This window comes from Elioraea tepida, assembly GCF_019203965.1.
Taxonomy (GTDB): Bacteria; Pseudomonadota; Alphaproteobacteria; order Acetobacterales; family Acetobacteraceae; genus Elioraea_A; species Elioraea_A tepida.
Map to the genome: position 1 here is coordinate 2,898,986 of NZ_CP076448.1, position 55,814 is coordinate 2,954,799.

Annotated in this window: 54 protein-coding genes and 2 tRNA genes (2 of these 56 running past the window's edge); 27 read left to right on the forward strand and 29 right to left on the reverse strand. The window is 71.1% G+C overall.

Features of this window, described 5'->3' with window-relative positions:
• The 3 genes from mrdA to KO353_RS13930 form a co-directional block, all read left to right on the forward strand.
• Window positions 1-1,110, forward strand: the 3' portion of a protein-coding gene (mrdA, locus tag KO353_RS13920) for a penicillin-binding protein 2 (protein ID WP_235691889.1). The gene continues 807 nt to the left of window position 1, outside the view; only the last 1,110 of its 1,917 coding nucleotides appear in the window; the start codon falls outside the window, past its left edge; it ends in the stop codon at window positions 1,108-1,110.
• Window positions 1,110-2,249: a rod shape-determining protein RodA gene (rodA, locus tag KO353_RS13925; RefSeq protein WP_218285387.1), complete on the forward strand. Its 1,140-nt coding sequence runs from the start codon at window positions 1,110-1,112 to the stop codon at window positions 2,247-2,249. Before mrdA ends, rodA begins: the two co-directional genes overlap by 1 nt.
• 112 nt (window positions 2,250-2,361) lie before the next feature.
• Window positions 2,362-2,437, forward strand: a tRNA-Lys gene (locus KO353_RS13930).
• A gap of 771 nt (window positions 2,438-3,208) precedes the next feature.
• On the opposite strand, the gene KO353_RS13935 is transcribed toward KO353_RS13930, so the two are convergent.
• The 10 genes from KO353_RS13935 to KO353_RS13980 form a co-directional block, all read right to left on the reverse strand.
• Window positions 3,209-3,676, reverse strand: a complete 468-nt coding sequence (locus KO353_RS13935) for a hypothetical protein (protein WP_218285388.1) — start codon at window positions 3,674-3,676, stop codon at window positions 3,209-3,211.
• 539 nt (window positions 3,677-4,215) lie between these two features.
• Window positions 4,216-4,455 (reverse strand): hypothetical protein, encoded by a 240-nt coding sequence (locus tag KO353_RS13940; RefSeq protein ID WP_218285389.1) that lies wholly within the window; start codon window positions 4,453-4,455, stop codon window positions 4,216-4,218.
• A gap of 123 nt (window positions 4,456-4,578) precedes the next feature.
• Entirely contained in the window at window positions 4,579-5,049 is a 471-nt protein-coding gene (locus KO353_RS13945; RefSeq protein WP_218285390.1) for a hypothetical protein, read from the reverse strand.
• Between the two features lie 309 nt (window positions 5,050-5,358).
• On the reverse strand, window positions 5,359-5,790 hold the full coding sequence (locus KO353_RS13950) for a hypothetical protein (protein ID WP_218285391.1): 432 nt from the start codon (window positions 5,788-5,790) through the stop codon (window positions 5,359-5,361).
• 370 nt (window positions 5,791-6,160) lie between these two features.
• A complete protein-coding gene (locus tag KO353_RS13955; protein WP_218285392.1) occupies window positions 6,161-7,132 on the reverse strand; it encodes an AAA family ATPase in 972 nt (323 codons plus the stop codon).
• Window positions 7,132-8,079, reverse strand: a complete 948-nt coding sequence (locus KO353_RS13960; protein ID WP_218285393.1) for a toprim domain-containing protein — start codon at window positions 8,077-8,079, stop codon at window positions 7,132-7,134. Before KO353_RS13960 ends, KO353_RS13955 begins: the two co-directional genes overlap by 1 nt.
• A gap of 536 nt (window positions 8,080-8,615) precedes the next feature.
• Window positions 8,616-9,317, reverse strand: a complete 702-nt coding sequence (locus KO353_RS13965) for a hypothetical protein (protein ID WP_218285394.1) — start codon at window positions 9,315-9,317, stop codon at window positions 8,616-8,618.
• Window positions 9,318-9,419: 102 nt separating this feature from the next.
• Window positions 9,420-9,650, reverse strand: coding sequence for a helix-turn-helix domain-containing protein (locus KO353_RS16545; protein WP_235691890.1), 231 nt, complete (start codon window positions 9,648-9,650; stop codon window positions 9,420-9,422).
• Between the two features lie 70 nt (window positions 9,651-9,720).
• Entirely contained in the window at window positions 9,721-9,858 is a 138-nt protein-coding gene (locus KO353_RS13975; protein WP_218285396.1) for a hypothetical protein, read from the reverse strand.
• A gap of 208 nt (window positions 9,859-10,066) precedes the next feature.
• Window positions 10,067-11,353: a tyrosine-type recombinase/integrase gene (locus tag KO353_RS13980; protein ID WP_218285397.1), complete on the reverse strand. Its 1,287-nt coding sequence runs from the start codon at window positions 11,351-11,353 to the stop codon at window positions 10,067-10,069.
• Window positions 11,354-11,488: 135 nt separating this feature from the next.
• Between KO353_RS13980 and KO353_RS13985 the strand changes: the two genes are divergently transcribed.
• Window positions 11,489-11,577, forward strand: a tRNA-Lys gene (locus tag KO353_RS13985).
• Between the two features lie 131 nt (window positions 11,578-11,708).
• Window positions 11,709-14,327 (forward strand): putative barnase/colicin E5 family endoribonuclease, encoded by a 2,619-nt coding sequence (locus KO353_RS13990; protein ID WP_218285398.1) that lies wholly within the window; start codon window positions 11,709-11,711, stop codon window positions 14,325-14,327.
• A gap of 2,233 nt (window positions 14,328-16,560) precedes the next feature.
• Here KO353_RS13990 and pepT read toward each other — a convergent pair.
• From pepT to rpmI, 5 genes are all read right to left on the reverse strand, one after another.
• Window positions 16,561-17,565, reverse strand: coding sequence for a tripeptide aminopeptidase PepT (gene pepT / locus KO353_RS13995; RefSeq protein ID WP_218285399.1), 1,005 nt, complete (start codon window positions 17,563-17,565; stop codon window positions 16,561-16,563).
• 116 nt (window positions 17,566-17,681) lie between these two features.
• Window positions 17,682-20,105, reverse strand: a complete 2,424-nt coding sequence (gene pheT / locus KO353_RS14000; RefSeq protein ID WP_218285400.1) for a phenylalanine--tRNA ligase subunit beta — start codon at window positions 20,103-20,105, stop codon at window positions 17,682-17,684.
• Window position 20,106: 1 nt separating this feature from the next.
• On the reverse strand, window positions 20,107-21,195 hold the full coding sequence (gene pheS / locus KO353_RS14005) for a phenylalanine--tRNA ligase subunit alpha (RefSeq protein ID WP_218285401.1): 1,089 nt from the start codon (window positions 21,193-21,195) through the stop codon (window positions 20,107-20,109).
• A 79-nt stretch (window positions 21,196-21,274) separates the two neighbouring features.
• Window positions 21,275-21,637 (reverse strand): 50S ribosomal protein L20, encoded by a 363-nt coding sequence (rplT, locus tag KO353_RS14010; RefSeq protein WP_218285402.1) that lies wholly within the window; start codon window positions 21,635-21,637, stop codon window positions 21,275-21,277.
• Between the two features lie 31 nt (window positions 21,638-21,668).
• Window positions 21,669-21,869: a 50S ribosomal protein L35 gene (gene rpmI / locus KO353_RS14015; protein ID WP_218285403.1), complete on the reverse strand. Its 201-nt coding sequence runs from the start codon at window positions 21,867-21,869 to the stop codon at window positions 21,669-21,671.
• 183 nt (window positions 21,870-22,052) lie between these two features.
• Here rpmI and dapF point away from each other — a divergent pair, with 183 nt between their 5' ends.
• The 4 genes from dapF to KO353_RS14035 all read left to right on the forward strand — a co-directional run bounded on the left by dapF (window position 22,053) and on the right by KO353_RS14035 (window position 26,064).
• Window positions 22,053-22,895, forward strand: coding sequence for a diaminopimelate epimerase (gene dapF, locus KO353_RS14020; protein ID WP_218287407.1), 843 nt, complete (start codon window positions 22,053-22,055; stop codon window positions 22,893-22,895).
• Window positions 22,892-24,151 carry a tRNA (N(6)-L-threonylcarbamoyladenosine(37)-C(2))-methylthiotransferase MtaB gene (gene mtaB, locus KO353_RS14025; protein WP_218285404.1) on the forward strand — a complete coding sequence of 420 codons (1,260 nt, stop codon included), beginning with the start codon at window positions 22,892-22,894 and terminating at the stop codon, window positions 24,149-24,151. The genes dapF and mtaB overlap by 4 nt, the downstream gene beginning before the upstream one ends.
• Complete coding sequence (gene ftsY, locus KO353_RS14030) at window positions 24,151-25,170, forward strand: signal recognition particle-docking protein FtsY (RefSeq protein WP_218285405.1); 1,020 nt, start codon at window positions 24,151-24,153, stop codon at window positions 25,168-25,170. Before mtaB ends, ftsY begins: the two co-directional genes overlap by 1 nt.
• Window positions 25,171-25,236: 66 nt before the next feature.
• A complete protein-coding gene (locus KO353_RS14035; protein ID WP_218285406.1) occupies window positions 25,237-26,064 on the forward strand; it encodes a creatininase family protein in 828 nt (275 codons plus the stop codon).
• Between the two features lie 233 nt (window positions 26,065-26,297).
• Here KO353_RS14035 and KO353_RS14040 read toward each other — a convergent pair whose 3' ends face one another.
• From KO353_RS14040 to KO353_RS14070, 7 genes are all read right to left on the reverse strand, one after another.
• On the reverse strand, window positions 26,298-26,510 hold the full coding sequence (locus KO353_RS14040) for a hypothetical protein (RefSeq protein ID WP_218285407.1): 213 nt from the start codon (window positions 26,508-26,510) through the stop codon (window positions 26,298-26,300).
• Window positions 26,511-26,591: 81 nt separating this feature from the next.
• Window positions 26,592-27,782: a phosphoglycerate kinase gene (locus KO353_RS14045; RefSeq protein WP_218285408.1), complete on the reverse strand. Its 1,191-nt coding sequence runs from the start codon at window positions 27,780-27,782 to the stop codon at window positions 26,592-26,594.
• A 3-nt stretch (window positions 27,783-27,785) separates the two neighbouring features.
• Window positions 27,786-28,799, reverse strand: a complete 1,014-nt coding sequence (gene gap, locus KO353_RS14050) for a type I glyceraldehyde-3-phosphate dehydrogenase (RefSeq protein WP_218285409.1) — start codon at window positions 28,797-28,799, stop codon at window positions 27,786-27,788.
• Window positions 28,800-28,816: 17 nt separating this feature from the next.
• The gene (tkt, locus tag KO353_RS14055; protein ID WP_235692129.1) at window positions 28,817-30,823 is read right to left on the reverse strand and encodes a transketolase; all 2,007 of its coding nucleotides are present in this window, start codon (window positions 30,821-30,823) and stop codon (window positions 28,817-28,819) included.
• Window positions 30,824-30,980: 157 nt separating this feature from the next.
• Window positions 30,981-32,000, reverse strand: a complete 1,020-nt coding sequence (locus tag KO353_RS14060; protein WP_218285410.1) for an alpha/beta hydrolase family protein — start codon at window positions 31,998-32,000, stop codon at window positions 30,981-30,983.
• A gap of 146 nt (window positions 32,001-32,146) precedes the next feature.
• Window positions 32,147-32,341 (reverse strand): putative quinol monooxygenase, encoded by a 195-nt coding sequence (locus tag KO353_RS14065; protein ID WP_218285411.1) that lies wholly within the window; start codon window positions 32,339-32,341, stop codon window positions 32,147-32,149.
• On the reverse strand, window positions 32,338-33,603 hold the full coding sequence (locus tag KO353_RS14070) for a Zn-dependent hydrolase (protein WP_218285412.1): 1,266 nt from the start codon (window positions 33,601-33,603) through the stop codon (window positions 32,338-32,340). Before KO353_RS14070 ends, KO353_RS14065 begins: the two co-directional genes overlap by 4 nt.
• Before the next feature lie 95 nt (window positions 33,604-33,698).
• Here KO353_RS14070 and KO353_RS14075 point away from each other — a divergent pair, with 95 nt between their 5' ends.
• From KO353_RS14075 to argB, 13 genes are all read left to right on the forward strand, one after another.
• Window positions 33,699-34,478, forward strand: a complete 780-nt coding sequence (locus tag KO353_RS14075) for an SDR family oxidoreductase (RefSeq protein WP_218285413.1) — start codon at window positions 33,699-33,701, stop codon at window positions 34,476-34,478.
• 9 nt (window positions 34,479-34,487) lie between these two features.
• On the forward strand, window positions 34,488-34,913 hold the full coding sequence (locus KO353_RS14080) for a dihydroneopterin aldolase (RefSeq protein ID WP_218285414.1): 426 nt from the start codon (window positions 34,488-34,490) through the stop codon (window positions 34,911-34,913).
• Window positions 34,914-35,190: 277 nt separating this feature from the next.
• Window positions 35,191-37,125 (forward strand): excinuclease ABC subunit UvrC, encoded by a 1,935-nt coding sequence (gene uvrC, locus KO353_RS14085; protein ID WP_218285415.1) that lies wholly within the window; start codon window positions 35,191-35,193, stop codon window positions 37,123-37,125.
• A 52-nt stretch (window positions 37,126-37,177) separates the two neighbouring features.
• Window positions 37,178-37,801, forward strand: a complete 624-nt coding sequence (gene pgsA / locus KO353_RS14090) for a CDP-diacylglycerol--glycerol-3-phosphate 3-phosphatidyltransferase (protein ID WP_218285416.1) — start codon at window positions 37,178-37,180, stop codon at window positions 37,799-37,801.
• A 94-nt stretch (window positions 37,802-37,895) separates the two neighbouring features.
• Window positions 37,896-38,495, forward strand: a complete 600-nt coding sequence (locus KO353_RS14095; protein WP_218285417.1) for a hypothetical protein — start codon at window positions 37,896-37,898, stop codon at window positions 38,493-38,495.
• A gap of 2 nt (window positions 38,496-38,497) precedes the next feature.
• Window positions 38,498-38,752, forward strand: a complete 255-nt coding sequence (gene moaD, locus KO353_RS14100; RefSeq protein WP_456236914.1) for a molybdopterin converting factor subunit 1 — start codon at window positions 38,498-38,500, stop codon at window positions 38,750-38,752.
• 192 nt (window positions 38,753-38,944) lie between these two features.
• Window positions 38,945-39,676: a PEP-CTERM sorting domain-containing protein gene (locus KO353_RS14105; RefSeq protein WP_218285418.1), complete on the forward strand. Its 732-nt coding sequence runs from the start codon at window positions 38,945-38,947 to the stop codon at window positions 39,674-39,676.
• Between the two features lie 1,195 nt (window positions 39,677-40,871).
• Window positions 40,872-41,009 carry a 50S ribosomal protein L34 gene (gene rpmH, locus KO353_RS14110; RefSeq protein ID WP_218285419.1) on the forward strand — a complete coding sequence of 46 codons (138 nt, stop codon included), beginning with the start codon at window positions 40,872-40,874 and terminating at the stop codon, window positions 41,007-41,009.
• Window positions 41,010-41,032: 23 nt separating this feature from the next.
• On the forward strand, window positions 41,033-41,374 hold the full coding sequence (gene rnpA, locus KO353_RS14115) for a ribonuclease P protein component (protein ID WP_218285420.1): 342 nt from the start codon (window positions 41,033-41,035) through the stop codon (window positions 41,372-41,374).
• A complete protein-coding gene (gene yidD, locus KO353_RS14120) occupies window positions 41,371-41,676 on the forward strand; it encodes a membrane protein insertion efficiency factor YidD (RefSeq protein WP_218285421.1) in 306 nt (101 codons plus the stop codon). The genes rnpA and yidD overlap by 4 nt, the downstream gene beginning before the upstream one ends.
• Window positions 41,676-43,442 (forward strand): membrane protein insertase YidC, encoded by a 1,767-nt coding sequence (gene yidC / locus KO353_RS14125; protein ID WP_218285422.1) that lies wholly within the window; start codon window positions 41,676-41,678, stop codon window positions 43,440-43,442. Before yidD ends, yidC begins: the two co-directional genes overlap by 1 nt.
• Complete coding sequence (yihA, locus tag KO353_RS14130; RefSeq protein WP_218285423.1) at window positions 43,391-44,083, forward strand: ribosome biogenesis GTP-binding protein YihA/YsxC; 693 nt, start codon at window positions 43,391-43,393, stop codon at window positions 44,081-44,083. Before yidC ends, yihA begins: the two co-directional genes overlap by 52 nt.
• Window positions 44,084-44,200: 117 nt before the next feature.
• On the forward strand, window positions 44,201-45,094 hold the full coding sequence (gene argB / locus KO353_RS14135; RefSeq protein WP_218285424.1) for an acetylglutamate kinase: 894 nt from the start codon (window positions 44,201-44,203) through the stop codon (window positions 45,092-45,094).
• A 16-nt stretch (window positions 45,095-45,110) separates the two neighbouring features.
• On the opposite strand, the gene KO353_RS14140 is transcribed toward argB, so the two are convergent.
• Window positions 45,111-46,424: a DUF2336 domain-containing protein gene (locus tag KO353_RS14140; RefSeq protein WP_218285425.1), complete on the reverse strand. Its 1,314-nt coding sequence runs from the start codon at window positions 46,422-46,424 to the stop codon at window positions 45,111-45,113.
• Complete coding sequence (locus KO353_RS14145) at window positions 46,421-47,788, reverse strand: sensor domain-containing diguanylate cyclase (RefSeq protein WP_218285426.1); 1,368 nt, start codon at window positions 47,786-47,788, stop codon at window positions 46,421-46,423. Before KO353_RS14145 ends, KO353_RS14140 begins: the two co-directional genes overlap by 4 nt.
• Window positions 47,789-47,972: 184 nt before the next feature.
• Between KO353_RS14145 and dapD the strand changes: the two genes are divergently transcribed.
• The 3 genes from dapD to KO353_RS14160 all read left to right on the forward strand — a co-directional run bounded on the left by dapD (window position 47,973) and on the right by KO353_RS14160 (window position 50,546).
• Window positions 47,973-48,791, forward strand: coding sequence for a 2,3,4,5-tetrahydropyridine-2,6-dicarboxylate N-succinyltransferase (gene dapD / locus KO353_RS14150; protein WP_218287410.1), 819 nt, complete (start codon window positions 47,973-47,975; stop codon window positions 48,789-48,791).
• A gap of 67 nt (window positions 48,792-48,858) precedes the next feature.
• Window positions 48,859-49,971 carry a succinyl-diaminopimelate desuccinylase gene (gene dapE, locus KO353_RS14155; RefSeq protein ID WP_235691892.1) on the forward strand — a complete coding sequence of 371 codons (1,113 nt, stop codon included), beginning with the start codon at window positions 48,859-48,861 and terminating at the stop codon, window positions 49,969-49,971.
• Window positions 49,968-50,546 carry a hypothetical protein gene (locus KO353_RS14160; protein WP_218285428.1) on the forward strand — a complete coding sequence of 193 codons (579 nt, stop codon included), beginning with the start codon at window positions 49,968-49,970 and terminating at the stop codon, window positions 50,544-50,546. Before dapE ends, KO353_RS14160 begins: the two co-directional genes overlap by 4 nt.
• 65 nt (window positions 50,547-50,611) lie before the next feature.
• Here the strand turns inward: KO353_RS14160 and truA are convergent, their stop codons facing one another.
• From truA to def, 3 genes are read right to left on the reverse strand one after another with little or no spacing between them, the layout of a single operon-like run.
• Window positions 50,612-51,373, reverse strand: a complete 762-nt coding sequence (truA, locus tag KO353_RS14165) for a tRNA pseudouridine(38-40) synthase TruA (RefSeq protein ID WP_218285429.1) — start codon at window positions 51,371-51,373, stop codon at window positions 50,612-50,614.
• A 13-nt stretch (window positions 51,374-51,386) separates the two neighbouring features.
• Window positions 51,387-52,310, reverse strand: a complete 924-nt coding sequence (gene fmt, locus KO353_RS14170) for a methionyl-tRNA formyltransferase (protein WP_218285430.1) — start codon at window positions 52,308-52,310, stop codon at window positions 51,387-51,389.
• A 3-nt stretch (window positions 52,311-52,313) separates the two neighbouring features.
• A complete protein-coding gene (def, locus tag KO353_RS14175; protein WP_218285431.1) occupies window positions 52,314-52,871 on the reverse strand; it encodes a peptide deformylase in 558 nt (185 codons plus the stop codon).
• Between the two features lie 160 nt (window positions 52,872-53,031).
• Here def and KO353_RS14180 point away from each other — a divergent pair, with 160 nt between their 5' ends.
• Both KO353_RS14180 and KO353_RS14185 read left to right on the forward strand, forming a co-directional pair.
• Window positions 53,032-53,466 (forward strand): Hsp20 family protein, encoded by a 435-nt coding sequence (locus tag KO353_RS14180; RefSeq protein ID WP_218285432.1) that lies wholly within the window; start codon window positions 53,032-53,034, stop codon window positions 53,464-53,466.
• A 79-nt stretch (window positions 53,467-53,545) separates the two neighbouring features.
• Window positions 53,546-53,776, forward strand: coding sequence for a DUF1150 family protein (locus tag KO353_RS14185; protein ID WP_218285433.1), 231 nt, complete (start codon window positions 53,546-53,548; stop codon window positions 53,774-53,776).
• Window positions 53,777-54,154: 378 nt separating this feature from the next.
• Here KO353_RS14185 and hpf read toward each other — a convergent pair whose 3' ends face one another.
• Together hpf and rpoN are read right to left on the reverse strand one after the other, a co-directional pair.
• Complete coding sequence (gene hpf, locus KO353_RS14190) at window positions 54,155-54,748, reverse strand: ribosome hibernation-promoting factor, HPF/YfiA family (protein WP_218285434.1); 594 nt, start codon at window positions 54,746-54,748, stop codon at window positions 54,155-54,157.
• Window positions 54,749-54,841: 93 nt separating this feature from the next.
• Window positions 54,842-55,814, reverse strand: partial view of an RNA polymerase factor sigma-54 gene (gene rpoN, locus KO353_RS14195; protein ID WP_218285435.1) — the 3' portion only. Its footprint extends 515 nt past the window's final position; only the last 973 of its 1,488 coding nucleotides appear in the window; the start codon falls outside the window, past its right edge; the stop codon is at window positions 54,842-54,844.

A 55,814-nucleotide genomic window follows, 5' to 3' on the forward strand; every position in this document is an offset into this window, starting at 1 on the left:
GGCGAGGTCCTCGCGATGGCCTCGAGCCCGTCCTTCGACCCCAATATCTTCACCGAGGGGGTCTCGGCGGCGCAGTGGCGCGCCTGGACGACGAACCGCCGCAACCCGCTCGTCAACAAGGCGATCGCGGGGCTCTACGCTCCGGGCAGCACCTTCAAGATGGTGGTCGCGCTCGCCGGCCTCGAGGCGCGCGCTGTCACCCCCGGCGAGCGGATCGCCTGCTGGGGCGTGACCGAGCTTGGTGATGCGAAGTTCCACTGCTGGAAGCGCGGCGGCCATGGCTGGCTCGACATGCGCGAGGCGATCAAGCAGTCCTGCGACTGCTACTTCTACGAGGTCGCGCGCCGCGTCGGCATCGACCGGATCGCCGCGATGTCGCGCCGCTTCGGCCTCGGTGTCGATCTCGAGCTCGACCTTCCCGGCGCCCGCGCGGGCCTCGTTCCGACCAGGGAATGGAAGCGCGCGACCCAGGGCGTTCCCTGGCAGCAGGGCGAGACGCTCGTGCACGGCATCGGCCAGGGCTTCCTGCAGGTCACCCCGCTCCAGCTTGCGGTGATGACGGCGCGGATGGTCAATGGCGGGCGCGCGATCCAGCCGCACCTGACACGGGCGCTCGACGGCGAGCTCGTGCGTGGCCACCGGCTCGAGGACTGGCCGGCGATGGGGATCCCCGAGGGCCACCTCCAACTGATGCGCGACGCGATGGCCGGCGTGGTGAACGAGCGCGGCGGCACGGCCTGGGCGAGCCGCTTGCCCGCGGAGCTCGGCCTCCAGATGGGCGGCAAGACCGGAACGACGCAGGTGCGCCGGATCACGCTTGCCGAGCGCGAGCGCGGGCTCAGACGCCAGGAGGATCTGCCCTACGAGTGGCGGCACCATGCCCTGTTCGTCGGCTTCGCCCCGGTCGACCAGCCTGTCTATGCCATCTCGGTTGTCGTGGAGCATGGCGGGGGCGGCTCGACCGCGGCGGCGCCGATCGCCCGCGACGTGCTGATCGAGACGCTGCTGCGTGACCCTGCGCGCCGAACCACACCGCCGCCCGCGCCGCCGCGGCCCGACACGCAGCGCGTGGCCGAGGCCGCGCCTGCTCCGTCCCCGCCGAGGCGCTGATGCAGCGCCTTCTCGTGCGCGACCGGGGCATCAGCATCGCCGGCAAGCTCGCCGCGGTGAGCTGGCCCTTCGTCCTTCTCCTGTGCCTGCTCGCCGCCACCGGCTACGCGATGCTCTATTCTGCCGCCGGAGGCAGCGCCGAGCCCTGGGCCTTCCGGCATGGCCTGCGCTTCGCCTTCGGCTTGCTCCTGATGCTGTCGATCGCGCTCGTCGACATCCGCGTCATCCTCCGGCTCGCTTGGCCGCTCTTCCTCGTCGGTGTGGGGCTCCTCGTCGCGGTGGCGCTGCACGGTGCGGTGGGCAAGGGGGCGCAACGGTGGCTCGATCTCGGGCCGATCCAGCTCCAGCCGTCGGAGCTGATGAAGATCTTCATCGTCATCGCGCTCGCGTCCTGGTTCCACCGGGCGAGCATCGAGCGCGTCGGCAACCCGCTGTTCCTGATCCCGCCCCTGGTCGCGGTCGCCATTCCGGTGGTGCTGATCCTGCGCCAGCCAAACCTCGGCAACGCGGTGATCACCTGCCTGCTCGCCGGGGTGATGCTGTTCGCCGCTGGTGTTCGGCTATGGAAGTTCGCGCTCGCGGGCAGTGCCGCTGCGGTTGCGGCGCCGATCGCCTACGAGCGGCTGCATGATTACCAGAAGAACCGGATCCTCACCTTCCTCAACCCGGAGAGCGACCCGCTCGGCACCGGCTACCACATCATTCAGTCGAAGATCGCGCTCGGCTCGGGCGGCCTGTTCGGCCAGGGCTTCGTTCAGGGAACCCAGAGCCAGCTCAACTTCCTGCCTGAGAAGCAGACCGACTTCATCTTCACCATGCTGGCGGAGGAGTTCGGCTTCGTCGGCGCTGCCGCGTTGATCGGGCTCAATCTCGCGATCGTGCTCTACGGGCTTGCGATGGCGCTCGCCTGCCGGCACCAGTTCGGCCGCCTGGTTGCTGTCGGCATCACGACGAACTTCTTCCTCTACGTGTTCGTCAACATCGCGATGGTCATGGGGGCGATCCCGGTCGGCGGAGTGCCGCTGCCGCTCGTCAGCCACGGCGGGTCGGCCATGATCACGGTGATGATCGGCTTCGGCGTGCTGATGAGCGTCCACGTCCATCGCGACGTCGAGATCGAGGGGGAGCAGCCGGCCTGAGCGGTCGCCGCGAGGGGCGCCGGTGCCGCGCCGCGGGCCGCAAGCCTCGACAGTGCTGGGGGGCTTTGCTATAGCGCGCGGCGTCGCGGGTGTGGTCGTCCCGTGGGCAGGCGGGCGCATAGCTCAGTTGGTAGAGCAGCTGACTCTTAATCAGCGGGTCCAAGGTTCGAATCCTTGTGCGCCCACCACATCAGAGACGCGGGGGCACACCGGGGGCACAAGGCGGGCGAGACGGGATGCGACGCTTTGAGCCGGTGCAGGGGCCGGCGCACCATCTCAGCCCGGCGCAGGGCGGCGCAGGGCGGCCCGGAGCGGGCGGTGCGCCGGGCGAGGTCCACTATGCCCCACCGCAGCGTCAGCGCCTCGCCGGAGCGCCTTCCCGTCAGCGCGAGGAAGCGGACGCAAGCAAGCGCCGGCGGCCACATGCCGCTTTCCAGCGCGTCAAGCGCGCGGGGCTTGGCGAGTTTCGCCCGGCGCGCGCTGCGGCCTTCCGCCACCTGATGCATGAAGCGCTCTACGTCGCGGCGCGTGACGGCGCGCGGGCGGGACGGCCAGGCGCCCGGCCTCACCGAGCGCACCCGGCTTGCGGGCGGGACGAGACCCCAGAATGCCAATTCGGAAGTCTTCCGAATTGGCAGTGTCCCGCGTCGCCCAGCGCCTTGAACGCGCCCTGTCCGATCCCTCCGCCGAGCGCGAAGGCGTGTCAGGCCGCAGCGTGATCAGGGTGACAAAAGGAAACAGTTTCCATTTGTCACCTAATGCATCCGATCCCGCCGCCGACCGTGATGCCAAGCTTCGCGCAGTCGCGGCGCATCGTGCGTCAGAATCAGACGTGCCCCTACGCGGCCCCAGGAAGCCCGTAGAGCGGCCTCAGCCCCTCGCCGCTATGGGGGCGGTAGCGGGCAGCCCCGCAGGACGCACCCACGGGCCTTCCTACGGGCCCGCGCGGGCCGGCTGGATCAGTCCCCGTCGGTCGGCTCGGCCATCTCGGCCTGCGACTCGCGCGCAATCCGTCCCGTGACCAGCGACTTGCCGTCCGGGTCGTAGAGCGCATCCCAGTTCACGGTTTGGCGCCATGTCTCCGGGGTCGGCAACGCAACCTCCGGGCCGCCGGCCGCCTCGATCGCCTCGGCGACAAACAGCGCAACGAGGTCGGCGGCCTGCTCGGCCGTCGCGCGGTCGATCCCGACCTCAGCACACGCCAGCACGACGGAAGGCGCCACCTCGCACAACGTGCCCTCCGCGCCCTGTCGGAGCAGGTTGCCGATTAGGCGGCGCTGTTGGGCCTCCGTCAGAACGGCAAGGGAAAGCGCGTCATCCGCCCATGCCTCGGCCAAACGAACGATCTCGGCCTCTCGCTCACGATGCTTCCGCCAGCGCGCTTCGGCCAGGCGGCGGCCTTGCTCACTGTTTCTGATCGTCGGCACGGAAAGGCTCCCTCTTACGCAACATTATTGCTCCGCAGATTGCGTATGCGCATCTTCCTTGCGTGTGCGCATGATGCGTGCATGCAGCGTCGCAGAAACGCACGAAATTGCCGCATTGGTAGGCATCTACGCATGAAAATTGCCCTGACGCTGGCGGGGTGCCGCGCGTCCGCCTCTCGCATAGCGGGTCGCCAGGAAGGACCCGCGCTGGCCACCCGCTATCGCGCGGCATGGCGCCCCTCAGCCTCAGCCTCGGCTTGTGCCAGGCGCTCGCCGACCGCGATAAGCAAGGTCGATTGCCGCTTTGTCGCTTCGCCGACCCTCAGCACGGCAGCCGCAACCGCGCGCTCAAGCGTCCCCGTCCAAAGGGGACGGCGGAGGATGCCTTCGGCCGCCGTGCGCTCTTCCGGCGTCAGCGGCCGGCGCTGCGGGGGCGGACGCTTCGGCCTGCGCCGCCGAGTCGCCGGGGCGCGGGTGTCATTGTCATGATGCATCGATCATTCCTTTCATGTCATGGGTTTGTCTGCGGCGCTTCGGCCTCAGGCCAGCGGCAGCGCGGCTTGTCGTGGGTCCGGCGCGGCCGGGCGGCGGCGAGGCTTCGGCCTCGCGCTGGCCATTGTCCTGCGCAGGCGTGCCACCTCGGCAGCGGCGGCGCGGCGCAACAGGCCGAGCGCCTCGGATCGGCGCGCGTAGAACGCCTCCGCGTCGCGCCAGTCGGGGCGCAGCGAGCGCACCAGCGCAGCGGCACGCGCGAGAGGCGCTTCCTCGGCGAGCGTCATAGTGCGTGCGCCCGCTTGAAGGCGGCGACAAGCGGCGCGAGGCGGGCGGTAGCGGGGCGCATCAGAACGTCCTCCGGGTCGCGTTGGTAACTTCGTTCGGCGCCGGCGGCCGGGCTTGGTGGGTTAGAGTCCCATCTGACCGCCCGGGTTCGCGTCCTCGATGGCCGCGCGTATCTCCCCATCGAGCGCGTCAATCTCATCCGCCGAGAGACGGCGGGAGACAGGCTTCGGCAGGAACAGGACCGAGACGGTCCAGCCTGGGAACCACCAGGACGGTTCCGGTGGCGTGGTGGCGACGAGCGGCACGCCACGCTGCGCGAAGGCTTCCGTCAGCCGCGCGGCGAGCCCCGCGTCAGCGTAGGGCTGCGTCAGGATGCCGGCGGGCCGGCCGCGCCCCCAGACGAAATGCGCCGTGTGATCGAGGCCGCAGACACGCAGTCTTGGATGGCGGCGCACGAACCACGGTGAGCGGTGGCCGGCGGCAAGCTCGGCGAGTGAGAAGGTCGTGCGGGCCAGCTTCCATCCTCGCTTCGCGGCGAAGCGGGCGCAGTGTGCGGGGTGTTCGAGATAGGCGGCGCGACGGTCAGCGGACATGATCGGTCTCCGTTGCAGGGGTGGGGTCGTCAGGAAGCGGGGCGGCCAGGCCATAGGCCAGCCGCGCGCGGTCGTCCTCGGCCGGGTTCGGCGGCTCGACACACTCAACACACCGCCAGCCTGTATCCGGCAGGCACCACCACAGCGAGGCCGTGCCGGCGCGGGCGGGCCGCAGACGGCGCAGAAGTCGCGGCCTTCGATCAGCGGCGTCGGGCGGGCGCCGTAGGGCGGCCGGGCTTCGGGGCGCAGGGCGCAGCGGCGGCGCAGAGGCCCGGTCGAGCGCCTGCCGGAACGGGTTTGGGTCGGCGATCATGGCGCCGTCACCACGCCGGAGGCGGAGAGATGAATGGGCGGTCGGCACGACGCGCATCGCCACCCGCGAGGCGCCTCACGCTCACGCCAGAACCGCCCGCCACGGCAGACAAGGCACCACGCGCCCTGCGGCGGGGGGTCGAGCGATGCCCAGGACGGTGGCCGCGCTAGGTGCTCAGTCGCGATGGCAACCCGCTCGGCGAGGTCGCCCCGCAGACCGTCGTCAAGCGTCGCGGCTCCCTCAGCCGTGATCGTAAGCGTGCGACCGCCTGGGAGCGTCAGCCGGTAGCCGCCGCCCAGCGCCTCGACCGCCGCGCCCTTGTCCAGCCAGCGCCGCACCTCGCCCCCAAGCGCGCGCGCTGGCCGCTCGGCCACCATCCGCGCCCCGGGCCAGGTCGCGAGGATCGCCTCGGCGAGAGACTGTCCCACGGCGGGCTTCGTTTCGCAGCCGAGCGGGACACCTGAAACTCGCGGTTTTCCGCCGCTTTCGGCCAAGTGTCCCGCTGTCCCAGCCCTAGGGGGTGGGACAGTGGGACAGTGCAGGGACGCAACGGAATGCTGCGCCCGCGAAGGCGAGGCGGTAGGCGCGGGTCCAGAGCCTTCGGCGGCTTCCGGGACTGTCCCAGGGGTGTCCCGCTGGGACACTTCGTGGGACACCCCGTGGGACACCCTAAGCCATTGATCTAGCTGCGAAATACGGCAAGTGTCCCGCTGTCCCACGCTATAGGGGTGGGACAGTGGGACACCCGGGGACGCGGTGTCCCGCTGGGACAGGACGGCGGCGGCCAGCGCGGCCCAGTCAGGCGCGGCCATGCGCGGCTCCCTGCGCTTGCTTAAGGCGATGGACGGCGGAGCGGGACAGTCCCGTTTCCTCGGCCACGTCGCGTATGCTCATGCCGGCGGCGAGCAGCTCGGCGGCACGGGCGCGTTGCTCGTCGGCAAGGTCGCGCCATGCCCATGTGAGCCCGCTGTCGGGGGTCTCGACCAGCTCGGCGGCGAAGGGCGCGGCATCCGCCCCCGTCACGCCGCGCGCCTTTTCGAGATGCACCTCGAAAGCGGCGCCGCGCGTCGGGACGTAATCTGCCGGACGGCGCAGCGCGATCACGGTATCAAGCGCATCTTCGCGGCGGGAGGTGCCGCGTTGTTGGCCCCCCTTAGCTGCGTGATGGATGAGGATCACGCCTTTACCGAGACGGCGCAGCCGCAGGAGCCAAGCTTGCAGGTCGCCCCAATCGTCTGCTTCGTTTTCCCGCAGGCCGGCGGCCAGCGTCGAGATATTATCAAGAATGACGACTTCGGCCCCCGTGGCGGTCATCTCGGCCTCAAGAGCTCGCTGCGTCTCGGGCCGCGCGATGCTCGGCAGCCCCTCCGGCGCGAGGTCGGCCGCGAGGAAGCGGAGAAAGTCGGCCCCGGGGGGGTGTGTGGATGCGCCGCGGATCAGCCGCGCCAGGCGCTCTTGCAACTGCGCCGCGGGCATCTCTCCGTCCACGTAAAGCACGCGCTTCGGCGCGGGCGCGCGCCATTTCAGCGCGGCACCGCCCGACGCGACAGCGAGCGCGATGCTCAGCGCGGTGAATGTTTTTCCAAGGCCGCGTTTGGCGTAGATCATTACCAGCCCGGGACAAGGTAGCACCGGTTCCAGCGCGTATTCGCGTGGTGGCAGGTTCATCATGAGCAGCTCGGCCGCCGTCACGGAACGTAGGCGTGGAGGCTCGGGCGCGTCCGCGGCCGGGACTTCAATGAAACCAGGAGGAAGCCCGGTGTCAGGCATCACGCGACCTCCAGCATGTCAGCGGCGTCGGCACGCTCGCGGAACGGCATGATGATGCGCACCTGAAGCCCCTGCTGGCGTAGTCGGCGGGCGACTTCCTGCGCGGCGCGGAGGCCGGCATCGTCGTGATCGGCGCAGATGATCGCCTCGCGCGCCCATGCCGGCGGCGTGATCTTCGGCAGGTTCGAAGCGCCGAGGCTCGCCCACGTCGGAATGCCGAGCAGCATCGCGGCGGCTAACGCGGTCTCGACACCTTCGGCGAGCGCCCATCTCCCGACCGGATCAGGATGCCAGGCGAAGCGCGCGGCGCGTCCGGCGATGGGGCCGAGTGCGAGTTTCAGTTTCGATCCATCCGGCCGGCGTCTCGGGCTGCCGTCAGGCGCGATAAGGATGCGCTGGCAAGCGCGGATCAGGCCGGTTTCGGCGTCATTCACGCCGACAATCAACGCGTCGGTCTCGGCGTGCCACCGCATGGTAGGCGGCCATCCGACAAGCCCGGCATGCGGCGGCAGGCGAGCTGGGTCGATGCCCCGGCCGCGCAGGTAAACTTCGGCCGGCGTGTTGCAGATGCTCGGGCGCGCCTCGTGCCATAGGCGCAACGCTGCGGCCTCGCGCTCGGAATCGTCCGGCGCAGGCGGCGGCTTGGCGGGGCGAGGCTCGCGGCTCGGCGGCAGCTCGCCGAAGAAGGCGCGCGCAAACTGCACCGCCTCCGCGAAGTCGCAGCGGCGCGAGCGCTGAATCAGGTCGAACAGGTCGCCGCCCTCGCCGCGCTCGTGGTCGTGCCAGAGGCCAGCGCGCTCGCCGGCAACGGCCAGCGAGAGCGAGCCGCGCCGGCCCCATCGCAGCTCGCTGCGACTGCGGAACGTCGGCGTGCCGAGCAGCGCTTCGGCAACCTCGGCGGCGCGGGCGCGGAGGGCGGCGCGGAGGGTTTCGGTATCGTCACGCATTGTGAGCATCCTTTGACTGGATGCCCGGCGCGGGACTTGCGGCGATATGGCCGGCGGGCTATATTCGCGGCGTCCCAGTGCCGCGAATGTTTGCCCCCGCCCGGTCGCAGCTCCCGCGCCGGGCGGTTTCTATTCAGCGGCGGGCGCGGTCGCAGCGGCGCGGGCGGCGACGATCGCGCGCACATCCGCAAGCCGCCACCGGGGCGCGCGCGCCGAGATGTAGATCGGTTTCGGGAACGTTCCGCGAGCAACATCACGCCAGACCGTCGACACACCGGAGCGCCGCAATGCGGCAACCTCGCGCACGGTCAAGAGCGCTTCAGTCGCGAGATGGTCAGGAACCGGCGGCGGGGGAATCTTGCGGCGCGACCGGCGGACCTTGGGAGCATCTGACATTGGAGCACCTCTGCAATGAAAGGTGCCCCCCAATATTCACATCTGAACGCGCCGTGCACCGGGTGATTTCAGCCGACTTTTCGCGGGGAAATCCTCCCATTTCTCCCCGCATGCCTAGCAACCCATTGATATTATTGGCTCTATGCGAGGGTTCGGGGTTCGGGTTGCCTCTCCCGCAGCGCATCGCGCACGGCGTCGCGGCTTGGCGGCATCACGCCAGCGGCGCGGCACAGAACCGCGACCAACCGCACCATGTCGGCTTCGCGCGGCCGGAACGCGAGGTCGCCGAGCGCGGCCACCACCTCGCGCAGATAGCCGCGCCAGCTCGGTTTCTGACTTGTCAGCCCCGGCGCCTCCGAGAGGTCCGGCTCGGCTTCCAGCCCATCGGCGAGGCAATCGAGCGCGTCGGCGGTTCTGAATGTCCACACGTAGGACGGCGTGGTTGGCCCGATCATGTCGCGCACCCACTCGGGCAGGCACGTCAGGGCCGATAGCACCACGTCTGGCGCGAGCGGCTCAGATTGGATCGCCCGCAGTGTCGCGGCGAGCGCGCGCGCGTCGCGTGCGGCCTTCCGTCGCCGCGCCATGTTGATCTTGCGGCGCACCCGCCGCGCGGCTGTGCCGCGCGCGTCATGCCCAAGCGCGAGGGGTATCACGACGGCACCGACCAGCATCGCGGCGGCGTCCAGGCTCGACCAGCCGCGCGCGGCCAGCACCGGCACGTGTTCCGCGAGGCGTTTCCAGAACGCTCGCAGCTCGGGCGCCTCGATCAGCGCGCGTTGGTCAGGTGTCAGCCCCTCCGCCGTCGCGGCGTCGCGCAGAACGTCCGGGAAGTCTTCCATGGCGCGCCTCCGATGCGCGCTCCGAAGGGTTGGTCGGCGCGGCAACCGAGTCGGAGTCTCGGCTTTCGGCGGCCAAACCTAGCCGCGCCGGGGAGGATCATATCAGGCGGCGAGCGCGCGTTGCACCGCCTCCGGTTCCTTGGCGATCACGGCAAGCAGGATGCGTGCGGTCCGGTCCGGCCGCCGTCGCCCCTGTTCCCATGCCTGCAACGCGGTCACGTCCAGCCCGAAGCGGCGCGCGAAGGCCGCTTGCGACAGGCCGAGCGCGGCGCGGATGCCGGCCACGTCCACCGTCTCGGGCACCCTCAGAACGTAGTCGCGCAGGCCGGGCATCGTCTCGCCGCGCAGGTGCGCCGCGACCTCGCGGGCGGCTTGCTCGATCCGCTTGCCGCGCGCGGTCCGCTCAGAGGGCCTCGCGGATGCTGCGGATCGCGGCCCGGATCGCTTCGCGGTCGGCATGTGTCAGGTCCTCCTTCGCGCCCTTCGCGTAAATGTCCAGCAGCGCCAGCAGTTCGGGTGCCGGCGCGTAGAAGTAGATCACCCGCGCCCCACCCCGCTTGCCGCGCCCCGGCCAGCGCCACACGCGCCTTGCGCGCACCGCCGGTGCCGGGGATCACCGGCCAAGCGTCCGGCCGTGCGGCAATCTCGGCCTCGACGGCGGCGCGCTCCGCCACAGAGAGAAGTCTCGCGGCGGCGCGGTCGTAGCCGCGCGTGGCGATGACCCTCATACGACAATGCCTGACAGTAGATCAACCAGCGTCTACCAGCGTCGCCCTCCGCCGCTCGGCGAGCGCCACCACCTCGGCACCGTCCCCGACCAGCCCCGCCACGAAGGCCTGCCAAGTCGTCAGCGCCGCGATCGCCTCGCGCTGGTAGTCGTGCCGGTCATAGACGCGCGCCAGCGCCGGCCGGCCGGAGATGTGGTTGAGCGCGGCCTCCGCGTGATCGTTCGGCACGCCGAGCCGCGCCATGCCAGACCGCGCGGTGCGGCGGAGGTCGTGGAACCGCCACGGCGCCGGCACGGGCAGGCCGGCCCGCTCGGCGAGCGCTGCCATGCGCGCATCCAGCCGGGCCTTCAGCTTACTGAAGCCCGACAGCGGCGAGGACGAGAGGCGACCGAGCAGGCAATGCGTCTCGGGCGGATCGTCCACCGGCCAGACGGCGCGCAGTTCGGCAAGGGCGAGGTCGCCGAGCGGGACCGTCAGCGCCCTGCCGTTCTTGGTGCGGATGGCGGGCAGGTGCCAGCGGCCGGCGGCGAGGTCCACCTCGCCCGCGCGCAGGCCGGCAACCTCGGCCTCGCGGGCGGCGGTCAGGATCAGCAGCCGGACGAAGGCGCGCGGCTTCGGGGCTTCGGCGGCCGATGCCTGCCAGAGAAGCCGCAGCTCGTCATCGGTCAGCGTGCGCTCGCGGGGCCGAGGCGGAGGTGCGAGGGTCGCGGCCCCCTTGCGCGGCAGGATCGGCGCATCGATCCAACCGGCGGCTTCGGCATGGTTCAGGAAGGCCGAGGCGACGCGGTAGAGCAATGCAGCGGCGGCGGGCGCGGTGCGTGCCTTCGCTTCGATCAGCGCCACCCAGTCGGCGCGGGTCGTCAGGCGGAGCGGTCGCTTGCCGAGGCGCGGGGCAATGTCGCGGGCGGCGAGGCGCGCGACTTCGTCGGCGTGGCGGTCGCTCCATCGCGCGCGCTTGGCGTCCTGCCATTGGGCGAGGCGCTCGGCCACGCTCGGTTCGGCACGCTCGGCGGCGCGCTTGGCGCGGGCTTGGCGCTTCTCGGCGACGGGATCGGCGCCGCGTTGCAGGGACGCAAGCGTGTCGAGCGCCGCACGGCGGGCCTCACTCAGCCCGAGGGCGGGATAGGTGCCGAGCGTGACGCGCGTGTGCCGACCATCGGCGGTGCGCCCCCGCACGGTCCAGGCGGCGGCGCCGGCGGCGGTGATGCGGAAGCAGAGGCCGCGCACGCGGGAGTCCCAGAGTTCGAGGCGGCCCGAGGCGGGCGGCTTGAGGGCGCGGAGGAAGGCGTCGGTGAGGTCGCGCCGCATGCGGATCGTTCCCTTCTCGCATTGTGCCCCCGGGCCTTCGGGGGCACACCGGGGGCACAAGATAGGCGCGATGCCAGGAAGCGTCCATAGACAACCGTAGATGGTGATGCACGTGGTATCAATGGTTTAGCGGAGGGGTGTCGGCGCGAAAGGGCGGCTTTCCGGGGCTGCGCAACTGACTCTTAATCAGCGGGTCCAAGGTTCGAATCCTTGTGCGCCCACCATGATTTCAAGGACTTAGCGCGAAAGAACATTAGGCGTCAAAGTCCGTCAAACTCGGTTTGTTCCTTTGACGTTTGTTCACGGCGTGTTCTCAGCCTCCAGCCGCCGCCGCGAACTGGCCTGGGATCAGGCGGTGAGCCGGCTGCGCGAGGAACGGCCGGAGGAGGCGGAACGCTACCTCTACACGCACGAGGTGGCGGCCATGGCCCGCCGCCGGGCGCAGAACGCGGCGGCCGCGGCGGCGGCGGCCGAGGGCCTCGGCGGCGGCCTGGGCGGCTTCCTGGGCGGCATGGCGGGCATCTTCGCCGACCCCATCCAGGTGATGACGCTGCCCTTCGGCGCCGGGCGCATGGCCGGCGGCGTGCTGGCCCAGATCGGGCGCACCGCGCTGATCGAGGGCGCTGTGGCGGGGGCGACGCAGGCGGTGGTTGAGACCCGCGCCGGGCCCTACCGGCAGAGCCTTGGCCTGCCGGATAACAGTCTCGAGCAGATCGGCATGGCGGCCGCGGGCGGCGCGGTGATCGGCGGCGGCTTGCGCGCCCTGGCACTGGGGGCTCGGCACCTGCGCGCGCGCCTGTGGCCGGCTGATCCGGCGCGGGTGGCGGCGGAGGATGCCGCCACGCTCGTGCAGACCCGGATATTGGAAGATGCTGCCGCGCCCGGCGCGCCGGAGCTGGTGCCGGCGCATGAGGCGGCTCTGGCGGCCGGCATACGCCGGGTGGAGACGCCCGAGGCGCCGCCGGTGCCCGAGCTGCCGCCGCCGGTGGCGCCGCCGCCCGAGGCGATGCGCCTTGTCGGCCGGCCCGAGGCCGAGCTGCGCGCGCATGTGCGCGGCGTGGTGGAGGAGCTGCTGGCCGCGCGCGGCGGCAGCCGCGCCGATGGCGCCTGGCGGCCGGACCTCGGCGCCATTACCATCGAATGGGGTAGCCTCGGGACCGGGCAGCCGCCGCGCTACCGTGGTGGCTACGGCCTGTCCTACATCATCGCCCGCCGCACCGCGGAAGGGCTGGACGGCGAAGCCTTTGTGCGCGAGGTGCTGCCTGAGGTGCTGGTCGCGGGGCGCGTCGTTGCGCTGGAACATGGCGGCCAAACGGTGGTTCTTCAGCACGGGCCGCATGAAGTGGTGCTGCGACTGGATCGCGACGGCACGCGCGAGAACTGGCTTCTGACGGCCTATCGTCAGCGGGACGGCCGTGGTGAAGCGGGCGGAGCGCCTCCGTCACCGCCCTACGCTCCGGCAGGCCGGTCCGTCAGCCAGCCGGAGGGAGCGCGACCGTCCCTGGCGACCCTGCCAGAAACCCCGCGCCGCTTCAACGCCTACACACCGACCGGCCGCGCCGTGCTGGTCGAGCCGCGCGTGGTGTCCCTGCGCCGACTGATCCCGAGCCATGGCCCGGACGGCCGGCCCAACCCGAACTATCCGCATGCCGAAGGGCTGCAGCCGCGCGACCGTGCCGCCGCGCCAAGCCAGGACCAGGTGCGCGCCATCGCCGCGAGGCTGATCCCGGAGCGGCTGCAACCCAATGTCGAGGCCGGCACGGGCGCGCCCATCATCGGCCCCGACCTGGTGGTGGAGTCCGGCAATGGCCGGGTGGCGGCGCTGATGCTGATCCACCGCGACCCGGCGTTCGCCGCGCAGCGCGAGGCCTATCTCGCCATGCTGCAACGCATGGGCTTCGACGTCACGGGCATCGAGGAGCCCGTGCTTGTCTCGGCGCGTGTGAGCCAGATGACGCCCACCGAACGCGCGGCCTTCGTGCGCGAGGCGAACCTGCGCGGCACGGCGGCCGAGACGGCGGGGGAGATGGCGGCGCGAGACGCCGAGGCCGCGCGCGCCGCGCTGCCCTTCTGGCGCGGCGGCACGGTGGACCAGGCGGCCAATCGCGAGTTCCTGCGCCGCTTCCTGGAACGGCTGACGCCCGAGGAGCGCAGCGGCCTGCTGGCGGCCGACGGCACGCCGACGCCGGACCTGATCCAGCGCGTCACCCGCGCGCTGCTCTCGGCTGCCTATGGCGACGCGCTGGGGCCGGTGGCGGCGCGGCTCATTGCGGGCGAGACCGAGGGCATGCGCGGCCTGGCCGGGGCGCTGCGCAGCCTGGCCGGCGACTGGGCGGCGCTGCGCCAGGACGTGGCGGCGGGCCGCATCCCGGCCGAATACGACGCCACCGCCGCGCTGGCCGAGGCGGTGGAGGCCATCGCCGAGGCGCAGCGGCGGCGCGTGAGCCTGGCCGACCTGGTGCTGCAGGCGGATATCGAGCGGCCGGCCATGACCCCGCAGGGGCTGGCCATGCTGCGGGCGATGTTCCCCGAGGGCGACCTGTCGCGCCGCATCAAGCCCGAGGCGCGGCTGACGGAGATGCTGCGCGGCTATGTCGAACGCGCGCGCGCGGCGGACGCAGGGCCGATGCTGCTGCCCGAGGCGCGGCCCTCCGCGGCCGAGATGCTGGCCGCCGCCGGGCGAGCGGAGGAGGGGGCCGCCCGCGAAAACCGGGCATTTGCGCCGCCCGCCGACCCGCAGGCCGCGCGGCTGCTGGCCGCCGACGACGAGGCGAGCCGGCTTGCGGCGCTGCCCGAGACCGAGCGGGCGGAGCTGTTCGAGGCGCGCCGAATCCTCGCCGACCGCGACGTGGCGCTGGTGGTGGACGACGCGGGCACCACCGTCTCCGCCCGCGCCCTGCTCGACCAGGCCGAGCGCGAGATCGAGGAAGCCTCGGCCGCCACGGTCTGCCTGATCGGGAGCGTCGCGGCATGAAGACGCTTGCGGGCTGCCTGCAGCGCGCCGTCAACGCAGGGCAGATCAGCGAGGCGCTGGCGCGCAAGATCAACGACCGCGTGGTCGAGTTGCTCGGCAAAGGCTTCGCCGAAGCCCCCGCCATGGCCAAGGCGGCGCAGGAAGTGGCCGATGCAGCCAAGCGCCAGCAGCGCCAGACCGCGCTGCGCATCCTCGCCACCGCGCGCAATGTGGCGCTGGCCGAGGCCCACCCCGAGGGCTTCGCCGCCGGGGTGCGCGCCCTGCTGGCGCGCGACCTCTCCGGCAAGGCCGAATACTCCAACGTTGAAGCCCGCGCGCGCCATCCGCGGCCTGGCGCACGCCGAGCTCGCCGACGTGCTGGACCGGTTCCGCTCCAAGATGCTCGGGCTGATGCGGGATCAGGACGGCATGGTCGAGTTCGTCCGCGCCCTCTACGGGGCCAAGCCCAAGGACCCCGCGATCAGCCAGCTCGCCGATGCCTGGGCGCGCGCGACCGACCGCCTGGTCGACCGCTTCAACGCCGCCGGCGGCGCCCTGCCGCGCAAGGCCGACTGGCGCCTGCCGCAGGCCTGGGACCGCGACAAAGTGGCCGCCGCCGGCCGCGACGCCTGGCTGCGCTGGATGGAGGACCAGCACGCGCAGGGGCGGCTGTCCATCCGCGACCCCGACACCGGGCGCGAGGTGAACGCGCTGCGTCGGGCGGAGATCCTCTCCAACGCCTATGACCGCATCCGCACCGAGGGGCTTGTGGACATCACCCCAGGCGCGGCGCGCGGCCTTGGCGCGCTCGCCAACCGCCGGGCGGAGCTGCGCGCCTTCCAGTGGACCTCGGCCGAGGCTTGGCTTGAGGCGAATGAGCGCTTCGGCGTCGGCAACCGCAACCTCTACGACCTGCTGAACGGGCATATCGACGGGATGGCGCGCGACATCGCCATGCTGGAGGTGCTGGGGCCCAACCCGGATTGGATGGTCCGCTACCTGCGCGATGAGGCGACGCGCCGCCTGGCTGACCGGCCCGACCGCGCGCGCTCCGAGGCCTGGCGGATCGAGAGCACCTGGGCGCATGTCTCGGGGCTGGCCAACACGCCGGTCAACGAATGGGTGGCGACGGTCTTCCGCGAACTGCGCGGCTGGCTCACGGCCGCGCGCCTCGGCTCGGCGCTGCTGTCCAGCACCTCCGATTTCGCCACCATGCGGCAGGTGGCGGCCTGGAACGGGCTGCCATCCGTGGGGTGGATGCGCGACTATCTGCGCCTGCTCAACCCCGCCAATGCCGATGACCGCAGGATTGCCGTGCGCGCGGGCCTGTTGGCCGAGGCCTGGGCGCAGCGCGCCGCCGGCGCCATGCGCAACCAGGCGGATGTGATCGGCACGGGCCTTGGCAGCCGTGTGGCGGATTTCGTGCTGCGCGCGCAGGGCCTTGCGGCGCACACCCAGGCGGCGCGCTGGGCGATCGGCATGGAGTTTCTGGGCGCGCTCGCCGACCGTGCCGGGCGGAAGTTCGATGCCATCGAGGAACCGCTGCGCCGCGCCATGGAGCGCTACGGCATCGGCCCGGCTGAGTGGGACGTGCTGCGCGCTTACGGCGTGGTGACGCAAGGCGGCTGGCGCTTCCTTTCTCCCGAGGCGGTGGCGCGCGCGGCGGATCTGGCCACTCCCGAGGGACGCGCCCAGCTGAACGCGGCCACCCGCCTGCTCGAGTTCGTGCAGACGGAAGGGCGCTTCGCTGTGCCCGAGCCGGGCGCGGCCGAGCGCGCCCTGATGGTGGGGCAGACGAGGCCCGGCACCTTCATCGGCGAATTCGTCCGCAGCGCCATGCAGTTCAAGTCCTTCCCCGTCACGGTCATGCTGATGCACATCGGCCGCGGGCTGAACCAGGAGGGGTTGCGCGGCAAGGCGGCGTATCTCGCGAGCTTCGCCATCGCCACCACGCTGATGGGCGCCTTCGCCATGCAGCTCAAGGCGATCGCCCAGGGCCGCGACCCGCGGAACATGGATGATCACCGCTTTTGGCTGGCGGCGGCGGCGCAGGGCGGCGGCGCCGGCATCCTGGGCGACTTCCTGTATTCGGCGGTGGCGCGCACCGACCAGGACTTCTACGCGCAGATGGCGGGCGGCCCGATGGGCGGGTTTGTCTCCGACCTTGCGAGGATCGCCGGCCTCAACCTCCAGGCGCTGGACGATGAGCGGCGCGAGCGCGCGCTTGGCGCCGACCTGGTGCGCTTCATGCGGTTCAACACGCCGGGCAGCTCGCTGTGGTATTCGCGGCTCGCCATGGACCGGCTGCTGTGGGACCGGCTGCAATGGTGGGCCGATCCTCAGGCGGGCCGCCGCTTCCGCGAGCTCGAGCGCCGCGCCATGCGGGAATACGAGCAGGAGTTCTGGTGGGCGCCGGGCGAGAGCGCGCCGCGCTGCCGCCCGCGGAGACGACGTGCCAGAAGCCCCGGCGCCCGTCGCTCACCTCCGGCGTGTCGGTCGCCTGCGGCAGGATGTCGATGATCCGCGCCATCAGGTGCAGCGCGTTCACGAGCTTGCCCTTCGCCCAGCCCGGGTGGATCGAGACGCCCTCGATCTCGATCTTGGCAAGGTCGGCCGAGAAGGTCTCGCAGACAAGCTCGCCGCGCTCTCCCCCATCCAGCGTATAGGCGAAAGCGGCGCCGAGCGCCTTGGGCAACTCGGGGTGCACGCCACGGCCGATCTCCTCGTCCGGGGTGAAACAGAGGCGGATCGTTCCGTGCGGCAGGCTCGGGTTCGCAAGAAGATGGCGCGCCATCGTCATCAGGATCGCGACACCGGTCTTGTCGTCGGCGCCGAGAAGCGTGGTGCCGGAGGCGGTGACGATGTCGTGCCCGATGCGCGAGGCGAGATAGGGAAGCTCGCGCGCGGACAGAACCTGGGTCGGGTTGTCAGGCAGGACGATGTCGGAGCCGTCCCAGGCGCGGTGGATGATCGGCTTGACGCCGCGGCCAATGAACTGCGGCGTGGTGTCGACATGGGCGCAGAAGGCGATCGTCGGCGCGTTCGTCTCGACCGTGGTCGGAATCGTTGCGACGAGCGTTCCGTAGGGTAAAAGGGTGACGTCAGCCGCGCCCATCTCCGTGAGCTCCCGTTCGAGCAGGCGCAACAGCTCGTACTGCTTCTCCGTGCTCGGCGTGGTCTTCGAGTCAGGGTCGCTCTGGGTGTCGATCCGGCAGTAGCGGACGAGCCTGTCCCCGAGTTCGGCGATGACATCGACCATGCGGTGATCCTCCGTCGCGAGGGGGGACGGCACCACGGCCTGGGAGGCGCCGCAACCGGGGCGAGGCTCCAAGCCGGGCCCGGGGCCGGGAGCGCAGACCGCTGTCGGCAAGGGCTCTAGCCGCGCAGCACCGCTCCGGTGGCCGCCGCGACCGCGCCGATCACCTTCTGGGCGACCGCCTCGATCTCGGCATCCGTGAGCGTCCGCTCACGCGGCTGGATCGTCACGGCGATGGCGAGAGACTTCCGCCTCGCGCCGATCGCCTCCCCGCGATAGACATCGAACAGCGACACGCTCTCGATCAGGGTCCGATCCGCCCCCTTGGCGGCGCGGAGCACGGCCTCGGCCGGGACGTCCTCGGCGACGACGAAGGCGAAGTCGCGCGTCAGAGGCTGGAAGGCGGGAAGTGCAGGGTTGCCGCGGCGACGTCGTTTCGGCTGCGGAACGGCCAGCAGGTTGAGCTCGAAGGCCGCGACCGGCCCTTCGAGGTCAAGGGCCGCGAGCACACGCGGATGGAGCTCGCCGAAGGTGCCGAGCACCTGCTTCGGCCCGAAGCGGAGGGTGCCCGACCGGCCCGGGTGGAACCAGGCGGGGGCGTCGGCCGTCACTTGCACGGCATCGAGGTTCACGCCGAGGGCGGAAAGAACCGCGAGCGCATCGGCCTTGGCGTCGAGCGCATCGGGCCCGCGGCTCGGCTGCGCCCAGTGACGCGGCGAGGGGCCGGAGCGGAGGCCGGCGGCGGCGAGGGTCTGCTCGCCCGGCTCGCCGCCCGAGAACACCGGGCCGATCTCGAACAGAACGGCTTCCGCGATGCCGCGCGCAGCGTTGCGTGCGGCGGCGAGGGCGAGGTTCGGGATGATCGAGGGACGCAGTGCGTCGAGGTCGGAGGCGATCGGGTTGGCGAGACACCGCGCCGCGTCGCCACCGCCGAACAGAGCCGCCACATCCCGCGCCATGAAGCTGAAGGTGACCGCCTCGACCAGGCCGCGGCCCGCGAGGACGCGCCGGGCGAGGATCGCGCGTCCCATCGCGGGTGTGACGGCAACGGGGGGAACGACCCGCGGCCGGCCCGAGTCGTCGGTGAGCGGCGGCATCGGCACAGCCGGTATGGCGTCGAGCCCCTTGATCCGCAGCACCTCCTCGATCAAGTCGTACTCGGCCTGCGGGTCGGGCTCCCCCAAGCAGTCGTTCCGCCAGGAGGGGATCGCGACGGTGATCCGTTCCGCGTCGCGCGCGAGGCACCGGAAGCCGAGCCGGTCGAGGATCGCCACCGCCTCGTCCGGCGGCACGTCGTGGCCGCCGAAGGAGGCGAGGCGGGAGAAACGCAAGGTGGCGGTGCGCTGCATGTCGGGCTCACGACCCGCTTCAACCACCTCGGAAGCCTCGCCGCCGCAGAGATCGAGGATCATCCGTGTGGCGGCCTCGGTCGCCTCCCGCATCAGGCCGGGGTCGATGCCGCGTTCGAAACGGTAGCGGGCCTCGGTCTGGATCCCGAGGCGCCGGCCAGTCTCCGCGATCGCCACCGGGTCGAACAGGGCGACTTCGAGGAAGGCTTCCGTCGTGCCCTCGGAACAGCCGGTGCTCTCGCCGCCGACGATGCCGGCAAGCGCGAGCGCGCCGGAGGCGTCGGCGATCACCGTGTCGGCCTCGCCGGCCGTCACCTCCTTCCCGTGCAAGCCCAGGAACGCCTCGCCGCGCCCCTGGCGCATCGCGAGCACGCCGCCTTCGAGCTTCGCCGCGTCGAATACGTGCAGCGGCCGGCCGAGGTCGAAGGTGAAGAAGTTCGTCACGTCGACCAGCGCCGAGATCGGACGCAAGCCGATGCTCTCGAGCCGACGCCGAAGCCATTCCGGAGACGGTCCGTTCCGCAGCCCGCGGAAATGCCGCCCGAGCACCCAGGGGCAGGCGGGCGTCTCGGTCTCCCAGCGGATCGGGCTCTGGTAGGAGGCGGGGACGGGCCCCGCCCGCCACGGCCGGAGCGTGCCGAGGCCGGCGGCGGCGAGGTCGCGCGCGATGCCGCGCACGGCGAGCGCATCGCCGCGGTTCGGCGTCACCGCGATCTCGATCACCGGATCATCGAGCCCGGCCCAGGCGGCATAGCTCTCCCCCACCGGCGCGTTGTCCGGCAGCTCGATGATGCCCTCATGGTCATCGCCAAGTCCCATTTCGCGGGCCGACAGCAGCATCGCCTCCGAGGCCTCGCCGCGGATCCGCCCCGCCTTGAGGGTGATGCCCGTTCCCGGGATGAAGGCGCCCGGCAGAGCGAGCACCCCCTTTATGCCGGAGCGCGCGTTCGGCGCGCCGCAGACCACGTTGAGGATCCGCCCGTCGCCCGCATCGACGCGGCAAACTCGCAACCGGTCGGCGTTCGGGTGGGGCTTGGCCTCGACGACATGGGCGATCCGGAAGGCGCCGAGCGTGGCGCCACGGTCCTCCACGCCCTCAACCTCGAGGCCGATTTGCGACAGTGTCGCAACGATCCGCTCGAGGGTCGCCTCGGTGTCGAGATGTGTCTTCAGCCAGGAGAGGGTGAACTTCATCTCAGGCAATCCCCGTCGCGGTGGAGGCGACATCCTCCGGCCGGAAGCCGGTCGCGCGCAGCCAGCGGAGATCGCTTTCGAAGAAGGGGCGAAGGTCGGTCAGCCCATGCTTGAGCATCGCCACGCGCTCGATGCCCATACCGAGGGCGAAGCCCTGCCAGACGCGGTGGTCGAGGCCGCAGTTGAGCAGCACCTTCGGATGCACCATTCCCGAGCCGAGGATCTCGAGCCAGTCCCCGCCCGCGCCGAGCTCGCCGGTGCGCCGGTTCCAGCCGATGTCGACCTCCATCGAGGGTTCGGTGAAGGGGAAGTAGGAGGCGCGGAACCGCACCGGCAGATGCGCGATGCCGAAGAAGGCGCGCAGGAAATCGACGATGCAGCCCTTCAGATGCCCAAGCGTGAGCGACCGGTCGATCGCGAGCGCCTCCACCTGGTGGAACATCGGGCTGTGCGTGGCGTCATGGTCGGCGCGGTAGGTTCGGCCGGGCGCGATGATCCGGATCGGCGGAGGCTGTGCCGTCATCGTGCGGATCTGCACGGGCGACGTGTGGGTTCTGAGAACCTTGGCGCGGCCTGCGGCCGTCCGGCCGGGAAGATAGAACGTGTCATGGTCCTGCCGCGCCGGGTGGTGTTCGGGGATGTTCAGAGCGCCGAAGTTGCGCCAGTCATCCTCGATGTCCGGCCCCTCGGCCACAGTGAACCCCATCGCGCCGAAGATCGCGACGATCTCCTCGATCGTGCGGCTGATCGGGTGGATCAGGCCCTGCAGCGAGGGGCGCGGCGGGAGGGTGACGTCGAGACGCTCGGCGGCGAGCTTGGCATCGAGCGCGGCCTCGGCGAGCGCCGCCCGACGCGCCTCGAGCGCCTCGGAAAGCCGCTCCTTCACTGCGTTCAGGGCGGCGCCGCGCGCCTTGCGCTCCTCGGCGGGGAGGGTGCCGAGGCCTTTCATCAAGGCGGTGAGCGAGCCGTTCCGGCCGAGCAACGCGACGCGCACGGCGTCGAGCGCGGCGAGGTCTGGGGCGGCGTCGATGCGCGCGAGCGCGTCCGCTTCGAGGGGGGCGAGGTCGTCAACTGGGCGGTCGGGGGTCATCGAGCGTCTCCGGATGCGAAAAGGGCCGCCGGAGGCCGGCAGCCCTGATCGTCACCTCCTGGCGGGCGGGAAGGCCCGGTCAGGCAGCTGCGCGGGCAGCCTTGGCCTTCTCGACCACAGCGGCGAAAGCGGCGGCGTCGTGATAGGCGAGATCGGCCAGCACCTTGCGGTCGAGCTCGAGCCCAGCTGCCTTGAGGCCGTGAATGAACTGGGCGTAGGTAAGGCCTTCCGCCCGAACCGCGGCGTTGATGCGCTGGATCCAGAGCGCGCGGAACTCGCGCTTCCTCACCTTCCGGTCGCGATAGGCGTACTGAAGGCTCTTCTCGACCTTCTGCTTCGCCATCCGGATCGTATTGCCGGCGCGGCCGCGGAACCCCTTCGCCGCCTCGAGAACCTTCCGGTGCTTGGCGCGGGCCGTCACGCCCCGCTTCACGCGTGCCATGTCTCAGCGTCCTTCTGCGATCGTCTTCGGCTCAGAGCCCGTAGGGCGCCCACTGCTTCACAGTGCGCGCGTCCATCGGCTTCAGCACCTGGTTGCCGCGGTTGGTGCGTTTCATCCTCTGGGTGCGGCGGCGGAGGTTGTGGCGCTTGTTGCCGGGGCCGGCGAGCACCTTGCCCGTGGCGGTGATCGCGAACCGCTTCTTGACGCTGCTCTTGGTCTTCCGTTTGGGCATTTTCCATCCTTTCCGTTCGCGGGCCGCAGGCGCGGCGACAGGCGGCCGGGCATGCCCTTCGAGGCCCGGCGCGCACAGAGGCCGGCGGTATAGCGGCCGGGACCCTGGCGTGCAAGCCAGGCGGCCTTGGCGCCGGCGAACGGCGGATGGACGGACCACGCCTCGCATCCCTATATCCCCGTCATGGTGGCCTTCCGGAAGATGCACGGGCTCGGCAACGACTTCGTCGTGCTCGATGCGCGCCCCCGCCCGCTTCCCCTGCCGGCCGAGACCGTCCGCGCGCTTGCCGACCGTCGGCGGGGCGTCGGCTGCGATCAGGTGATTGTCATCGAGCCGCCGCGCAGCCCCGGCACCGACGCCTGGATGACCATCCGCAACCCCGACGGGTCGGAGGCCGAGGCCTGCGGCAATGCCACGCGCTGTGTCGCAGCGCTGCTGATGGACGAGGCGGGGAAGGACCGCGTCGCTCTCGGCACCCTCGGCGGAACCCTCAGAGCGGAGCGTCGGCCGGGCGGCCTCGTCGCGGTGGATATGGGCACGCCTCGGCTTGCCTGGCACGAGATCCCGCTCGCGCGCGAGATGGACACGCTGCATCTGCCGCTTGCCCGCGACGGCGTGTCTGACCCTGCCGCGTGCTCGATGGGCAACCCGCACGCGACCTTCTTCGTCCCGGACGTCGCCGCGCTCGACATTGCCACGCTCGGCCTCTCGCTCGAGCACGACCCGCTCTTCCCGGCCCGCGCCAATATCGGTTTCGCCCAGGTGGTCGCGCCTGACCGGATCCGCCTGCGCATGTGGGAGCGGGGGGCCGGGATCACGCTCGCCTGCGGCTCCGGCGCCTGCGCGGCCGTGGTGAACGCGCACCGGCGCGGGCTTGCGGGCCGCTCGGCAGCCGTCGTTCTCGACGGCGGCGAGCTCAACATCGCCTGGGGAGAGGACGGGCGGGTGACGATGACCGGCCCGGTGGCAGAGGTGTTCACGGGGGTGATCGACCTTCCCGCGATCGCCGAGGCGCGCGCGGCATGAGCCTGCGCGTTCTCTCCTTCGGCTGCCGGCTGAATACCTGGGAGGGGGAGGTGATCCGCTCCCATGCCCGCGCCGCCGGGCTCGAGGAGACGATCATCATCAACACCTGCGCGGTCACAGCCGAGGCAGAGCGCCAGGCGCGCCAGGCGGTGCGCAAGGCGCGGCGCGAGAACCCCCACGCCCGGATCATCGTCACCGGCTGCGCGGCGCAGATCAGGCCAGAGGCCTGGGCCTCGATGCCGGAGGTCGATCGCGTCGTCGGCAATCTCGAGAAGCTTGAGCCCGCCACATGGGCGGGGCCGGAGCCTGGCCGCGTCGCGGTGTCGGACATCATGTCGGCGCGCGAGGCGGCGGCCCATCTCGTCACCGAGTTCGGCGGCAGGGCGAGGGCCTTCGTCCAGGTGCAGCAGGGCTGCGACCATCGCTGCACCTTCTGCATCATTCCCTACGGCCGGGGCCAGAGCCGGTCCGTGCCGATCGGGGCTGTGGTGGAACAGGCGCGGGCGCTTGTCGAGGCGGGCTATCGCGAGCTCGTGCTCACCGGGGTGGACATCACCGCCTACGGCCCTGACCTTCCAGGTTCACCGACGCTCGGGCAGCTTGTGCGCCGTCTGCTCGCGCTGGTCCCTGGGATTGCCCGGCTTCGCCTCTCCTCGCTCGACCCGGTGGAGATCGATGCCGATCTCTGGCGCCTGATCGCCGAGGAGCCGCGGCTGATGCCGCATCTGCACCTCTCCGTGCAGTCGGGCGACGATCTGATCCTCAAGCGCATGAAGCGGCGGCATCTGCGCGCCGATGTCCTTGCCGTCACGCGGCGCGCCCGCGCGCTTCGGCCAGGCATCGCTTTCGGCGCCGACCTAATCGCTGGCTTCCCGACCGAGACGGAGGCGATGGCCGCGAACACCCTCTCCCTTGTCGAGGAGGCAGGGCTCGACTTTCTGCACGTATTCCCCTTCAGCCCGCGGCCGGGCACGCCTGCCGCGCGCATGCCCCAGCTCCCGCCGGGGCTGATCGCCGAACGCGCCGCCCGGCTTCGCGAGGCGGGGCGCGCGGCGACGGCGCGCTTCCTCGCCTCGCAAGTGGGCGCGGAGGCCTCGCTGCTCGTTGAGCGCGACGGGGCGGGGCACACGGAGCACTTCGCCCCGGCCCGCCTCGCGCGTGGCACCGCACCGCCTGGCGAGATCGTCTCGGTGCGCATCACCGGGGCGGACGAGACGGGGCTGATCGCCGAGCGCGCTCTCGCCGAGGCGGCGTGATGGCTTTGCGCGACCTATTCCGCCGCCGGTCGGAGAGTGAGGCAGCGGCCGAGGCGGCGCCGGAACAACCCGCCCAGGAAACCGAACGGCAGGGGTTCCTCGCCCGCCTGCGCCAGGGGCTTGCGCGCTCGACCGCGCGCCTCACCGAGGGCCTTGGCGCCCTTTTCACGAAACGGAAGCTCGACGACGCGGCGCTCGAGGAGCTCGAGGAGCTTCTCATCAGCGCTGACCTTGGCGTCGCCGCCGCGCGGCGGATCATCGACTCCTTCCGCAGGACGCGCTTCGGCCGCGAGGTGACGCAAGACGAGATCCGCGCAGCACTTGCCGAGGAAATCGCCGCGATCCTCGCCCCCGTCGCGGTGCCGCTCATCCCTGAGCCTGAGCATGCGCCGCATGTCGTGCTCGTGGTCGGGGTCAACGGCACCGGCAAGACGACGACCATCGCCAAGCTCGCCGCTCTCTGGAAGGGAGAGGGGCTCTCGCCGCTGCTGGTGGCGGGGGACACGTTCCGTGCCGCAGCGGTCGAGCAGCTTCGCGTCTGGGGTGAACGGATCGGCTGCCCGGTCGTCTCCGGAGCCGACGGCGCCGACCCGGCAGGCCTTGCGTTCGACGCGCTGAAGCGGGCGCGGGAGCAGAGCGCCGACGTGCTGCTGATCGACACCGCCGGGCGGCTGCACAACAAGGCCGATCTGATGGCCGAGCTCGCCAAGGTCGTGCGGGTGCTCCGCAAGCTCGACCCGTCAGCGCCGCACAGCGTTCTGCTCGTTCTCGATGCCACGACCGGGCAGAACGCGCTTCAGCAGGTGCGGGTGTTCCGCGAGATGTGCGAGGTCACCGGCCTTGTGGTGACGAAGCTCGACGGTTCGGCCAAAGGCGGGGTGGTGGTGGCGCTCGCGCAGGAGTTCGGGTTGCCCGTGCATGCCGTGGGGGTCGGCGAACGGGCGGAGGACCTGCGTCCCTTCGAGGCGAAGGCCTTTGCGCGCTCGCTCGTCGGGCTCGAGGACGCACAGGTTGGCTGATCCGGGGCTGGACCATTCTGCCTCCGTCGTGTCCTGATGGGCGCGGCAGCGGTTCGGGAGGAGAGCATGGAACCGGTCGAATGGGCGCATCTGACGGCGCCGGAGCTCAAGGAGAAGGCGGAAGCGGGGGCGCTCGTTGTGCTGCCGATGGCGAGCCTCGAACAGCACGGGCCCCACCTGCCGACGATCGTCGACACGCGGCTCGCGACCGAGGTCTCGGTCCGGGCGGCGCGGATCCTTGCGCGGTCGGAACCCGTGGTGGTCCTGCCGTGCCAATGGATGGGGCTGTCCGAGCACCACTTCCCGTTCGGCGGCACGATCAGCCTCGACTACGCGACGTTCCACAACGTTCTGCGCTCGATCTGCCGAAGCCTGCGCGCGGACGGGTTCCGCCGCCTTTTCATCGTCAACGGCCATGGCGGCAACACCGACCCGCTCGCCGTGTCGACGCGCGAGCTCGCGCACGAGTTCGGCATGGCGGTGGTGGGGGGCACCTATTGGCTGATCGCTGCCGAGGAGATCGGCGCCCTGCTCGCCACACAGAGGAACGTGCAGCATGCCTGCGAGGCCGAGACCTCGATGATGCTGGCGGTCGAGCCCTCCCTCGTGCGTCGCGGCCAGATCGAGGCGGCCGCACGCGGGGTGATTGCGCCGAACGAGGTGGCGGGAACGGGGCAGGGGGACAGGCCGGGGATCCAGCGTTTCCGAAGCTTCGCCGAGCGTGCCCCGGGGACGGGTGTCAGGGGTGATCCGCGCGCGGCCACGGCGGAGAAAGGGGAGGCGCTGGTCGAGGCGATCGCGCGCAAGCTTGCCGAGGTGATGGCGAACCCCGCACTCTGGACCGTACCCGACGCTGTCTGGGACAGCGAGCGCGCCTTCGGCTCGACCGGTTGAGGCGAAGGGCTTGGCCGCCTCAGCGCCACCTCGGGCACGCGGGAGGCCGCGCGCAGACGTCGGTGTGCAGCGATCGGTGATGTTTCGGTTCGTCGGCTACGGTGTGACAGACGCGGCAGCGTTCGCTTGATCGAACGCGTAGCAAATGGCCGACGTGACCTGTTGTGGCCCGCGCGGTGCGCGTGATGGTTGGCGCCCGCACGCGTGATCGTCGGCGCCCGCGGCGGCCGCGCTCAGACGGTGAGGTTCAGCAGGCTGCCGCGCGGCAGGGGACCGGCGGGAGGAGCCGGTGGCAGAGCCTGGAGCGCGGGCTTCTGCGGCGCCGCCGATGGCTGCGCGGCGGCCATCACCACACCGGCCGGAGGCGCGACGGGGCGGCTGTCGCGCGCCTGCATCGCCGAGACGGCCGACTGCGAGAAGGCGGCGAGTGAGGAGAGCGAGATCATGCGCAGTTTCATAACCCGCATGAGTTAACGATACGTAAAACGGGCGGCCCGCAGCAATCCACGCGGGCGTAGGCGTTGGCCCTATCGCTCGAGGGCGGCCACTCCGGGCAGCGTCTTTCCCTCGAGCCATTCGAGGAAGGCCCCGCCTGCCGTCGAGACATAGGAGAAGTCCTCGAGCACCCCGGCGTGGCGCAAAGCCGCGACCGTGTCGCCGCCGCCGGCGACAGACAGAAGCGTGCCGGCGCGGGTCAGCCCCGCCGCGCCTTTCGCGACGCGCACGGTCGCCGCGTCGAAGGGCGGCGTCTCGAAGGCGCCGAGCGGGCCGTTCCAGACAAGGCTGCGCGCCTCACCAAGCCGTGCGAGCAGAGCCGCAGTGGAGAGCGGGCCGAGATCGAGCGCCATCGCCTCGGCGGGGATCGACGTCACCGGAACGATCTGCGTCTCGACACCTGCGCGGAGCTCGCGCGCCACGACCACGTCCTCGGGCAGAAGGATGGTGCAGCCCTGCTCTTCCGCGCGCGCGAGGATGCCGCGTGCGGTGTCGTGGAGATCAGGCTCCTCGAGGCTCTTGCCCACGGCGTGGCCGCGCGCGGCGAGAAAGGTGTTCGCCATCGCCCCGCCGATCGCGAGCAGATCGACCTTTCCGACCAAGTTGCCCAAGAGGTCGAGCTTGGTCGAGACCTTCGCGCCGCCGACGATCGCCGCCACGGGCCGTTTCGGCGCCCCGAGCACGGCGCCGAGCGCCTCAAGCTCGGCTTGCATCAGACGCCCGGCATAGGCCGGGAGAAGCCGCGTAATCGCCTCGGTCGAGGCATGCGCGCGGTGCGCGGCCGAGAACGCGTCGTTGACATAGGCATCGCCGAGCGCTGCGAGCGCGCGGGCGAAGCCCTCGTCGTTCTTCTCCTCGCCCGGGTGGAAGCGGGTGTTCTCGAGCACGAGGACATCGCCTGGCGACATCGCAGCCACCGCCGCCTCCGCCTCCGGCCCGATGCAGTCGGCGGCAAACCCCACCTTTCGTCCGAGTACCGCGGCGAGCGCCTCGGCGACCGGGCGAAGCGACATCTCCGGCACGCGCCGCCCCTTCGGCCGGTCGAAATGGCTGAGCACGATCACCTTCGCTCCGGCGTTAGAGAGCTCGCGTATCGTCGGCGTCAGGCGCTCGAGGCGGGTCAGATCCGTGACCTGCCCGTCCTTGATCGGAACGTTCAGATCGGCGCGGAGAAGCACGCGCTTCCCCGACGCAGCAAGCTCGCCGAGCGTTCGGACGGCCATGGCTCAGAGCGAGCCGAGCAGGGCGGCGGTGTCGCTCATCCGGTTCGAGAAGCCCCACTCGTTGTCGTACCAGCCCATGACGCGCACGAACGTGCCCTCGATCACCGCCGTCTGCGAGGCGTCGAAGGTGCAGGAGGCAGGGCTGTGGTTGAAGTCGATTGAAACGAGCGGGGCAGTGTTGATCGCAAGCACTCCCTTGAGCGGCCCGTCGGCTGCGGCGGCCATCGCCGCGTTCACCTCCTCCGCCGTCACCGCGCGTTTGAGGGTGGCGTCGAGCGAGACGAGCGAGACGTTCGGCGTCGGCACCCGGATCGCGGTGCCGTCGAGCTTGCCCTTGAGCTCTGGTAGAACGAGGCCGACGGCGCGCGCCGCGCCGGTCGAGGTCGGGATCATGCTCACCGCCGCGGCGCGGGCGCGGCGGAGGTCCTTGTGCAGCGTGTCGACCGTGGTCTGGTCGCCCGTGTAGGCGTGGATCGTCACCATGTAGCCGCGCTCGACGCCGAACGCTTCGTGCAGGACCTTCACCATCGGCGCGAGGCAGTTCGTTGTGCAGGAGGCGTTGGAGACGACCGTCATCGCCGGCGTCAGCACGTGCTGGTTCACGCCCCAGACGATGGTCGCATCCGCCCCGTCGGCGGGGGCAGAGATGAGAACCTTGCGGGCGCCGGCGGCCAAGAGCGGCTGCGCCTTCTCCTTGGAGGTGAAGATTCCGGTGCACTCCATCGCGACATCGACGCCAGCGAGCGGCAGCTTGCCCGGGTCACGCTCCGCCGTGACGCGGATCGGGCCCCAGGTTCGGCCCGCGTAAGCGATGGTCATGCTATCGGCCGAGGTGGTCACCTCGCCAGGGAAGCGCCCGTGCACGCTGTCATAGCGGAAGAGGTGGGCGTTCGCCTCGACCGAGCCGAGGTCGTTGATCAGCACCGGCTCGACATCGGTCCGTCCGCTCTCGACGATCGCGCGCAGAACGAGCCGGCCGATTCGGCCGAAGCCGTTGATGGCAACCTTCACGGGCATGGCGTGCTTTCCTCCCCTCACTCGCTCGGGTCACGGCCGAGGCGGCGCAGCACCGCCCCCGCCACCGCCTCCGCTGTGATGCCGAAATGGCGATAGAGCTTCTCATAGGGGCCTGAGGCGCCGAAGCCGCTCATGCCGATGAACAGCCCGGACAGCCCGAGCACCCTGTCCCAGCCGAGGCTGACGGCCGCCTCGATCCCGACGCGCAAGCCCCCGCCAAGGATCATCGCCTGGGTCGCCTCGTCCTGGCGTAGGAACAGCTCGAAGCAGGGCATCGAGACGACGGCGGTGGCGATTCCCGCCGCCTCGAGGATCTCGCGCGCCGCGACCGCGATCGCGACCTCGGAGCCGGTCGCGATCAGAGTCGCCTGGCGCTGCCCCGAGGCCTCGAGAAGCACATAGCCGCCGCGGGCGGTGAGGTTCTCCGGCGTGTGCGTCGTGCGCAGAGTCGGAACGGGCTGGCGGGTCAGCGCAAGCACCGAGGGGCCGTCGCTGCGCGCGAGAGCGAGCGCCCAGGCTTCGGCCGTCTCCACCGCATCGGCCGGGCGGAACACGTAGAGGTTCGGAATCGCGCGCAAGGAGGCGAGATGCTCGACGGGCTGGTGCGTCGGCCCGTCCTCGCCGAGCCCGATGCTGTCATGGGTGAGCACATAAACCACACGTTGGCGCATCAGAGCCGCAAGCCGGATGGCCGGGCGCATGTAGTCGGAGAACACGAGGAAGGTGCCGCCATAGGGGATCAGCCCCCCGTGCAGCGCGATCCCGTTCATCGCCGCGGCCATGGCGTGCTCGCGCACGCCCCAGTGGATATGCCGCCCGCCCCAGTTCCCGGGCGAGACCGTGCCCATCGCCTTGACGTGGGTGAGGTTGGAGCCGGTGAGGTCGGCCGAGCCGCCGACGAGTTCGGGGATCGCCGGGGCGAGCGCCTCGAGCGCCTTCTGGCTCGCCTGGCGTGTGGCGAGCTTGGGCCGTTCGGAGGCGACCGCCTGCTTCCAGGCATCGAGCCCCGCCCGCCACTCGTCCGGCAGCCGGCCCTGGAGCACGCGTTCGAACTCAGCCCGGAGAGGGCTTCGCTGCATCCGCCGAAGCCAGGCGAGACGGTCGCGCGCGCCGCGCCTTCCCGCCTCGGCCCAGGCTGCGGCGATCTCGGCCGGGACGGTGAAGGGGGGATAATCCCACCCGAGCGCCCGCTTCGCCGCTTGCGCCTCCTCAGGTCCAAGCGGCGCGCCATGCGCTGCGGCGCTGCCGGCCTTGGTCGGGGCGCCGAAGCCGATCACGGTCCGGCAGGCGATCAGTGTCGGCCTGCCGGAGCGGATCGCATAGCCGAGCGCCCCAGCGATTTCGGCATGGTCGTGGCCGTCGATCCGCTTCGTCGCCCAGCCATAGGAGGCGAAGCGCTTCAGAACGTCATCGGAACAGGAGAGCCCGGTCGAGCCGTCGATCGAGATACCGTTGTCGTCGAACAGCACGGTGAGCTTGGCGAGCCTGAGATGGCCGGCCAGCGAGGCGGCCTCGTGGCTGATGCCCTCCATCAGGTCGCCGTCGGAGGCGATCACCCAGGTGCGATGATCGACGAGCGAGCGGCCGAAGCGGGCGGCGAGCATGCGCTCGGCGATCGCCATGCCGACGGCGTTGGCAAGCCCCTGGCCGAGCGGCCCGGTGGTGGTCTCTATGCCTGGGTGCTCGCCGAACTCCGGGTGGCCGGCCGTGCGGCTGCCGAGCTGGCGGAAGTTCCGGAGCTCCTCCATCTCCATGCCGGCATGGCCGGTCAGGTGCAGGAGCGCGTAGAGCAGCATCGAGCCGTGGCCGGCCGAGAGCACGAACCGGTCGCGGTCGGGCCAGCGCGGATCGGCGGCGTCGAACTTGAGCGCTCGCGTCCAGAGCACGGTCGCGACATCGGCCATGCCCATCGGCATGCCTGGGTGGCCCGACTTGGCCGCCTCGACCGCGTCGATGGCGAGTGCGCGCAGCGCATCCGCCATCCGCCGCTCCGGCCCGGCCGTGCGCTCGAGCAGAGCGGCCATGGCGTCGGCGTCGATCGCTCGGTCGGTCGTGTCGGTGCTGGCCAAGGCGCGTCCTTTCCGGGCCGGGCGGGGCGCGTGGCCCGGGTGGGCGTCGCTATAGAAAGGGGGGCGCCCTCGGGCAACCCCCTTCGCCGAAACCATCTTGGCCGAGCACGCGTCAGCGCATGAGGCCCTTCGCGGCGATCCACTCCTGGATGAGCGCGGCGATCTGGTCGGTGTTGTCGTCCATCATCAGCATGTGCGAGTTGCCCCGGATGCAGTCGGGCAAGGAGAGCTCCTCGACCGTCCCGCCCTTCTCGCGGATCGCCGCCGCCCAGCGGTCGATCACCGGCTTGATCCGCTGCCACAGGGCGTTCTCGCCGAGGAAGTCGCCCCACACCATCAGATGCGGGATGTCCTTCACCCGTGCCGCATCATCCCGCGCCGGATCGGGGGCGCCGGAGGGCTCGATCGCGATGATCGCGCGGATCTTGTCGGGCGCTCGAAGTGCGGCGCGGAACATGAAGTTGCCGCCCTGGCTGTGCACGATCACCAGACAGGGGCAGACGCGATCGATGTAGGCGTCATAGGCCGCCTGGATCTTCGCATCCGTCGTCACCCAGCGTGGCACGGACTGCTTGGTGAACTGGTCCCACGCCGCGATGGGGAAGCGTGTTCCGGGATAGGCGCGCCGCGCCTGCGGGTCGCGCGCCCAGCCATCGGCCGGGCCGACCCGGAAGAGCTGCCAGCCCTCGCCCATGGTCCGGAATACGGGCTCGCCCTTGAAGATCTCGGGAAACCGCGACCAGCCCGCGCGGCCACGCTCGACCGCGTCGGAGACAGAGACGTCGTGCCCCGCGCGCAGGAAAGCCATCTGCCAGCCCGGGCGGCCGTCGGGCGTGGGCTCCCAGGTCACGCCCGTAAGGCCGCCGCCATGCACGAGCAGGAGCGGGAAGCGCGCCAGAGAGTTGGCGAGCCGGACGTACTGGACATACATCTGCCCCGCCTGGAAATCGCCGTTGGGGTCGTAGCGGAAGGGCGGCGAGCCGGGAGAGAAGATGATCTCACGCGTCGGCAGGCCGGAGACGGTGGTGATGCCGCCGCCGATGTGGAAGCTGCCGATCTCGCGCACGGTGATGTCCTGCCCGAGCGCAGGGGCGGCCGGGAGCGCGAGCGCGGCAGCGAGAAGGGCTCGCATGGGTTTCCTCTCCGGTTCGTTGTCGTTTCGGTTCAAAGCGGCCGCAGGCCCTCGATCCGCACCGAGGCCACGAGCGGCTTCACCGCCGCGCGAGAGGCGCTCATGTGCGGGGCAGTGCTGTGCGCCTTGAGCGACGCCTCGTCGCGCTAGCGCTCAATGATGACCACCGTGTCGTCTCCCGCGAGCGTCTGTGCGGGGAGCACGCCGGGCGCATCCGCCGTGGCCTCGTAGGCGAGGCAGCCCTCCTCGGCGAGAACGAGCGGCTGTACCGAGAGGAAGGCGGCGAGCCAAGCGGCGCGCGCGCCGGGCTCGAGCGTGATCCGCGCAAGCACGTGGATCATGCGAGCCTCCGGTTGGCGCGGGCGAGCACGGCATCGCACAGCACCTGTGCGCCGGCGGCCGCATGCTCGGGAAGGATGCTCTCCTCCTCGTTGTGCGAGAGCCCGTCCTTGCAGGGGATGAAGATCATCGCCGTCGGCACCTTCCGCGCCACGTAGACCGCGTCATGCCCCGCACCCGAGACGATCTTGCGCGCGCTGAAGCCGCGACGCTTCGCCGTCTCGGCCACGAGAGCGATGCAGTCCGGGTCGAAGGGCTGGGCGGCGAAGCGGAAGAGCTCGGTGAGCGTAAGACTGAGCCGAAGCTCGTCCGCGATCGCCTGCGCCGCTTTCGGGAACGCTTCGGCGATCGCCGCGAGTTCGGCATCGTCTGGGTGGCGGAACTCCACCGAGAACCGGACCTCTCCCGGAACGACGTTGCGGCTGTTCGGGAGCACCTGGAGTTGGCCGACCGTGCCGCGCCCTGCTTCGCCGCGCGCACGCATCATCCGGTCGACGAGGTCGATGATTCGCGCGGCACCGACGAGAGCGTCACGACGCGCCAAGGGGGGCGTAGTTCCGGCGTGGCTGTCGCGCCCAGTCAGCACCGCATCGTACCAGACCTGGGCCTGCGCTCCGGTGACGATGCCGATCAGCCGATCCTCCGCCTCGAGGATCGGCCCCTGCTCGATGTGCAGCTCGAAATAGGAATCGGCCGGGAAGCACTCAGCCGTCTGCTCGCCCTTGTAGCCGATCGACTCGAGCGCCTGCTCAACGGTCACGCCTTCGGAGTCGGCGAGCGCATAGGCCTTCGGCAGCGGATAGACCCCGGCCCAGACGCCCGAGCCCATCAGCGAGTGGCCGAAGCGCGAGCCCTCCTCGTCGGTCCAGTTGCACAGCACGAGCGGGGCCTCGGTCTCGACGCCCGCCTCGTTCAGGGTGCGGATCAGCTCGAGCCCGGCGATCACCCCGAGCGCCCCGTCGAACTTGCCCCCCGAAGGCTGGCTGTCGAGATGCGAGCCGAACAGGACCGGCTTGCGCGAGGGGTCACGCCCCGGGCGGCGGGCGAACATGTTGCCGATCGCGTCGACCGTGACGGTGAGCCCCTCCGCCTCGCAGAGTTTGCGGAAATGGTCCCGGCCGCGCTTGTCCACCTCGGTCAGAGTGAGCCGGCGCACCCCTCCCTTCGGCGTGGCGCCGATCGCCGCCATATCCATCAGCGCGTCCCACAGCCGGCGCGGGTCGATGCGCAGGTTGTGGTCGCGTGTCGGCGTTCCGCCGTCCATGCGGCCTGCCCTCCTCACCCGTGAGCGCGCATTCTGCGCCACCGCTCCCGCGACGCAAGGCTCGACAGGGCCACCGCTCGCCCTATTGTGCCGCCATGAACCACGCCATCCCCGCCACGGTGCCGCGTGCCGCCCTGGTCACTGGGGCGGCGAAGCGGCTCGGCCGCGCTATCGCTCTCGCGCTCGCCGAAGCGGGCTTCGACCTCGCGATCCACTACGGGGCGAGCGCTGCGGAGGCGGAGGAGACAGCGTTGGCAATCCGCGCGCTCGGCCGGCAGGCGGTCACACTCCGGGCCGATCTCGGGCGCGAGCAGGAGGTCACGCCGCTCGTCGGGGCGGCCTCCGCCGCTCTGGGCCCGCTCGGCGTGCTCGTGAACAACGCCTCGACCTTCGAGCGCGACGAGGTGGCCGATGCGACACGCGAGAGCTGGGACAGGCACCTCGAGCCGAACCTGCGCGCCCCGTTCGTGCTCACCCAGCGCTTCGCCGCCGCTCTGCCGCCCGACGCGGAGGGCGTGGTCCTGAACCTCCTCGACCAGCGTGTCTGGTCGCTCACCCCGCACTTCGTGAGCTACACGGTGAGCAAGGCAGGGCTGTGGGCGCTCACTCGGTCGCTTGCGCTCGCGCTCGCGCCGCGAATCCGCGTGGTCGCGATCGGACCTGGGCCTGCCCTGCCGAGCCCGAGGCAGACCCAGGAGCAGTTCGACCGGCAGTGCGCCTCCGTGCCGCTCCGCCGCGGCACGAGCCCGGAGGAGGTTGCGCGCGCAGCGCTGGCGCTGCTTTCGCTTCCCTCCGTCACCGGGCAGATGCTCGCGCTCGACGGCGGCCAGCACCTGAACTGGGGCCCGACGACCGACGCCGAGCCCGAGGAGTAGGAAGAGGGGATGGACCCGTCAGTCGAGCGCAGGATTGCCTCCGCCGCCTTGGCGCTCAGGCACGTGTTCGTGCGCGACCTCGTGGTCGAGGCGTGCGTGGGCGTGCACCCGCACGAGCGCGGCCGCCCGCAGCCTGTGCGCGTGAGCATTGATCTCGGTGTGGAGGACGACGGGGCGAGGCCGCTCTCTCGCCCTGCCGTGAGCCACGATGACCTCTCGCGGGTGGTCGATTACGAGGCGGTTGCGGCCACCGCCCGGCGTATCCTCGAGGCGGGGCATGTGGCGCTGGTGGAGACACTCGCCGAGCGGATCGCCGAGGCGTGCCTCGCCGACCGGCGCGTCAGGCTTGTTCGCGTCAGGGTTGAGAAGCTCGAAGCGGTCGCCGGAGCGGCCTCGGTCGGCGTCGAGATCGAGCGTCGCAACCGAGAGCCCTGACCGCGCGATTTGTCCACTGCCGGCTTTCGGCAGCAGCTGCGCGTCTCTGACACACCCCTGTCATCGACCGAACCGTCGAACGCGCGCAGGCCGGAAATATTTTCAAGTGTTTTCAGTGGTTTGACGAAAGCTGCCCAAGAAGGCGGCAGTCCATTAAACTCAAGGAAGGAGGCCGGACTCGCGCTTCCGTGAGAACCTTCCCCACAGACTTGTCCACAGATTCGGTGGATGGATGGACGGCCGGATGCCGCGCGCGGAGGAACAAGGAAAAACGCGCATGACGCGAACCGAAGGTGAGGTTTCACCCGACAGTGGAGTGGAGCGCGGCGCCAAGCCGGCCACTGGCCACACCGTCATCGCCGCCTGCCTGCCGAGCCTGCCCGACACCCCTGGCGTCTATCGGATGCAGGATGCCTCGGGCAAGGTGCTCTATGTCGGCAAGGCAAGGAGCCTGCGCAAACGCGTTGCCGCCTATACCCGGCCGGCGCGCCTGCCCGAGCGGCTCCGGCGCATGGTGAGCCTGACCGCCTCGCTCGAGGTGATCACCACCCACACCGAGGCGGAGGCGCTGCTGCTCGAGAGCAATCTCATCAAGCGCCTCGAACCGAAGTTCAACATCGTACTGCGCGACGACAAGTCCTATCCGTGGCTGTCGCTGACGACCGACCACCCCTTCCCGCGGCTTGCCAAGCATCGCGGCGCGCATCGCGAGGGGTCCGAGTATTTCGGCCCCTATGCCTCGGCCTGGGCGGTGAACCAGGCGATGACGGCGCTGCAGCGGGCGTTCCTGTTGCGTTCCTGCACCGATTCGATGTTCGCCTCGCGCACCCGGCCCTGCCTGCTCTACCAGATCAAGCGCTGCGCCGCGCCGTGCGTCGGCCGCGTCAGCGAACGGGACTATGCCGCCCTGGTCGCCCAGGCGCGGCGTTTCCTCACCGGCCACTCGGCCGAGGTTCAGAAGGAGCTTGCGGCGGAGATGGAAGCCGCTGCGGCCGAACTCGCCTTCGAGCACGCGGCTCGCCTGCGTGACCGGATCCGTGGCCTGACTCATGTCCAGGGCAAGGACGCGGTGAACGCTCTCGAGGTCGGCGATGCCGACGTGATCGCCATCCACCAGGCGGGGGGAGCGAGCGCAATTCAGGTGTTCTTCGTGCGCGCCGGGCGGAACAACGGCAACCGCGCCTTTTTTCCGGGCCATGCGTCGGGCGACGGGCCTGGGGCCGTGCTCGGCGCCTTCATCGGCCAGTTCTACGACGACAAGCCGCCGCCGCGGCAGCTCCTTCTGAGCCACGAGATCCCCGGGGCGCGCCTCGTTGCGGAGGCGCTCGCGCTGAAGGCCGGCGGGGCGGTCACGATCGCCGTGCCGAAGCGCGGGCCGAAGCGCGAGATGGTGGCGCTCGCCGAGACGAACGCGCGCGAGGCGCTCGAGCGTCGCCTAGCCGAACGGGCGGGGCAGGGCGCCCTGCTCGAGGGGGTGGCGCGTGTGTTCGGGCTCGCCTCTCCTCCGGCGCGTATTGAGGTGTACGACAACAGCCACACCCGCGGGCGCGAGGCCTATGGCGTGATGATCGCCGCCGGCGCCCAGGGCTTCCTCAAGTCCGCCTACCGGAAGTTCATCATCAAGGGCGAGATTACCCCTGGCGATGACATCGCGATGCTGCGCGAGGTCCTCACCCGCCGCTTCGGCCGGCTGCTGCGCGAGGAGGGGGGGGAGGAGCGTGGCGAGTCCTGGCCCGACCTCGTTCTGATCGACGGCGGCGCGGCCCAGCTCGCCGCTGCCGAGGCGGTGCTCGCGGAGCTCGGCGTCGAGGACGTGCCGATCGTTGCGATCGCCAAGGGGCCGGACCGCAACGCCGGGCGCGAGCGTTTCTTCCTTCCCGGGCGGGAGCCCTTCGAGCTGCCGCCGCGCGATCCCGTCCTCTACTACCTCCAGCGCCTGCGCGACGAGGCGCACCGCTTCGCCATCTCCGCCCACCGGGCGGCGCGGCAGAAGACGCTCTCCCGCTCCGGTCTCGACGGGATCGAGGGCATCGGCCCTGCGCGCAAGCGGGCGCTGCTTAACCATTTCGGCTCGGCGCGAGGCGTCGCCCAGGCCGGCCTTGCCGCGCTCGAGGCCTGCCCCGGGATCGACCGGGCCTTGGCTCAGCGGATCTACGACCATTTCCATCCGGGTGCTGCGCCCGCTAGACTGCCCCCGGCTGGCGAGGGCTGAGCCCTTGCCGCCGAGCCGCGCTGCGGGAGCGCGGCCGAGCAGGCGGGGTTCCGTGCCGAGCGACCTTCCCAATCTCCTGACCGTCTCGCGCATCGCGGCGATCCCGGTGCTCGCGGCGTTGATGCTCGCCCGGCTGCCGGCCGCTGATTTTGCCGCCTGCGTCGTCTTCACCGCTGCCGCGGTGACCGATTGGCTTGACGGCAGGCTCGCCCGCGCCCGTGGCGCCACCTCCGATCTCGGCCGGATGCTCGACCCGATCGCCGACAAGCTTCTGGTCGGCGCCACCCTGATGCTGCTCGCGGGGCTCGGGCGTCTTTCCGATCTCGGCCTGCTCGCCGCCGTCGTGATCATGCTCCGCGAGATCCTCGTTTCGGGCCTGCGGGAGTATCTCGCGGGCCTCGCCGCGGGGCTTCCCGTCACCGCCCTCGCCAAGTGGAAGACCGGGGTGCAGATGACGGCGCTCGGCATGCTCGTCGCCGGCGACGGCACGGCCGCCCTGCTCGGGCTCGATGTCCTGCCGGTGTCTCTGCTCGGCGAGGCGCTGCTGATGCTCGCCGCCGCTCTCACGCTCGTCACGGGATGGGACTATTTCTCGGCCGGATTGCGACATCTACGCCGCGATGCGCCTAGGGCCGAGGCGGGACGACCGGCTGCCGAGCAGGTTCGGCGCGGGTAATGCGCCCTCCCTTGTGGCGCCCGACCCGGCGGCGTAGCTACTGTGCCATGCGACGGGGATGCCGATGACGTGTTCGGGCGAAGCGAGGATGCGCGTGCCACGGAGCCTTGTGGCGGTGGGGCTTGCGCTGACGCTCGGGGGCTGCGGGGTCTGGCAAGGGTTCTCCGGGTCGGGAGAGGGCTTCGGTGGCTTCGGCATGCGCCCGCTTCCCGTTCCGGCGGCGGAAGCCGAGGGCTACACGATGCGCCGCCTGCGCGGCCAGCCGGACGGCACGGCGGCGCTGCAGCCCGACCTCTCGATCCAATGGCCTTATACCCAGGAGCTGCCGCGGACGGGCGCGGTCGAGACGGACGGCGAACGCGCGCAGCGCGCCGAACGCGAGGGGAGACGCGAACGTCGCGCGGCGCAGCCTCGCGGTTCGGCCACCGAAAACCGCGAGGCCGCCCGCCCGCCCGAGCAGATCTCGGCCACGCCCGCACCCCGTGAGCTCGCCCCTCCGCCGCCAGACCCTGAGCAGCGTGGCCAGGCGATCCCCTTCGCTCCTCCCGGAACGGTCACCACCGGCGGAACGCGGACCGAGCGGACAGGGACCTTCGGCGGCCCGGCCGGCTCCGGCACCACCGTGCGCGATGGCGGCACCACCACCCTGATGGGGGCGGACGGCACGCTCCGCACCGTGCCGACGCCGCGCTGAGCGTGATCCGCGTCCTCTACTTCGCCTGGCTCCGGCAGCGGGTGGGAGTCGCAGAGGAGACGGTGACGCCGCCCGAAGGGGTCGGCACGGTCGGCGCGCTCGCCGACTGGCTCGCCGGGCGCAGCCCCGGCCATTCCGCGGCGTTTGCCAACCGCGCGAGCATACGCTGCGCCGTGAACCAGGACTTCGCGACTCCCGACACGCCGGTGCGGGCGGGCGACGAGGTGGCGTTCTTCCCCCCCGTCACGGGCGGGTGAGCAACCGGGCGGGGGCCTGCGGCTCGGCTCGCACCGTGTCGGAATTCTTGACACGCCTCCGCAGACGTTGCGATGGTGATAAGATAAAGCAAAGGAAAACAGATAATTAAGCGGGATGGCATCGTTTATGCGTGCCTCGCATGGGGGCCGCTGGTGCGGACTCCCAACACGCAATAAAAGCGAGATGGAGAGATGAGACGACGACTGGCACTTGCGACAGCGGGGGCGATTGCTCTCTGGGCTGCCGCCTCGCACGCAACGATCGTCACGGTGTTCGATGGCATCACCGCGGGCGTGAACAACTTCAACGCAACGGTCACAGCGGCGGGCGGCACGCCGACCGCTGATCAGTGGGACTTCTCGTTGTCGTCATTTCAGGGGACGGTGTTCGATCGCGGCGCCTACGTGGTCACGCGCACCAACGGCGGGACCATCTTCCTCTTTGACTACGGGGAGATGTCCGGCCGGGTGATCTCCATCGCCCCCACGAGCCGCGACCTCGCCCTGGCCCCGCTTGGCGGCCTTACCCTCACCTTTGACAACCCGATCAACGCGATCGGGTTCGAGATCGGGGACTGGGCGACCTGCTGCTTCCCCTCGGCGCTCTACATCTCGTTCGACGGCGGGGCGCCGATCCAGGTCGCGGTCGCGAACACGTCAAGCCAAGGGCTGTTCCCGGGGCGGCTCAACCCGAGCTCTCTTGTTTATGAGATCTTCGTCGCCGCCTTCGATGACAGCGGCAGCTTCACCACGGTCCAGTTCTTCGGCGACGGTGTCTTCGAGACCCTCGTCATGGGCGGCACGATCCGCTACGCGCTGCTCGATATCGGGAGCCTTCCCCCGACGGTTCCGGAACCGGCCACGCTCGGCCTGCTCGCGCTTGGGCTGCTCGGTCTCGCGGCTGCGCGGCGCCGCCGCAGCTGACCACGCTCAGGGGAGGGACGAGGGGGCCCCCCTCGTCCCTTCACTTAGCTGACGCTAGGGGTCGGTCTCGGTCAACGCAGCCACGTGAGGGCTTTTCGGGTTTGGGCAGCCGGCCGGAGGCCCCTCAAAGCGCGGAGCCTCCGGACGATCTCTGACCGCCGCTTGCTGGCGGTGCCTGCGCAGCCCTCCGCTCCCCGAATGCCCCGACCACATAACGCGGGAAGCCCGGCGCCTCGCCGAGTTGCCGCCCGCGCACGGTGCTCGCCGCACCCGGGCCGAACACGAAACGGACGCCGACGAGCCCGAGCAGGACCCCCCCGGCCCCGCGCCGGCATCGAGCGTGAACAAGCCGCCCTGCGGCAGGAACCCGGGTGCCCACTCGACATTGCCGAAGACAAGGCCGCGCCCTCCCTGGGTCGACGCGCCGAGATTGAGCCCAAGCGCGTCGAGCGGATACCAGCCGCCGGAGATGAGGCCGAAGAACCCTCCCTAGAGCTCCCTCGACCCCTCCTTGTCGGGGGGGGGGCGATGCCGGCCTGGCCGCGCAGCGTGAAGGGCCCGAGATAGAGCTCGCCATGGAACACGAAGCGTCGCTGCCACAGCCCGTCCGAGCGCGAGGCCTCGGCGAAGGCGCCGATCACCCCCGAGGCTCGGATCCTCCCACCAGGCCTGGACCGTGCCTCCCGCCCCCTCGCTTCCGAGTAGGCCATTGCCCTCGAGCTCCGCCTCAGCCGTGAGCCCATTGTCGAAGCTGTAGCTCAAAGACCCGTCGAGGAGACCGGCTCCGGTCGAACCCGCCGCGTCGCTGGAGGCCGCACCGCCGCGCGACCGGAGCTCTCCCGCCCACCCCTGGCCAAGCGCGGGTGAGGGGCTCTGCCCGAGGGCCGAACCGCCGGCGAGCACGCCGAGCGTGGCAAGAGGCAGGACTGAGAGACGCATGACTCCCCACGGCGCGGCCCCGATCCCTCCCCGATACGCCGAGGCCTGCTCGCGCCGCACGGGGGCTGCACCGGCTCCGGTTCCGAGCGGGCCCCGCGGGCCGCGGCCGGCGCGGCGCGGCGGTGCGACCGGGCGACCACCATGGCCGGTTGACGCCGGCTCCCTCACGCCGCTATACGCCCCCGTCCGTCGGCTGGCGCTGCGCCGGCCGAAGGCGCCGCGCCGGCGCGGCGCCGGCATCAAGGAGCTTTGTGTCGTGTCCAAGCGCACCTACCAGCCGAGCAGGTTGATCCGCAAACGCCGGCACGGGTTCCGTACGCGCATGGCGACGGTGGGTGGGCGCAAGGTGATCGCCGCCCGCAGGGCGAAAGGCCGCAAGCGCCTGTCGGCCTGAGCGGCGCAGGCGTCGCGACGGCGGTGGCCGGGAAGGGGGCGGCGGGCCTTCGGCGCCGGTCGGAATTCCTGCTGGTTGCCGAGAAGGGGCGGAGAGCGGCGATGCCCGGTGTCATCGTCCAGGCCCTCGCCGTTCCGGAACGAGAGGGCGTCCGGCTCGGATTGACCTGTTCGCGGAAGATCGGCAACGCGGTGGCCCGGAACCGGGCAAGGCGTCGCCTGCGCGCGGCGGCACGCGCGGCGCTTGCCTCGGCCCGGGGGGGATGGGACCTCGTTCTGGTCGGACGCCAGGCAACGGTCGATCGGCCTTTCCCGGCCCTGTGCGAGGATCTCGCCCAGGCGCTGCGGCGGCTCGGTGTGACATGAGCGGCCGCGAGGCGCCTTCTTTCGGCGCGCGCAAGCCGCGCTCGCCGCTCGCGTGGCTGCTCACCGGCGGGATCGTCGCCTATGAATGGACGCTCAGGCCGGTGATCGGGGCCAACTGCCGCTTCGTCCCCTCCTGCAGCGCCTACGCCAAGGAGGCGATCGCGATGCATGGCGCGGCGAGGGGAAGCCTGCTCGCCGCCCGGCGGATCCTGAGGTGCAACCCCTGGACCGAGGGCGGCCACGACCCGGTTCCCCCCTGCACCTGCGCCAGCGCCCAGGCCAGACCGCTGAAGGGAGAGTGATGGTCGACCAGAAGCGCCTCATCCTCGCCATCGCGATCTCGATCATGATCCTGTTCGTGTTCGAGATCTTCTGGAACCAGCCGATCCGGGAGGCGGAGCGCGCCCGCCAGGCCGAGATCGCGGCGCTTGAGGAGGCGGAGCGCGCGGCCGAAGCGGAACGCCAGGCGAGGGCCGCCCCGGGCGGCCTCGAGGCACAGGGCGAGGGAGCGCGCGGCTCGACCACGCCGGCCGACCTCCGCGTTCGGATCGACAGCCCGGGGCTCGTCGGCTCGATCAACCTCACCGGCGCGCGGTTCGACGACCTGTCGCTGCGCAATTTCCGCGAGACGGTCGAGGCCGACAGCCCGCTCGTGCGCCTCCTGATGGGCCGCGACACGCCAACGCCCTACTGGGTGCAGTTCGGCTGGACCGCCGAAGGCAGCGTGCGCGTGCCCGACGTCAACACGCGCTGGCAGACCTCGGCGACGGTGCTGACCGCTGGCCGCCCCGTCACCCTCTCCTGGGACAACGGCGAGGGGCTGTTGTTCGAACTTGTCATCAGGGTTGACGAGCACTTCCTGTTCACGGTCGAGCAGCGCGTCACCTCGAGCACGGCCGAGCCGGTGACGCTCCGTCCCTGGGGCCGTGTCCGCCGCGAGCACACGCCGCAGACGGCCGGCAACTGGCTCCTGCATGAGGGGCTTGTGGGCGTGTTCGGCGGGCGGCTGACCGAGCAGACCTACACGGCCGCGCGCGACGAGGCGGCGAAGGGCAACAGCATCTCCTTCCGACACGAGGGCCGCGGCGGCTGGGGCGGCTTCACCGACAAGTACTGGCTGACCGCCCTCCTGCCGGACCAGACCCGCAACGCCGAGTTCTCCTTCCGCGTCCTTCAGGAGGGGGGGCAGAACCGGTTCCAGATCGACTTCCTCGGCGACGCGAAGGAGGTGCGCACGGGCCTTGCCGAGGTCACGCGCAGCCACCTCTTCGCCGGCGCCAAGCTCGTTAGCCTGCTCGATCGTTATGAGGCGACGCTCGGGGTCGAGGGCCTCGACAAGGCGATCGACTGGGGCTGGTTCTACTTCCTGACGCGCCCGTTCTTCGCAGCGCTGCACTGGCTCTCCGAGCTCACCGGCAACTACGGTGTGGCGATCCTGATCTTCACCCTGTTCCTGAAGATCCTGTTCTTCCCGCTCGCCAACAAGAGCTACAAGGCGATGGGCAAGATGAAGCTCCTCGCCCCGCAGATGCAGGAGCTGAAGGACAAGTTCAAGGACGACCCGCAGAAGATGCAGCAGGAGATGATGGCGCTGTACAAGCGGGAGAAGGTGAACCCGGTCTCCGGCTGCCTGCCCATCATCATCCAGATCCCGGTGTTCTTCGCGCTCTACAAGGTTCTCTTCGTCACCATCGAAATGCGGCATGCGCCGTTCTTCGGCTGGATCCGCGATCTCTCTGCCCAGGACCCGACCAACATCTTCACCCTGTTCGGGCTGATCCCGTGGGAGCCGACGGTGGTGCCGATCATCGGGCCGTTCCTGCATCTCGGCATCTGGCCGCTTCTCATGGGCGTGACGATGTACGCCCAGCAGAAGCTGAACCCGGCCCCGCCCGACCCGGTGCAGGCGAAGGTGTTCCAGTTCATGCCGATCGTGTTCACCTTCATGCTCGGCACCTTCCCCGTGGGCCTCGTGATCTACTGGACGTGGAACAATCTCCTGTCGATCGCGCAACAATGGCTGATGATGCGTCGCGTCGCGCAGTCGCCTCAGATGGCGAAGACCTGAAGGCCGGGGGCGATGCCGAGCGTGCCGCGGCGCTGGAGGCTGGGCGGCGCCTGTTCGCGGCACCCTGCGCCTTCTTCCACGCTGCCGAGACGCTTGCCGGGCTGCCCGCTCCCCGCTTGCCCGAGGTTGCCTTCGCCGGGCGGTCGAATGTCGGCAAATCAAGCCTTCTCAATGCGCTGACCGGGCGGCGCGGCCTTGCCCGCGTCTCGGCGACGCCGGGCCGGACGAGGCAGCTCATCTTCTTCGACCTCGGCGGGCGGCTCGCCCTCGTCGACATGCCCGGCTACGGCTATGCCGAGGCGGCACGGTCGGTGAAGGCGGCGTGGCAGGGGCTGATGTTCGACTATCTGCGTGGGCGCGCGAACCTCCGGCGGGTCGTGCTGCTGATCGATGCGCGCGTCGGCTTCAAGCCGGCGGACGAGGCGGCGATGGCGCTGCTCGACAAGGCGGCGTGCGCCTTCCAGATCGTGTTGACCAAGGCGGACAAGGTGAAGCCCGAACCGCTTGCAGCGATCGCGCGGCGTGCGGTGGCGGTCGCGCGCGGTCACACCGCGGCTCTGTCGTCGGTGCTGGTCACCTCCGCCGTGACAGGCCAGGGCATCGCCGACCTCCGTGCCGAGCTTGCGTCTTTGGCCGCCTGACTGCGTCGCTGACCGTGCCGCGGCAGCGGGGCGGGGCGGAGACCTGCGTGCGCCTCGCTTGACCTCGCCGGACGGGGGCGGCATGACGCGCCGCGCGGCGGCACGGGGAGAGAGGCCATGGCTGGGTCGGGCATGAGCGGCGAGGAACGCGCGCGGATCCTCTCCGAGGCTCTGCCCTATCTGCTCCGCTATGACGAGGCGACGGTCGTCATCAAATACGGCGGCCATGCGATGGGCGAGGAGGAGCTCGCCGTCACCTTCGGCCGCGACGTCGCCTGGCTCCAGCTCTCCGGCCTCTATCCCGTCGTGGTGCACGGCGGGGGGCCGCAGATCAATGCGATGCTGGAACGGCTTCAGATCACCTCGCACTTCGTCGACGGCCTCAGGATCACCGACGAGAAGATGGTCGAGGTCGTTGAGATGGTGCTCGCCGGATCGGTCAACAAACAGGTGGCGAGCCTGATCACCGCCGCCGGGGTGACCGCCGTCGGTATCTCGGGCAAGGACGGCGGCCTGATCCGTGCGCGCAAGCTGGTGCGCACCAAGAAGGACCCGGGCTCGAACATCGAGCGCGTGCTCGATCTCGGCTATGTCGGCGAACCCGAGTTCGTCGACACGCGGGTGCTGAAGGCGCTTCAGTCTGCCGAGATCGTTCCGGTGATCGCCCCGGTCGGCATTGGGCCGGACGGGCGAACCTACAACATCAACGCCGACACGGTCGCCGGCGCGGTGGCGGGCGCGCTGAAAGCGAAGCGCCTCCTGATGCTGACCGACGTGCCCGGCGTGCTCGACCGCGACGAGCGGTTGATCCCCGAGCTCACCTGCGCGGAGGCCGAGGCGCTGATCGCCGATGGAACCGTCTCGGGCGGCATGATCCCGAAGGTCGAACACTGCGTCCAGGCGGTGCGGGCGGGCGCGGAGGGGGCGGTGATCCTCGATGGACGGATCCCGCACGCAATCCTGCTCGAACTCTTCACCGAGCATGGCGCGGGCACGCTGATCCGCCCCTGAGGCGCGCGCCGGGCGCTCAGGCCTGGACGATCCTCGCCCGACCCTGGGCAGCCCCTGGCTTCGCTCCGTGACAGGCACGGGAGAGGAAGGCGATCTGCCAGCGCATCTCCTCCTCCGACAGCGGCCAGGGCCTGCCCGGGATGGAAGTGATGGCCGAAGCGGGCGGCAGCCTCCCGAGCAGAGCCTGCACCACCACCGCAGCCCGCATCGAGAATCCGGCCTTCCAGCAGAGCGCGACGAGACCCTTGGCGCTGCGCAGCGCGGCGGCACGGTCGACCACCGCAAGCGGCAGGCCGGCGGCGCGCGCGATCATCGCCGCGACCCGACGGGTCTCGCCGAGTGCCGCCGACATCAGGAGCCTGTCCTCCGTCAGCTCGCCCTCGTCCTCGAGCTCGGCCGCCTCGCCGAGCGCCTGCGCCGGCAGCGGCTCGTCCGACGGATGCGCCGCCGCAGGCCCCGTCCAGGCCACCTGGCGCACGACCTGCGCCTTGAGGAAGGCGGCGGTCGCCGGGTCGATGTCCGGCCGCTCGGAGAGCTTGTGGACAAGATGCTGGGCGACGATGCCGGCGAGCTTGCGCGCCGCCGCCGGCGACAGCCTGGGCCGATGGACCAACGGCTCGTGCCATTCCTTGTGGGCGGGGGCGCGGGCGATCAGAGCATCGAGCGTGGCCTCGCGGATCTGCGCCGAGGGGTTGGCGAGAAGCTGCGTGATCGCGGCCGAGCTTGCGGAGGCGGCGATGGCGTCCGACACGTCGGCGTTGAGATGGGGGCGGCGGGCGATCGCCGTGACCGTCGCTGGCGCCGGCGGATCGGCCACAAGCGCGAGCAGGTCCTCGGTGGTAAGCAGCGGCGAGAACTCGAGCACCGGTCCGGCGACCGGCAACTCGGTATCGCGGGCGAGCCGGGTGATCAGGGCGCGCGGCGCATCGGGCATCGCCTTCACGACATCGGCGATCGCCGCGCGCACCTGCACGGCGGTGTCATTGACAAGGCGCGCGAGCGTCTCCCAGGTCAGGCGGGAGAGCCGGTCACGCTCATGCTGGTCGAGCCCGGGCGAGAGCGCGGCGATCTTGCGCGCGAGCGCCACGCGCACCGACTCGTCCGGGTCGCCGGCGAGCAGCGCATTCGCCTGCGGCGGGGTGGAGCCGTTCGCGGCCACCGCGATCCGCACCGGCGAGGCTTTGTCGGCCGCGAGGTAGTACAGGATCTCCGGGGCGAGGTCGGTGCGGGAGGCGAGCGCGGCACGCTCGCTCGTGTCGCCCGCTCGGGCGATCCGCTTCGCTTCCTCGTAGTCGGCGGGCTGCATGGTGTGCGGCGTGAACTCGTTCATGCGGGAGCGAGGCTCCAGGCGGATTTGCCGGCGCGCTTTGCGGCATACATCGCGGTGTCGGCGCGCACGATCATGTGGCTCAGGCCCTCGCCGCTGCTGCCTGCGCGGACAGCGATGCCGATCGAGAACGAGAGCGGCTGGCTCGCGTCGAGCGAGACATGGGCGAGCGCGAGCGGCGCATCCGCGAGCAGGCGCTCGGCCCGACGCGCGGCGATGGTCTCATCGGCACCGTCGAGCCAGATCGCGAACTCGTCGCCGCCGAGGCGGGCGACGAGGTCGGTCGGCCGAACGGCGCCGCGCAACAGTTCGGCGGCGGCGCGCAGGGCCGCATCGCCCGCCTCGTGGCCGAGCCGGTCGTTCACCGGCTTGAAATTGTCGAGATCGATGTAGAAGAGGGCGCCCGGACGGCGCTCGCGATCGAGCCGATCGAGCCGGCGCGACACCTCCTCGAGGAAGGCGCGCCGGTTCATCAGACCGGTCAGCGGGTCGGTGCGCGCCTGGCGGAACATCTCGGCCTGAAGCGCCTGGTGGGCGAGCATGATGCCGATCACGTCCGCCGCAGCCCGCGCCAGCGCATGCTCCTCCTCGTCCCAGGCCCGTCCGCCCGGCGCCCGCCAGAGCAGGAGGAGCCCTTCGGCCTGTCCCGGCTGCCGGGCGGGCGCGACGAGAACCGGCCGTCCCTCCGGGCAGAGGATCACCCGCGGCCCCGCGCTTGCGCCCTTCGCCGCGCGCGCGGCCAATGCGACAAGGCCGGGAAGCGAGTCGCCGAGGGTCACGAGCGGGATGAGTTCGGCACCGCTGCGGCGCAGCACCGCCACACCAGCTGCGCCGATTGCCGGAAGCAGTGCCCGCGCGGCGCCGGCGAGCATGCCGTCGGCGAGCACCTCGGCACGCGCCTCCTCAAGCACCGCGTCCGTCAGCGCCTCGCGCCTGAGCGCGGCGGCGAGCGCCGCGTTCCGCTCCTCCTCCTCGGTGACGTCCCGGGCGACGCCGCGGGCGCCGGCGATCTGCCCGTCCGGCCCGAACAGCGGGACGCCGGCGAAGGACATGCAGGCAAGCGAGCCGTCCGCACGGCGAAGCCAGGCGCGCACGCCACGGCGTTGCCGCTCCACCCGGAAGGGCGAGAATGGCGGTGCGCCACCGTCGCCGGGCGCGAGCAGCACCTCCGCCGGCTGGCCGAGCAGCTCGGCAGCGCGCCACCCAAGCGCCGGGTCGGGCGCGACGAAGGTGAGCCGGCCTTCGGCATCGGTCTCCCACGCGAGGTCGGCCGCCATCTCCACGAGGTCGCGCCAGCGCTGCCGGCTGTCGAGCAACGCGTCACGCAGCACCGCCTGCATCGAGCCTGCCTCGATCCCTGTGTCCATCGCGCCGACCGGCCTCCAATCGCCAAGCACAGAGTTGCGCGGGGCGCGTAAACCCCGGGTTACCGGCACGGAGGACCGGCGGAGTCGCCCGCTTCCATCGCGCGGCGTTGACACCTGGGCGGACGGTCGCGAGAACCGGTTCAGGACAAATCGACTTGGGAGAGACGGCGTGGTCGAGGGGGCGATGAAGGCGGAGATCGAGGCTCTGTGGGAGAGCCGCGCCTCGATCGGGCCGGAAACGACCGGTTCCGCCCGCGAGGCGGTGATGGCGGCGCTCGCTTTGCTCGACTCCGGCGCCGCGCGGGTGGCCGAGCCCTCGCCGCAGGGGTGGGTGGTGAACGAGTGGCTGAAGAAGGCCGTCCTGCTCTCCTTCCGGCTCTCCGACAGCACGCCGATGGCGACCGCCGCCGGGGCCTACGACAAGGTGCCGCTCAAGTTCGCCGGTTGGGACGAGCAGCGGTTCCGCGCCGCTGGCGTGCGCGTCGTTCCGGGCGCGGTGGTGCGCCGGTCGGCCTATGTCGCGCCGGGCGTGGTGCTGATGCCCTGCTTCGTCAATGTCGGGGCATATGTCGATTCGGGAACGATGATCGACACCTGGGCCACCGTCGGGTCCTGCGCGCAGATCGGCCGGAACTGCCACATCTCCGGCGGCGCCGGGATTGGCGGCGTGCTCGAGCCCCTGCAGGCCTCTCCCGTCATCATCGAGGACGACTGCTTCATCGGCGCCCGTTCGGAGGTCGCGGAGGGGGTGATCGTCGAGCGCGGCTCTGTGCTTGCGATGGGCGTCTATCTCGGCGCCTCGACACGGATCATCGACCGCGCCTCAGGCGAGGTGTTCGTCGGCCGCGTGCCGGCCTACTCGGTGGTCGTGCCCGGAACCATGCCCGGCCGCCCGCTTCCCGACGGCTCGGCCGGCCCCTCGCTCTACTGCGCGGTGATCGTCAAGCGCGTGGACGAGCGAACGCGCGCCAAGACCTCGATCAACGAGCTTCTGCGTGACTGACGTCGGGCCTCCGGAGCGTGCTCCCCCCAGGGCGGGGCCCGACCCTGCCGCCCTGGCGAGGGACGCGGTGGCGCTCGCGGCGGCGCTGATCCGCTGCCCGTCGATCGCGCCCGAGGATAACGGGGCGCAGGCAGTGCTCGCGGAGGTGCTTGGCGCGCTCGGGTTCAGCTGCACGCCGCTTCGCTTCGGCGTGGTCGAGAACCTCTACGCGCGGATCGGCGAGGGCAGGCCAGCCCTGTGCTTCGCCGGCCATACCGACGTGGTGCCGCCGGGCGGGACAGACTGGAGCGTCGAGCCGTTCGCCGGGGTGATCCGCGACGGCGTCCTCTACGGCCGCGGCGCGGTTGACATGAAGGGCAATATCGCAGCGTTCATCGCGGCCGCCGCAGCCTGGCTTGACCGCCACGGCGGCAGGCCGCCCGCCGCGCTCTCCCTTCTAATCACCGGCGACGAGGAGGGCGAGGCGGTGGACGGCACCGTGAAGGTGCTCGACTGGATGGCGGAACGAGGGGAGATCCCGGGCTTCTGCCTCGTCGGCGAGCCGACTTGCATCGACCGCCTCGGCGACACGGTCAAGATCGGCCGGCGCGGCAGCCTGACGGCGAGGATCGTCGTCGAGGGAACGCAGGGACACGTCGCCTATCCCGGCAGGGCCGACAACCCTGTCCATCGGCTCGTCACGCTGCTCTCCGACCTGATCGCGCGCAAGCTCGACCACGGCACGGCGTGGTTCGAACCTTCCTCGCTGCAGATCACCACGATCGATGTCGGCAACCCCGCGAGCAACGTCATCCCCGGCCACGCCTCGGCGACCCTGAACATCCGCTTCAATGACCGGCACACGGCGGCAAGCCTGGGCGCCTGGCTCGGCGAGGCCGTGGCGGCGCACGCGCCCCGGCACAGGCTCGAGCTCTCCTGCTCCGGCGAGGCCTTCCTCACCGAGCCCGGGGAGGCGGTGGAGCGGCTCGTTGCTGCGATCGAGGCGGCGACGGGGGTGCGCCCGAGGCTCGATACGGGAGGCGGCACCTCGGATGCGCGCTTCATCGCGCGCCACTGCCCCGTCGCCGAGTTCGGCCTCGTCGGCACGACGATGCACAAGGCGGACGAGCACGTACCGGTGGCGGAGCTCGGTGCGCTCGTGCGCGCCTATGGCTCCGTGCTCGACGCCTTCTGCGGATGAGCGGTCCGGCATCCCCTCTCGCGGCGCGGATTGTCGGCGGGGTTGCGGGGGCGTTTTTGCTCGCCCGCGGCCGCGCGCAGGGCATGGCGCTGATCGATCGTTCTTCCGCCGGAGCGTGGGCCTCCTTCGCGGCGATGTGGCTTTGCGCTCCCGGCTATGTGGTCCTGCGCTCTCTCGGCGGCGGCGTGGGCGGCGAAGGGGTGCGGCTCGTCGCCGCCGAAGCGATCGGCTACGTCATCGGCTGGTTCGCCTTCCCGCTTCTGATGGTCGGCGTCGTCGAGGGCATGGGCAGGCGCGACCGCTTCCCGGGCTTCGTCGCGGCCTGGAACTGGGCGAAGCTGCCGCAGCTCGTGGTCGTGCTCGTCGCCGCTCTCGCTGCAGCGACGGGGCTCCTGCCTGGGCTTGCCGCAGACGTGCTCGGGCTTGCCGCGCTCGCCTATGCGCTTTGGCTGTCGTGGTTCGTCGCGCGGCAAGCGCTCGGCATCGACGGGGCGCGGGCTGGCTTCGTCGTCGGCGCCGACGTGCTGCTCGGCCTGTTCGTCACGGGGCTCACGATCACCCTCTCGCGGGGCTGAGGGATTGGCGGCGAGCGCTGCGCGGCGCCGCTCCGCAAGGGGCGGTGCCTCGGTGGCCGGCAAGCTCAGACCGGGCAGAGACCATCCGGATAGGTGACGGAGGTGAGGGTCAGCCCCGCTGCTGGTGCGGTCTCTCCGGCGAGTCGCCGGTCGGCCGCGGCGAGGATCCGGGCCACGTCCGCCGCGGTCCAGCTGCCCTCGCCGACGCGCCGCAGCGTTCCGGCGATGGTGCGCACCTGGTGGTGCAGGAAGCTCCTTGCCGCCGCCTCGATCACGATCTCCTCGCCGACGCGCTGGACTTCGAGCCTGTCGAGCGTCCGCACCGGCCCAGAGGCCTGGCAGGAGGCAGCACGGAACGAGGAGAAGTCGTGCCGGCCGACGAGTACACGCGCCGCCTCCGCCATCGCCCGGGCGTCGAGCGGGCGGGGGATGTGCCACACCCTGCCGCGGTCAAGCGCCGGGGGGCTGCGCCGGTCGAGGATACGGTAGCGATAGGCACGGCCGATGGCGCTGAACCGCGCGTGGAAGTCCGGAGGGGCGAGCCCGGCCGCAAGCACCGAGACCGGGTGGGCACGGAGGTGGAAGTTGAGCGCGTCCCGAACCGTTCCGGGCTCGACCTCCCGGTCGAGGTCGAGGTGCACCACCTGGGCGGCGGCGTGCACCCCCGCATCGGTTCGCCCGGCGGCGACTGCCTCGACCGGCCTGCCGCGGTTGAGCGCCGACGCCGCCTCCTCGATCACCTGCTGCACAGACAGCCCCTCCGCTTGGCGCTGCCAGCCGACGAAAGGCGCGCCGTCATACTCGACGCGAAGAACGTAGCGCGGCATCAGGCCCAGGGCCTCAAGCAGGCGGTGTCTCGAGCCGCTCGCCCGCAGGCAAGGGATAGCCACGCAGGAAGGCCTCCACCTCCTGGGCCGCCCGGCCTGGACGCTGTAGGCGGAGGAGGCGCAGGACCGTGCCGCCGCCGCAGGCCACGCGCCCCTCGCCGAGCAGCGTGCCCGGTTCCGCCTCCACCTGCCCCGGCTCGGGTTGGGCGGCGAGCACCTTGAGCACCGTGCCGGAATGGACCGCGGTCGTCCCCGGCCAGGGGTTGAGCGCCCGCACGCGTCGGGCGAGTGTGGGGGCATCGAGGCGGAAATCGAGCGGCCTGTCGGCAGGGCCGAGCTTGGGCGCATAGGTCACGCCGTCCGCAGGCTGCGGCACCGCTGGAGGATCCTCCGCCAGCGCGCGAAGTATCAGCCTCGCGCCGAGTTCCGCGAGCCGATCGTGCAGTTCGGCGGCGGTCGTCTCCTCCGTGATCGGAACACGCTCGGCGAGCAGGATCGGGCCGCTGTCGAGCCCCTCCTCCATGCGCATGATCGTCACGCCGGTCTCGGCATCGCCTGCGAGGATGGCGGCCTGGATCGGGGCGGCGCCGCGCCAGCGCGGCAGCAGCGAGGCATGCACGTTGAGGCAGCCCCGGCGCGGCGCCTCGAGCATGGGGCGAGGCAGGATCAGCCCGTAGGCTGCGACCACCGCCGCATCGAGATCGAGCGCGGCGAAGGCATCGTGCTCGGCGGTGTCGTTCCGCATGCGGGCGGGCGTGCGGACGGGCAGCCCCATCGCCTCCGCCGCGACCTGCACAGGGCATCGCGTCACCGCCTGGCCGCGATGGGCGGGCTTCGGCCTCTGGCAGTAGACGGCGGCGATCTCGTGGCCCGCGGCGGCGAGCGCGCGCAGCGTCGGCACGGCGAACTCTGGGCTGCCCATGAAGGCGAGCCGCACCTCTCACCCCGCCTTGGCGCGAAGCGACTTGGCGAGCCGGCGGAGGATGATGTTGCGCTTCAGCGCCGAGAGGTGATCGACGAAGAGAATGCCGTCGAGATGGTCGATCTCGTGCTGGAGGCAGCGCGCGAGCAGCCCCTCTGCCGCCACCTCGCGGCGGGCGCCCGACTCGTCGAGATAGCGCACCGTCACGGCACGTGGACGCACCACGTCGGCATACTGGCCCGGAAGGGAGAGGCAGCCCTCCTCGCGCTGTTCGGTCTCGGCGGAGGCGGCGACGAGCTCCGGGTTGATCAGCACCATCGGCGTGCGCCGGCCCTCTGCCTGGAGGTCGATCACCGCGAGGCGAAGCGACACGCCAACCTGGGGCGCGGCAAGCCCGATTCCTGGTGCGGCATACATGGTCGCGAGCATGCGGGGGATCAGCGCCCGAACCGTCTCCGCGTCCGCCTCCGTAACCGGCCGGGCGGTGCGTCGCAGCACCGGGTCCGGCGCGATCAGGATCCGAAGCGGCTCTTCGGCGGCCGTTGCGGCCCCGGCATCTGTGGCATCGCCCGCCATCTTGCCTGAGATAGCCCCGTGAGCGCGGCCGGGCAATGGTATGCCGCTTGCCTTCCGCGCCTCCCTTGCAGGCGAGGTGCGGCTTGCCCATCTCGGATGGTGCGCGGGGCGCCTCAATGGGCCTCGCGCGATCGCCCCGCTCCCTGGTGAGGAGGCTTCGATGAGCCGCATGACCCTGTTCGGCAGCCCTCTGTTCCTCGGCTTCGACCATCTGGAACAGGTGCGCGAGCGCCTGGCTAAGGTCAGTGCCGACGGCTACCCGCCCTACAACATCGAGCAGACGGGCCCCGACAGCCTGCGGATCACCCTCGCAGTGGCCGGGTTCTCGATGGACCAGCTCTCCATCACGCTGGAGGACAACCAGCTGATCGTTCGCGGCAAGCAGGCCGATGACAGCGAGGGACGCATCTTCCTGCACCGCGGCATCGCGGCGCGGCAGTTCCAGCGCCCCTTCGTGCTCGCGGAAGGCATCGAGGTGAAGGGAGCCTGGCTCGACAAGGGGCTTCTCCACATCGACCTCCACCGGCCGCAGGCGGAGACGCGGGTGCGCACCATCCGCATCGGCGAGAAGCCGAATGGCCAGGGAGGCGGCTGACGATGCGTTTACCGGCCGGGGCCATGGTGGCACGGCCGAACCAGCGGCGCGCCCAAAGGGGCGCCGAAGGACGTGAGCCATGAACACGAACCGCAACGACCGTTCCCACAGCTTCCCCATCCCGACGCGCGAGCAGCTCGCGCAGATCGGCCTCGGCGGGGTCGCCTATCTCCGCCCCGTTCTAGTGGGCGGGACGCCTGCCGTGGCGATCTTCGGCGCCGATGGCCGGCAGATCGGGCTCGCGCCGGACGTGGCGCAGGCGGCGCGGGCAGTGCTCGAGCACGAGATGGTTCCCGTCTCGGTGCACTGACCGATCGGCGCGCCGCCCGGCAAGCCGCGGCGTCGCCACGACCCCTGCCACCTGAGAGGCGCGTTCCGTCCGGCCCGCACCGCCGGACGGAACCAGGCGACGCCAGCGACCCGACCGGAGCGAGCGGAGACAAATGCGGGGACGCACGGCCGATCATGTCCGCGCCGTTCTCGCCTGCCGAAGCCCTGCCCCCGCGCCGCTTCCGGGCGCAAGCGGGCCCGGGCTGCCGTCAGCCGCGCGCGCCGGCGTCGAGCACGCGCCGCCGCCCCGCCAGAGACGTGCGCAGAGCGCGCGCCGCGATGCGGAGCCGCAGCGCGCCGCGCCACACCCCGAGGATGCGCCGAACCCGTGCGGAGCCGGACCGGAGGCGAGAGGAGCTCAGCTCAGCCGCGCCCCGGACGGATCGATCCAGCCGATATGCCCGTCGTCGCGCCGGTAGACGACGCTGAGCGAGCCGCTCTTGCGCTCGCGGAACATCAGCACCGGCGCATGCGCGAGATCAAGCCGCATCACCGCCTCGCCCACCGTCAGCGTCTCGATCTCCGCCGGCATCTCGGCCACGACCACGCCATGGATGCCGTTGAGGCCGGGCTCCTCCTCCGCCTCTTCCGCCTGCCGCTCCTGGCTCAGCACGTACTGCCGCGCGGCGAGCGGCCGTTCGCGATTGGCGAGGTCGCGCGCATGGTCGTTCACCTTGCGGCGATAGCGGCGCAGACGCTTGGCGAGGTGCTCGGCCGCGGCGTCGAAGGCAGCGTGCGCGTCCTGCGCCTCGCCCTCGCCGCGCATGATCAGGTTTCGCCCGGCGTGCATCTGGATGTCGCACATGAAGAACGAGCGTGCCTTCGAGAACACCACCTGCGCCTCCAGCGCGTGGTCGAAGTACTTGCTGCAGATGATCCCCAGCTGCTCGGTCACGTAGGTGCGCAGCGCGTCGCCGACGTCGACCTGCTTGCCCGAGACGGTGATGTGCATTGGCGTCTTTCCTTCCGCCCTGACCAACCGATGTCGCCGCGGCAGCGTTCGCTTCGAGCCGGCTTTGCCGCGGCGCTGGCGCCGGCCCGCGCCTCAGACCAGGAGCGCCTTCTCCCGCCGTCGTTGCACGGAGGAGGGGATGCGCATTCCCTCGCGGTATTTGGCCACCGTGCGGCGGGCGATGTCCACACCCTCCCGCCTGAGCAGGAGAACGATCTGATCGTCCGACAGGACATTGTCGGGGTCCTCGGCAGCGATCAGGTCGCGGATGCGGTGGCGCACCGCCTCCGCCGAGTGGCTCTCGCCGCCCGTGCCGGCGATCGCGGTGGTGAAGAAGAACTTGAGCTCGAGCGTGCCGCGCGGGGTCGCGATGTACTTGTTAGCCGTCACGCGGCTGACGGTGCTCTCGTGCATCTGAACCGCGTTCGCGATGTCGCGCAGGATCAGCGGGCGGAGGTGGCTCACGCCGTGGCGGAAGAACGCGTCCTGCTGGCGCACGATCTCCGCCGCGACCTTCAGGATCGTGGCGGCACGCTGCTGCAGGCTCCTCACGAGCCAGGTGGCGTTCGCCCAGTGCTCGGCGATGAAGCTCCTTTCCTCCTTCGTCCGCGCACTGGCGGCGATCCGCGCATGGAACGTTGCGTTGGCGAGAACGCGCGGCAGCGTCTCCGGGTTGAGCTCGACGGTCCAGCCGCCGTCGGGGGCGCGCCGCATCAGCACATCCGGCACCACCACCGTCGCCGCCTCCGCCTCGAAGGCGGCACCCGGCTTGGGGTCGAGGCGGCGGAGTTCGGCGATCATCTCCGCGAGGTCATCGGCATCGACGCCGCACACCTCCCTCAGCCGCCGCAGGTCGCGCCGCGCGAGCAGATCGAGATTGTCGAGCAGGGCTGCCATCGCCGGGTCGAGCCGGTTCTTCTCCTCGAGCTGAACGGCGAGGCACTCGCGGAGGTCGCGTGCGAACACGCCGGGCGGGTCGAACCGCATCATCCGTTGCCGTACCGCCTCCACCCGCTCGAGAGGGCAGCCGAGATTGGCGGCGAGCGCCTCGAGGTCGCCCGCGAGC

Bases quoted from the DNA above. Each gene is read 5' to 3' on its own strand.
- KO353_RS13960 (WP_218285393.1), bottom strand. From the start codon at position 8,079: ATGCGTGACGATACCGAAACCCTCCGCGCCGCCCTCCGCGCCCGCGCC.
- KO353_RS13965 (WP_218285394.1), bottom strand. From the start codon at position 9,317: ATGGAAGACTTCCCGGACGTTCTGCGCGACGCCGCGACGGCGGAGGGG.
- yidD (WP_218285421.1), top strand. From the start codon at position 41,371: ATGAGCGGCCGCGAGGCGCCTTCTTTCGGCGCGCGCAAGCCGCGCTCG.
- pheT (WP_218285400.1), bottom strand. From the start codon at position 20,105: ATGAAGTTCACCCTCTCCTGGCTGAAGACACATCTCGACACCGAGGCG.
- KO353_RS14035 (WP_218285406.1), top strand. From the start codon at position 25,237: ATGGAACCGGTCGAATGGGCGCATCTGACGGCGCCGGAGCTCAAGGAG.
- KO353_RS14060 (WP_218285410.1), bottom strand. From the start codon at position 32,000: ATGCGAGCCCTTCTCGCTGCCGCGCTCGCGCTCCCGGCCGCCCCTGCG.
- KO353_RS14080 (WP_218285414.1), top strand. From the start codon at position 34,488: ATGGACCCGTCAGTCGAGCGCAGGATTGCCTCCGCCGCCTTGGCGCTC.
- KO353_RS14160 (WP_218285428.1), top strand. From the start codon at position 49,968: ATGAGCGGTCCGGCATCCCCTCTCGCGGCGCGGATTGTCGGCGGGGTT.
- KO353_RS13940 (WP_218285389.1), bottom strand. From the start codon at position 4,455: ATGACGCTCGCCGAGGAAGCGCCTCTCGCGCGTGCCGCTGCGCTGGTG.
- hpf (WP_218285434.1), bottom strand. From the start codon at position 54,748: ATGCACATCACCGTCTCGGGCAAGCAGGTCGACGTCGGCGACGCGCTG.
- yihA (WP_218285423.1), top strand. From the start codon at position 43,391: ATGGCTGATGATGCGTCGCGTCGCGCAGTCGCCTCAGATGGCGAAGAC.
- argB (WP_218285424.1), top strand. From the start codon at position 44,201: ATGGCTGGGTCGGGCATGAGCGGCGAGGAACGCGCGCGGATCCTCTCC.
- KO353_RS13980 (WP_218285397.1), bottom strand. From the start codon at position 11,353: ATGCGGCGCGACCTCACCGACGCCTTCCTCCGCGCCCTCAAGCCGCCC.
- KO353_RS14185 (WP_218285433.1), top strand. From the start codon at position 53,546: ATGAACACGAACCGCAACGACCGTTCCCACAGCTTCCCCATCCCGACG.
- KO353_RS14075 (WP_218285413.1), top strand. From the start codon at position 33,699: ATGAACCACGCCATCCCCGCCACGGTGCCGCGTGCCGCCCTGGTCACT.
- KO353_RS14105 (WP_218285418.1), top strand. From the start codon at position 38,945: ATGAGACGACGACTGGCACTTGCGACAGCGGGGGCGATTGCTCTCTGG.
- KO353_RS14045 (WP_218285408.1), bottom strand. From the start codon at position 27,782: ATGGCCGTCCGAACGCTCGGCGAGCTTGCTGCGTCGGGGAAGCGCGTG.
- KO353_RS14065 (WP_218285411.1), bottom strand. From the start codon at position 32,341: ATGATCCACGTGCTTGCGCGGATCACGCTCGAGCCCGGCGCGCGCGCC.
- KO353_RS14145 (WP_218285426.1), bottom strand. From the start codon at position 47,788: ATGGACACAGGGATCGAGGCAGGCTCGATGCAGGCGGTGCTGCGTGAC.
- dapF (WP_218287407.1), top strand. From the start codon at position 22,053: ATGGTGGCCTTCCGGAAGATGCACGGGCTCGGCAACGACTTCGTCGTG.
- uvrC (WP_218285415.1), top strand. From the start codon at position 35,191: ATGACGCGAACCGAAGGTGAGGTTTCACCCGACAGTGGAGTGGAGCGC.
- tkt (WP_235692129.1), bottom strand. From the start codon at position 30,823: ATGGCCGCTCTGCTCGAGCGCACGGCCGGGCCGGAGCGGCGGATGGCG.
- ftsY (WP_218285405.1), top strand. From the start codon at position 24,151: ATGGCTTTGCGCGACCTATTCCGCCGCCGGTCGGAGAGTGAGGCAGCG.
- def (WP_218285431.1), bottom strand. From the start codon at position 52,871: ATGGCGGGCGATGCCACAGATGCCGGGGCCGCAACGGCCGCCGAAGAG.
- gap (WP_218285409.1), bottom strand. From the start codon at position 28,799: ATGCCCGTGAAGGTTGCCATCAACGGCTTCGGCCGAATCGGCCGGCTC.
- KO353_RS14040 (WP_218285407.1), bottom strand. From the start codon at position 26,510: ATGATCTCGCTCTCCTCACTCGCCGCCTTCTCGCAGTCGGCCGTCTCG.
- KO353_RS14140 (WP_218285425.1), bottom strand. From the start codon at position 46,424: ATGAACGAGTTCACGCCGCACACCATGCAGCCCGCCGACTACGAGGAA.
- rpmI (WP_218285403.1), bottom strand. From the start codon at position 21,869: ATGCCCAAACGGAAGACCAAGAGCAGCGTCAAGAAGCGGTTCGCGATC.
- rodA (WP_218285387.1), top strand. From the start codon at position 1,110: ATGCAGCGCCTTCTCGTGCGCGACCGGGGCATCAGCATCGCCGGCAAG.
- yidC (WP_218285422.1), top strand. From the start codon at position 41,676: ATGGTCGACCAGAAGCGCCTCATCCTCGCCATCGCGATCTCGATCATG.
- pepT (WP_218285399.1), bottom strand. From the start codon at position 17,565: ATGGTCGATGTCATCGCCGAACTCGGGGACAGGCTCGTCCGCTACTGC.
- truA (WP_218285429.1), bottom strand. From the start codon at position 51,373: ATGCCGCGCTACGTTCTTCGCGTCGAGTATGACGGCGCGCCTTTCGTC.
- KO353_RS14070 (WP_218285412.1), bottom strand. From the start codon at position 33,603: ATGGACGGCGGAACGCCGACACGCGACCACAACCTGCGCATCGACCCG.
- KO353_RS16545 (WP_235691890.1), bottom strand. From the start codon at position 9,650: ATGCCCGGCCTGCGCGACTACGTTCTGAGGGTGCCCGAGACGGTGGAC.
- rplT (WP_218285402.1), bottom strand. From the start codon at position 21,637: ATGGCACGCGTGAAGCGGGGCGTGACGGCCCGCGCCAAGCACCGGAAG.
- pheS (WP_218285401.1), bottom strand. From the start codon at position 21,195: ATGACCCCCGACCGCCCAGTTGACGACCTCGCCCCCCTCGAAGCGGAC.
- dapD (WP_218287410.1), top strand. From the start codon at position 47,973: ATGAAGGCGGAGATCGAGGCTCTGTGGGAGAGCCGCGCCTCGATCGGG.
- KO353_RS13945 (WP_218285390.1), bottom strand. From the start codon at position 5,049: ATGTCCGCTGACCGTCGCGCCGCCTATCTCGAACACCCCGCACACTGC.
- KO353_RS14180 (WP_218285432.1), top strand. From the start codon at position 53,032: ATGAGCCGCATGACCCTGTTCGGCAGCCCTCTGTTCCTCGGCTTCGAC.
- mtaB (WP_218285404.1), top strand. From the start codon at position 22,892: ATGAGCCTGCGCGTTCTCTCCTTCGGCTGCCGGCTGAATACCTGGGAG.
- KO353_RS13955 (WP_218285392.1), bottom strand. From the start codon at position 7,132: ATGCCTGACACCGGGCTTCCTCCTGGTTTCATTGAAGTCCCGGCCGCG.